Below are 56,944 nucleotides of genomic sequence, written 5' to 3'. Positions count from 1 at the left end.
TCACGGAACCGTCGTCCGGCATATGCTGTTTGAGCCAGTCGCGATCATGCCAGTAGCCCGCCGCCGGGCCGATCAGCCAGAATCGGTCGTCGTCAAGGCGTGTGATTGTCAGTTCGGTGATCACCCGGCCGCTCTCGGCGCAGAAATAGGCCAGCGACACGCGCCCGAGCCGCGGCAACGTTCCGGTGATCATGCCGTCGAGCCAGTCGACGGCGCCCGGGCCCGACAGCTCAAAGCGCGTGAAGCCGGTCAGGTCGAGCAGGCCCGCCCGCTCGGCGACTGTGCGGACCTCCGCGGCGATTGCATCGTCGAAATGCGGCCGTCCATGGGTCATGTCGGGTTCCGGCCGGTCGCCCTCGCGGGCGAACCAGAGCGGCCGCTCCCAGCCGCCGAAACCGCCGAACTGGGCGCCGTGCTGCGCCATTGTGCCGTAAAGCGGCGAGGTCTTCGCCGGCCGTCCCGCCGGCCACGGCCGGTGCGGCAGATGCATCGCGTATTCGTTCTGATAGACCTCGATGGCCTTGACCGTCGCGTAGGTCTTGGTCGCGTAATCGGTGAAGCGGCGCGGATCGACCATCCACAGGTCAAGCTCCGTTTCGCCCTCTGTGATGAACTCCGCAATCACCTTGCCGGCGCCGCCCGCCTGGCAGATGCCGAAGGTGAAGACGCACGCCTCGAAGAAATTTGTCAGCCCCGGGGCCGGTCCGATCAGCGGCAGGCCGTCCGGTGCGTAGGGGATCGGCCCGTTGATCACTTTCTGCACGCCGCCGGTCGCCAGCATCGGCACCCGCTCGCACGCGGCGTTGATATACCATTCCAGGCGTTCCAGGTCGTCCGGATAGAGCTGGAAGGCAAAATCCTCGGGGGTGCCTTCCTTCAGCCAGTGCGGCGTCGCCTTCCATTCATAGGGCCCGAGGATCAGCCCGTTGCCCTCCTGGCGCAGATAGTAGCTGTCGTCCGGGTCGCGCAGCAACGGCACCTTCTTGTCCAGTGCCTCCAGTTCGCCGATCGCCTCGGTGACCAGGTACTGGTGCGACATGGTCACCATCGGGATGTCGCGGCCGACCATGCGGCCGATCTCGTCGGCATAGTACCCGGCGGCGTTGATGACGATTTCCGCGTGGACGCTGCCCTTGTCGGTCGCCACATCCCACGTCCCGTCGGCGCGCTGCGACAGCCCGGTCACCTTGGTAAACCGCGCCACCTTGGCGCCCTTGTCGCGCGCGCCCTTGGCAAAGGCCTGGGTGAGCTGCGCCGGATCGATATCGCCGTCCTCGGCATCCCAGGCGCCGCCCGTCAGGTCGTGTGTCTCCAGCCAGGGATAATACCTGCCCTTCAGCTCCTGCGCCGAAAGCACTTCCATATCCATGCCCGCCGCATTGGCCATTGCCGCGACGTGCTCGAACTCCTGCATCCGCTCCTTGGAGTGCGCCAGGCGCACAGCGCCGGTCATGTGCCGGTTGATGGGGTAGCCGACCTCGTCGCCGAGCCGGTTGTAGAGGCGCGAGCCGTAGTTCTGCAGCTTCATCAGGTTGAGGTTGCCCGAGAAGTTCGGCGTGTTGCCGGCCGCGTGCCAGGTCGAACCCGATGTTAGCTCGTTCTTCTCGATAAGCAGCACGTCGGTCTCGCCGGCCATGGCCAGGTGGTAGAGGCAACTGGCGCCGACGGCGCCGCCACCGATGATGACAATACGGGCATGGGAAGCGAGCTCAGCCATAAGAACCTCCCTGGCTTTAGGTCTAAATCAGTAAATTGGCGGAGAGACGACCCAGATGGCGACAGCCGGTTCGTTGGAGTTGTTCTCCCAGTAGAACTCTTCTTCCTTGAAGCGGAAGCTGTCGCCGGCCCGGACCGTGAATTGCCTGTTGCCGATGCGGATATCCAGCGTGCCGGAAACCATGTAGGCGGTCTCCTCCGTCATGCGCAGCGTCGGCTTGGAGAGTTTCGCGCCGGGCGCAAAAACGCTTCGGATGACCTCGTAGGATCCGGAAAGGTCCGGAGACAGAAGTTCTTCCGCCAGTCCGCCCTCATTGTCGCCGCTCATGCGTCGCAGTCCGGCCCGCGTCACGTGACCGCGCTCGTCCTCCGAGACGTCAGACAGGACCAGGAACCAACTGAGCGGAACGCCGAACAGTTCCGCGACCTGCCGCAACTCCTCGGTCGAAAGCGCCGAAATACCGCGCTCGACCTGGCTCAGATAGCCGATCGACCGGCCGAGCTTCACCGCCATCTCGGTAAGGGTCATGCCCTTCGATTGCCGAATCGCCCTGATGTCACGGCCGATATCCGCCGAGACATTGCCGGGATTGTATTTTTCAGCCTGCGCGCCGTCGCTCGCCATTGTGCCGTCCAAACCGTTTGCATCACGCGCCAGTCCGCTGGCGAGACATGCGAGCGAGCTTCCATCAACGCTGATGAAAAATCAACTGTTTTTTTCACGAGATGGAATGACGCGCCCGCATTCAGTCCAGATTCGCCAATTCCCGACGCGCCATCATGTGGGCGCGCGGCATGTTGACGGCGTCGACGCAAAGCAGCCGGTCGCCGGCAAAATAGCGCACCGCAAAGGCATCTTCCGTCTCGTCTCCCTCGACCTCGGTCCGGTCGTATCCCTGGGAAAGACCGGCAATCTGCAGCTTGATCTCGTACTGGTCCGACCAGAACCAGGGGACCGGATCGTACACCTCAGCGGAGCCCAGCATGGCGCCGGCCGCGTGTTTGCCCTGATCGATGGCGTTTTGCACGCTTTCCAGCCGGATATGCCGCTGATAGCGCTTCGAGAAGAAGCTGGAGCAATCGCCGGCGGCATAGATATTCGGGTCGGATGTCCGGCAGGTCTCGTCGGTCGATACACCGTTCTCGATCGTCAGCCCGGCCTGCTCAGCCAGTTCGCAAACCGGCTCGGCGCCGACCGCCATCAGCACCATGTCGGTATCGATCTCCTGGCCGTCGCGCAGCCGGATCCGCTCGACCCGACCGGCGCCCTCAATCGCCTCGAGCACGGCGTTGACGTGGATCGCGACACCCCTTGAGCTATGCAGCCGGTGGAAATAGTCGGACAATTGCGGGCAGACGACGCGCTGCAGCACCCGCTCCATGCCCTCAATCACCGTGACGTCGTGTTTGAACGACCGCAGGGCGGACGCCACCTCAAGGCCGATATATCCGCCGCCGATGATCGCGATCCGCGTTTCCGGCTTGAGTGCCTGCATGATCGCTTGCACATCGGCGATCGTGCGCATGTAGTGAACGCCCTCGAGATCGAGGCCCGGCAGCACCGGGATCTTGCGCGACCGCGTCCCCGTCGCCAGCAGCAGTTTCGAATAGGCAACGCTCTCGCCGCCGTGCAGCAGGACCCTCCGGCCGGCGGGATCGATGCTCTCGACCCACCGCGACAGCCGTGCGTCGATGTTGAACTGATCGAAATAGTCCGGCCCTTTGAGCATCAGGCGCTCGAGGCTCATCTCACCCTTCAGGAACGCCTTTGACAGCGGCGGTCGCTGGTAGGGCGCATGCGGCTCGTCGCCGATCAGGACGAGACCGCCTTCATAGCCCTGCTGGCGCAGCGTTTCGGTCGCCTTCTGGCCGCACTGGCCGGCACCGATGATGATGATGGGATCGTTCGCCATCGGATTGCTCCCGGGGCGTCAAAACGCGGTAAAGGTCATGGTGGTCAGCGACCGGGCGATGCCGGGGATGTTGAGCACATTGTCATGAATGTATTTGCCGATATCCTCGCCCTTCGGAACGTAGATCTTCATCAGGAGATCGAACTCCCCCGATGTCGAGTAGAGTTCCGATATGATCTCCCGGTCATAGAGCTTGTCGGCCACGGAATAGGCCTTGCCGGGCTGGCATTGGAGCTGAACGAAAACGCAGGTCATGGCCTCCTCCAATCGCTGTTCTCCTGCACAACAGGAGATGCTGTGGATCGTCACGCGATGCGCCGCCGCGGAACGTGCCGCGGCAGGCAATTGGCGCATCTATTGCACCGAACGCCACCATAGGCAATCTCGGAAATTCCGCTTTCATCCCTGTTGTCGGGATCGCGATGTCGGCACGGCACTTGCGCTGGCCGAAACTTTCGGTTCACAGTGTCGGCCCAGCTCTGTGGAGTAGAGAGAAACACACGGTCAGAACATGTTGATGCACCAGATATCGGACTGGGACGACGCCTACGCCAACATGCCTCACATTCCCGGCGGTGAAGATTACCCGTCGAAATGGGCGGCGCAGGCGAAACGGTTCCGCCAGGAATACCGCGCCGCGGGCCGGGCCGAGTTCGATGTCGAATACGGGGCCGGCGAGCGCAACACATTGGACATCTTTCATCCGGACGGAACGCCGAAAGGCCTCATCGTGTTTGTCCATGGCGGCTTCTGGCGGGCCTTCGACAAATCGTCGTGGTCGCACCTGGCGGCCGGGCCCCTGGCGCACGGCTACAGTGTCGCGCTGCCTTCCTACACGCTTTGCCCGGACATCCGCATCGCCGGCATCACCGATGAAGTCGGCGAGGCTGTGACCGCTGCCGCGCGCAAAGTGGATGGCGCGATCCGGCTCGCCGGGCATTCGGCGGGCGGCCATCTGGTGACCCGCATGGTGTGCCGCAACACGCCTCTGCCCCCGGACGTCGTCGAGCGTATCCGGCTGACGGTCTCGATCAGCGGCGTTCACGACCTGCGTCCGCTGATGCGCACGGAGCTGAACGACACGCTCAATATCGACCGGATGGAGGCGCTGACCGAGAGCCCTGCCCTGTTGGAGCCGGTCGGCGACACGCGCCTGATCTGCTGGGTCGGCGGCGGCGAGCGCGCCGAATTCCTGCGTCAGAATGCCTTGCTGGCCAGCATCTGGAAGGGACTTGGCGCCGCCACGGTCGGCGTCGAGGAGCCCGACCGTCACCACTTCAATGTCGTCGAGGGCCTCCAGGAGGCGGATCATCCGCTGACATGCGCTCTGTGCGGGTAGCCGAGCCGTCCGGCAAAGGTTCGTCGCTGTCGTCGAGAATGCGGTGCGCGGCGCCTTCGAGGTCCTCGTACTGTCCCGCGCGGATGGACCACAGGAATGCGACAAGCCCCAGCGCGCCGAGGAACAACGCCACCGGTATGAGGTAGATCAGGTTGCTCACTGCGCCGGCTCCAGCGCCTCTTCACCGGGCTTGCTTTCCGGCGCGACGGCTGCCGCGGCACGGGCCTTGCGTTTCCTGATCCTCAGGCGCAGGGCATTCAGCACGACCACAAGCGACGAGGACGACATGGCCAGGGCCGCGACCAGCGGCGTGGCGTAGCCGAGGATGGCCGACGGAATGGCGATCATGTTGTAGACAATCGCCAGGCCGAAATTCTGGCGGATCAACCGCCCGGCCTTCTTCGATACGGCGATCGCGTTGCTGACGGCCGAGAAATTCTCGTGCAGGAAGACAAAATCCGCCGCGTTGCGGCCGACATCGGCGGCGCTGGCCGGGGCCATAGATACGTAGGCGCTGACCAGCGCCGGCGCATCGTTGAGGCCGTCTCCAACCATCAGCACCTTCCGGCCCTCGTCGGCAAGACCCGCCACGTAAGACGCCTTCCCGCCGGGCAGCACGCCGCTTTGATAGCGCGATATGCCGAGCGTTTCCGCAAGCCGCGCGACAACACCCGCCCGGTCTCCGGATATGATCTCGACCGGATAGCCCGCAGCCTTCAGTTCGGCAACGGTCGCCGCTGCGCCGCTGCGCAGTCGATCCTCGAAGACAAAGGCCGCAAGGAAACGGCCGTCGGCGCTCAGCACCGCCTGCCCCTTGTCCTCGTTCTCGCCGCCGCCGCTGCCGGCAACCGCCAGGGCCCAGTCGGCGCGCCCCAGTCGGTAGGTGATGCCGTCGCGCCTGGCCTCCAGGCCTGCGCCGGGGATTTCCTCGACAGCGTCAAATGGTTCGGATTGCCTGGCTGCCGCGGCATGCGCCAGCGCCTGCGACAGCGGATGCCGGGAGTGGGCGCCGAGCTGTGCAGCGATTTTCAGGTATTCGGGCCGGATGGCATCGCCATTCAAGAGGCGCGGCCGGCCGAGCGTAAGCGTGCCCGTCTTGTCGAAGACGATCGTATCGGCCTGCGCCAGCCGCTCCATCGCCACGCCGTCCCTGGCCATGATGCCGTCCTCGAAGAGGCGGCCGGCGGCAACCACCTGGACGACCGGGACGGCCAGTGCCAGGGCACACGGGCAGGTGATGATCAGGACGGCAATCGCGATGTAGAGCGAGTGGTGCCAGTCGCCGGAGACGATCATCCAGCCGATGAAGGAAAACAGCGCCACCAGGTGAACGACCGGCGCGTAGAGCTCCGCCGCCCGGTCCGCGATGCGCCGGTAGCCTGCCTTGCCGCTCTCGGCGCGCTCCATGAGCTGCAGCATCTCGGCCAGGAAGGACTGGCTTGCCGGCGCCAGCGCCTCGATGGTCAGCGGACCGGTCAGATTGAGCGTTCCGGCGCGCAGCACGCTGCCTTCGGAGACGGTCTGCGGCGCGCTCTCGCCGTTGACCAGAGAGCAGTCGAGGTCGCTCGAACCTGAAACAACCCTTGCATCGACGGGAACCCGGTCGCCGGCGGCCAGCAGGATCGTCATGCCGGCCTTGATATCGTCCACTGGCAGAAAGACCCTGGAGCCGTCCGGGTTGCGGGTCATGGCGCCGCGCGGCGACAGCCGCGCCAGCCCCTTCACGGCGGAACGCGCCTTCTCGCGCATCATGTGATCGAGCGTGCGGCCGATCAGCAGGAAGAACAGAAGCGTGACCGATGCATCGAAATAAGCGTGCTCGCCCGAATTGATGGTCTCGTACAGGCTCATCGCGAAGGCGAGAACCACAGCCAGCGAGATCGGAACGTCCATGTTGAGCCGCCTGTTCCGCAGCGCCGAAAATGCCGAGCGGAAGAATATCCGGCCGGAATAGGCGAGCGCCGGTATGGCGATCAGCGCCGAGATCCAGTGGAAGAGGTCCCGCGTCGCGGCTTCCGCTCCGGACCAGACCGAAACCGAGAGCAGCATGATGTTGGCGGCGGCGAAACCGGCGACCGCCAGCGACCGCAGCATCATCGAGAGGGTCTTGTCCTCGGCGTCGTCGGCGAAATCGAACAGATGCGCCTCATAGCCGAGCCGGTGCAGGGCGTCGACAATCGAAGCCGGATCGCCGGCATCGTCCGACCACCTGACGCTCACCCGCTTGGTCGACATGTTAACCCGCGCATTTTTTACTATATTCAGCGCGTTAAGGCCATTTTCTATAGTCCTGATGCAGGCGCCGCAGTGAATGCCCGGAACGCTGAGATCCGTCTGCCGAAGGCCGCCGCCGAGATCACGGCTGGACAGCCGCAGTTCCTCGCCCGAAGGCCCGTCATGCAACGCCTTCTCAAGTTCGACGGCGGATTCGGTTCCCGACGCGCAGCAGCTCATTACCGGCTCCTTTCCGTCGAGATGACGATACGCTGCACATCGGTGTAGACGACCGCACCGTTCTTCGTCGCCGTGGCCTTGACCAGCCACTGTCCGGCACCAAGTTCATGCCCCGCGCGATAGCTGCCGTCTTCCTGCGCCCGCAATACGATCAGCCGGTCCTGATCCTCGCCCGCCGGACGGCTGAAGGCCATGGTTACCCGGTCGGCGACAATCGGCGTGCCGAGCGCATTGGCAAGCGTATAGCGGACGGAGGCTCCGTTTACCGCGATCGCCGACGTCCAGCCGCGCGCCTTCATCGCTTCGACCCGCGCCACGTCGTCATCGAACTGCTGGCTCGCCACATAGGTGTTCTTGACGATCAGGCCGCTCCAGCTCGAGCCGGCGAGATAGGCCATCGTGGCATTGACGCCGATGATGGTACCGAAGAACAGCACCATGACCGCCAGCATGTGCCAGCCTGTAAAGGGTCCGTGGACGATCGAGCGGATTGCGTGCATCACTTCTCCTCCGGAGCGTCGAATGTCGCGTTGTAGACGTCCATTTCCGTGCTGGCCTTGTCCTCGGCCACCAGGTGGAACTGCGTCTTGCCCGGCAGCACCTCGTCGGGCGGCTGTTTGACGTAGACCTTGATCGTGCGCAGCCTATCAGGATCGACGGGAATGGCGAAGGACCGGCCGTCCGGTTGGTCGATGCCCGTTATCGACATGGTGGCGCCGGGCAGTCCTTCGATCGACAGAAATATCACACGCGGTTCGGGAATCATGTTGAGCAGCTTGACCGTGTAGCCGTTGCGGATCGATCCGTCGGACAGCGTCACATGCAGCGGGTTCCTGTCGTGCAGGACATTGACCTGGAGGCGGTCGCGCGACAGCAGCGCAAAAATCAGCGCCAGTCCGACCAGCGCCCAGATGCCGAAATAGAGCATCGTGCGGAACCGGAAGACAATGCGCCAGTCGAAATGCCTGACCTGGTCGATGAAGGATCCGTCCTTGTCGCGGATCAGGTCCGGATTGATCGGCGTCGTTCCTCCGGCCGTCGCCAGCTTCATGTTTTCCGAATATTCGTTGAGCGTCGCGTAGGATATCAGCCCGCGCGGCTTGCCGAGCTTGTCCATCACCCCGTCGCAGGCGTCGATGCACAGCGCGCAGGTGATGCACTCGAGCTGCTGGCCGTCGCGGATGTCGATGCCCATCGGGCAGACGACGACACAGGCATTGCAATCGACGCAGTCGCCGACGGTCTTGCCTTCGGCCTTCGCCCGCTTGGCATGGCGCGATCGCGGCTCTCCGCGCCAGTCGTTGTAGGTGACGGCCAGCGAGTTTTCATCCAGCATTGCCGCCTGGATGCGCGGCCACGGGCACATGTAGGTGCATACCTGCTCGCGCATCAGCCCGCCGAACACGTAGGTGGTCGCCGTCAGCACCGCCACGGTGATATAGGCGACCGGCTCCGCCTGCCCGGTGACCGCGTTGACCAGCAGTGTCGGCGCATCGGCGAAGTAGAAGATCCAGGCGCCGCCGGTCGCAACGGCGATCAGCAGCCAGATCGCGTGCTTGGAAACCCGCTTGGCGAGTTTGTCGACCGACCACGGCGCCTTGTCCAGCTTCATGCGCTGGTTGCGTTCGCCCTCGATCGCCCGCTCGACGACCAGGAACAGGTCGACCCACACGGTCTGCGGACAGGTATAGCCGCACCAGGCGCGCCCGACGGCAGAGGTGACCAGGAACAGGCCGAAGCCGGCCATGACGAGCAGGCCGGCAACGAAGAAGAACTCCTGCGGCCAGATTTCGATGAAGAAGAAGTAGAAGCGCCGGTTGGCGAGATCCACGAGCACCGCCTGATCGGGCGCATAGGGTCCGCGGTCCCACCGCAGCCACGGTGTCAGGTAGTAGATGCCCAGCGTCACCAGCATGACCAGCCACTTGAAGCGGCGGAACTGGCCGCTGGCGCGCTTCGGAAAGATCTTCTTGCGCGCCTCGTAGAGCGGCTTGCGAGCCCACGCGGCATTGACGGCCTGGGCGTCGAACTGCTCGACATCGGTTGCTTGCGAACGAGTATCCGTCATTGGTGTCATCTTCGGTTGCGGTTGGTTGTACACGCTGCCTTGGTCCGCCGGGCGGTGACCTCTGCCCTCCCCGACGGCCGCTTATGACCTACACCATACCGCCCCTTTATTGATCCGGCGCCCATGCGACCGAACGATGCACTGCGGCGATTTGCCTGCCTTTCCGGCAGGCGGCTTCCTGCCGCCGCAGTGCCAGTTTAATGCCTATTGGCCGCCGCCCAAAGAGTGGACGAACACGGCAAGCTGCTTGATCACCGGCTCACCGAGCCGGTCGACCCATCCGGGCATCACCCCGTGCTTCGGATTGGCGATCTGCCCGGCGATCTCGTCCTCGGTCTCCCCGTAGAACCAAATCGCGTCCGCGAGGTTCGGTGCGCCGAACTCGATATCGCCGGTGCCGTCCTCACCGTGGCAGACGGCGCACTGCTCGGCATAGATCTCGGCGCCCGGCGCAACCAGCAACGGGTCCGAAGGTTCGCCTGTCAGGCTGACAACATAGGCCGCGACCTGGCGGATTTCCTCCGGCTCCAGGAGATCGGCGAAAGCCGGCATTTCGGAGAACCGCGTATCGTCGTCGGTCTCGAAGCGCACGCCGTGGGCGATCGTCTGGTAGATACTGTTGATGTCGCCGCCCCACAGCCAGCTGTCGTCGTTGAGGTTCGGGTAGCCGGGCGCGCCCTGCGCCCCGGAGCCGTGGCACTGCACACAGTTGACCTTGTAGGCGGCCGAGCCGCCGGCGATCGCGAATTGCAGGAGATCCGGATGGGAAGAAATTTCTTCCACCGGCATTTGCGCGATACGGTCGACATACTGCGACTGAACCGCCTCGGCCGCGGCCATCTCCTCGGCAACGCTGGCGCGGCTCGAATAGCCCAGCAGACCTTTGGTCGCATCGTTGATGAGCGGAATTGACGGATAGGCGATCATGTATCCGATGCCCCACACGACGGTCGCATAGAAGGTCCAGACCCACCAGCGCGGCATCGGTGTGTTCAGTTCCTTGATGCCGTCCCACTCATGGCCGGTGGTCTCGGTGCCGCTGATTTCGTCAATTTCTCTGTCAGACATCGTCTATTCCTTGTCATCCTTGTTCGGATCGTCGTCGTCCTTCAGCGGGATCTGGGCAATCTCGTCGGCCTTTTTCTTGCTGCCGGGCCGGAACGTGTAGATCACCACCGCGACGAAGACGATCACCATGAACAGCAGGCCCCAGCTATCGGCGAAGGTCCGCATTGTCTGGTAATCCATGATCGGGCTCCTACCGGTAACCCGATGTCGGATCGTAGCTGGAGAAATCGACCAGCGTTCCGAGCATCTGCAGATAGGCGACAAGCGCATCCATCTCCGTGAGCCTTCCGGGATCGCCGTCGAAATCGCCGAGAACGGCCTTCGGATAGCGCTCCTCGACACCCGACCAGTCGGCGTCCGGATCGGCCTGGGCCTCGAGGTCGGCACGGGCGTTCTCGACCATCGCCTCGTCATAGGGAACGCCGACGGCGACGTTGGCCTTGAGTTCAAGTGCGATGTTCTCGTAGTCCAGATCCCGGTTGAGCAGGAAGGCGTAGCTGGGCATCACCGATTCCGGGACCACCGACCGCGGCTCGATGAGATGCTGGACATGCCACTCGTTCGAATAGCGCGCACCGACGCGGGCCAGGTCCGGCCCGGTACGTTTCGAGCCCCACTGGAACGGATGGTCGTACATCGACTCCGCTGCCAGCGAATAGGGGCCGTAACGCTCCACCTCGTCGCGGAACGGGCGGATCATCTGGCTGTGGCAGACGTAGCAGCCCTCGCGGATGTAGATGTTGCGCCCGGAGAGCTCCAACGGCGAGTAAGGCCGCATGCCCTTGACCTTCTCGATCGTGTTCTCGAGGTAAAAGAGCGGCGCGATCTCCACGATACCGCCGATGCTGACCACCACCAGGGAGGCAACCAGGAGCAGCGTCGCGTTCTTTTCTAGGATCTTGTGCCTATCGATCATTGCCATATCGGTTGTCTCCTATTCGGCCGGCTGCATGGCGGGCTGGCTGCCCGGAATGGGCGCTTCTTCCCGTTCCCGGCCGAGGATGGTCATGACGATGTTGTAGCCCATGATGAGTCCGCCGATGAGATACAGCGCACCGCCAATCGTCCGCAGGATGTAGTAGGGTTTCATCGCGGCAACGGTTTCGGCGAAGGAGAAGACCAGGAAGCCCTGCTCGTCGTATTCGCGCCACATCAGGCCCTGCTGGATGCCGGCCACCCACATCACCGCCGCATAGATGACGATGCCGAGCGTAGCGAGCCAGAAGTGCCAGTTGACGAGCCGCAGCGAGTAGAGCCGCTGGCGGTGCCACAGTTTGGGCACGAGGTAGTAGACCGCCCCGAAGGAGATCATGCCGACCCAGCCCAGCGCACCGGAGTGCACGTGACCGATGGTCCAGTCCGTGTAGTGGCTGAGACTATTCACCGCCTTGATCGACATCACCGGACCCTCGAAGGTCGACATGCCGTAGAAGGCGACGGCGATCACCATCATGCGAACGATCGGATCGGTACGGATCTTGTCCCACGCGCCCGACAGGGTCATCAGGCCGTTGATCATGCCGCCCCAGCTCGGCATCCACAGCATGACTGAGAAGACCATGCCGAGCGTCTGCGCCCAGTCCGGCAGGGCCGTGTAGTGCAGATGGTGCGGACCCGCCCAGATATAGAGGAAGATCAGTGACCAGAAGTGGATGATGGAAAGCCGGTAGGAATAGACCGGCCGGCCCACCTGCTTGGGAATGAAGTAGTACATCATGCCGAGGAAGCCGGCCGTCAGGAAGAAGCCGACGGCGTTGTGGCCGTACCACCATTGCGTCAGGGCGTCCTGGACGCCGGCAAACGCCGAGTAGCTCTTGGCGCCGAGGAACGTGACCGGAACCGCCAGGTTGTTCACGACATGCAACATTGCGATCGTCACGATGAAGGCGAGATAGAACCAGTTGGCCACATAGATATGCGGCTCCTTGCGCCTCATCAGCGTGCCGAGGAAGACCAGCAGGTAGACGACCCAGACCACCGTCAGCCAGAGATCCACATACCATTCCGGCTCCGCATATTCGCGGCTCTGGGTAATGCCCAGCAGATAGCCGGTCGCCGCCATGACGATAAAGAGCTGATAACCCCAGAAGACGAACCAGGCCGCGTTGCCGCCCCACAACCGCGCCCGCGTCGTGCGCTGCACGACGTAGAAGGACGTTGCCAGCAGTGCGTTGCCGCCGAAGGCGAAGATCACCGCGGAGGTGTGCAGGGGCCGCATGCGTCCGAAATTGAACCAGGGTTCGATGTTGAGATCCGGGAAGGCAAGCTGTGCGGCAACCACCACGCCGACGAGAAAGCCGATTATCCCCCAGAAGAGAGTCGCAATCGCCCCGTACTTGACCACCTCGTCGTTGTAGCCCGATGTATCGGCGGCCTCCGGCACGGCTTTGGCTGCGCTAAAGTTGACGTTGCGCAGCATCACGACGACGGAAATCAGCAACACGAAGAACAGCACCCACATGTGGGCCGCGAACATGTTGTCCCGCGCAAAGGCTGCACCGAGCAGAGCCAGGAAGGCCCCGACACCGACAGCGACGGTTTCGACAGCGAATTTCATTGATTACCCCCAAATAGGCAGCGGAACTAAGTGGACGGGTCCCTTATCCCGCCAGGCAGGCCGCGTTATTTCAAAATGTGCGGCGATCTTCATTGATCTCGATCAATGCATCAATTGACCTTTTGGCGCACACCTCACTGCTATGCTCAATGCCATTGAATTGATATCGAATTGCATGACGTTTCGCCAGCCGCGCACCGCGGCGGCTTTGTCTGGGAGGGTTTGATGCAGCAGCCCGCGGCGCTGGAACTGATCGACGAATCGGCGCGGTTTTTCAGCGCACCGGACGGCGATCCGCTGGAGGCGCTCGAAAAAGCGCACCTGACCCAGCTGACCCTGTGCGACATGCTTGAGCAAATCGCCGATTCGATACCCGGTCAGATCGACCGGCAGACCTGCGCCCGACTCGCCGAACGCTTGCTGCCGCTGCTTCGCGACATCCACAGTTTCGAGGAGGAAATCCTCTACCCGCAGGCCCTGGAAAGCCCGGGCACCGCCCCGGACATTGAAACGACGATCATGCGTCTGCGGTTCGAGCACTGCGAGGACGAGTGTTTCGCCGAGGAACTGGCCGACGCACTGCATGAACTGGGAACCGGAAAGGCGCCTGGAAACCCGGAGGCGACGGGCTACATGCTGCGGGGTTTCTTCGAGGCCATGCGCCGCCATATCGCCTTCGAACACGAGCACCTGGTGCGCCTGCTGCGTGCCTCTGCGACGGAAGGACAGCACGGGTTGGTGACCGGCTAGGACGCAAGGATGGGGCTACTAGCGCGGAAGCAAGACAACGGCATGTGCGGATTCGATCTCGTACTCCGACTCCCTGATCCAGCCGCTAATCTCGAAAATGATGAGACTGGCTTGGCCCCGTTGGCCCTCCAGTTCGATAATCAAAGGTCTGGAGGTATCGTCTTCCGCAGCCCGGGCCCGCTCGATCAGGTCCTTTGTTGTGGCCTGCCAGACATCGTCGCCGCGTGACACAACAACGTTCGTGCCGTTGACCAAAATCTTCGGGCCTGAGCCATCCGATCGCTGTCCGGACCCCCATGACGTTCCGAAGCGGTGGCCACCGGAGAAGACCGCGCTGTTGGAAAGCGCCAGTTCCACGGGACCGGCCCACCCGGCGTAGTTCACGAAAACGGAGCCGTCATCTGCCTGCTCTTTCAACTGCAGCTGACCCAGTACCTCGCCCGCATCCGCCTGCTGGCCGCCATCGGAAAACGGGTCGTTTTCACGCCCCGCGAAAAGCGGGGCAAGCAAATCGAGACGCCCGGCCTCCGACAACAGGAACACAATCGAACGTCCGTCGGCGGCCAGCTTGGTGTCGAACCGGTCCGCTGCGCCAATCTTGCCGTCGGACAGATATCCGGCCTCCTGCAAAATCACGATCAGACGCGAGAACTGGCTTCGGACGGAGACCTGGTCGGCGCCCCAGGGCCCGAAACTCGCGACCAGCAGCAATGCGGAAAGGGAACCGATAATCAGCCGCGGTCCGATCGAGGACGACCGCAACGCGAACCCGATGACCAGAACCGCCGCCCACAGTCCGACGAGCGCCAGACCGTAGCGCTCCGGCGTCACACCGTAGTCTGATACGCGCCGAAAGAGACCGACGAAGAGAAGGCCGAGCGGAACGGTCAGCAACCAGAACCATGTTCTTTGGAAGATCCGCAGGAGCGCTGATCCGCCCTGTCTCCATGGTTGTGCGATCAACCAGACTCCGGTTCCGCCGATCGCAAACAGCAGCACCATGAATCCGATCTGCCCGCGCGGCAATTCCCAGTTCAGAAGAATCCTGCCGGCATAGAGGTAGAGTATCGCAACATAGACAACGGCAATCGGTATCAGCAGGTAATTGAGAAGCAGCGACGACCCGGCGATCAGAAGTCCGGAGTGCTCCTGCGGGACAAATGGCTCGGACAGGTCGCGCGACACCATTGAGAGCCCGAACACCGGCCCGACAAGCGTAACCGCAGTGCACAGGATATGTTCGGTACTGTCCGAACCGAGCCGAATGGAAAACAGATATTCAACACTTTCAACGATGGCTACTAGGCCCAGGAAGAACACCAGGCCAACAACGGTCGCAAGAACAATGGCCAGCGCAAGCCGGGCGTTGAATATCCAGATCGCGTTGTCCGCACCCCCGGCTCGCAGATAGCCCGCGACCATGACCAGCAGCACAAGCCCCGGAAGCCAGAACATCATCAGAATCTGGAACTCCAGCCTGGTGACAAACCAGAACGGGACAGTGGCGGCGGCCCCGGCAACAAGGGCAAGCAACAGGCTCATGGCCCCATTCAGCCGCCGCGCCTCGGCAAATAAATGAGCGGCGCCGGAGGCCAGGAAGGCGGCGACAAGGGCGCCGTAGAGCGATTCCTTCTTCAGCCAGGCAACCGTGTAGGGAGGGTCGTAAACACTCGGCAGGTTTATGATTTCAGCAATGTCCAGGTTGCCGATGATCGCCGCCAGCACGCTGACTGCAAACGGAACGGGAAACCGGGCAACGGTCAAGGACAAGTCGGGAAGCAGACGTCCCATACGATTGATAATTGACATCCGCAAACCCATCGATCGACAGCAAAACCGGTTTCAGGTTGCGTCCCCGGTTTCAGACAAGCTGGTGTTGTACAATGACGATCATGGCCAAATTAAGTGACCCGACCCCGACCGGACAGGCCGGAGCGACGCCGTCGCCTCAGATGCTCGCCCGGTGCGCCAGCCTTTCCATGTCGGGCACGCTCACATGGCGGTTATTCTCGATCTGGATAACCCCGTCCTTGCGCAGCTTGGTCATCTGGCGGCTCACGGTTTCAATGGTCAGGCCGAGAAAATCGGCAATGTCGGCCCGCGTCAGCGGCAGGTCGAAGGAGATGTCCGTTCCGCCGTCCGATGCGGGATCGATATTGGTGGCGATCAGGTAGAGGAAGCTCGCCACCTTTTCCGCCGCCGTCTTGCGTCCGAGCGTGACCATCCAGCCGCGCGCCTCGTCCAGTTCCTTGAGCGTCTGCTCCAGGAGCCTGTGCTCGAGATTCGGGCTTTCCTCGATCATCCGGTCGACGGCGCTGCGCGGGAATGTGCACAGCCGCACTGTCGTTGCCGACTCGGCATTGGTGTCGCTGGACGTCTTGAACGGACGGCCAAGAAAATCGGGAGCGAACTGCAGACCGACGATCTGTTGCCGCCCGTCGGCGAGAATCTTCGTCAGTTTGACGACGCCAGAAAGGATGTTCGAATAGTGGGTCACGGGCTCGCTGTCGGCGACCAGTGCCGTCCCGGGCTTGACCTCGCGGCGGTTGGCGACCTTGTTCAGATGCGTCAGCTCACCCGGATTCAGCGCCCCGCACATGCCGTGATGGCGCGCTTCGCAGGCCTGGCACAAGGCCGGCATCTCGGAGTTGTGAATATCCCTGCGCTGTTCTGTCATTTTTATAGTCCGGTTGTCTGCCGGTGCATTCTTTTTACTATTACACTTTCGACTGGAATGCGACCTATTGTCTCCGACACCCGACACCCGGCCGCACGAGCGTGGCAATCACCATTCCTTGTTTTATTTCAGCACGTTCCACGCTTCCTGCAACCGGCTGCAGCCAATTGTCTCACCCTTTGACCAGGATCAATATCGGCTGGCGCGAGCTGCTGTAGACAACCGGCAGTCCTGTTCCGGCCGTTTCCGCACTGTTGCGGCGCTCCGGGACAATCCCACGGAGCTGCCTGATGCACGACATCCTGATCGAGAAACTGAAAAGGCCGACGCCCCGCTACACCAGCTACCCGACGGCCCCGCATTTCAGGGGCGACTTCGACGACGCGACGTACCGGGCATGGCTTAAGGCACTGCCGCGCGGCAGCTCGGTCTCGCTCTATGTCCACATTCCGTTTTGCGACCGGCTCTGCTGGTTCTGCGGCTGCACGACCAAACAAACGCGTCAATACAAGCCGATAGAGCGGTATCTTCAATCGCTATACAAAGAAATATCAACGGTCGGTGGCCTGATGGGCGAATTAACCGAGGTGACCGCCCTGCATCTCGGCGGCGGCTCGCCGACCATGCTGGAGCCGGCGGATTTCGCGGCGCTGAGATCGGCCATCGACATGCATTTCGATGTTTCGCCCAATGCCGAAATCAGCATCGAAATGGATCCGAACGATCTCAACGAGGAAAAATACGACGCCATGGCGGAATTCGGGGTCACCCGTGCCAGCCTCGGCGTCCAGGACTTCGACCCGAAGGTCCAGGCGGCGATCAACCGCCCGCAGACCTTCAGGCAGACCCGCACTGTCGTGGAGGTGATGCGCGCACGCGGCGTCGCGTCGGTCAATCTCGACATGCTTTACGGCCTGCCGCACCAGTCGCTGGCAACCATTGACGATACCGTGGCAAAGGTCCGTTCGCTCAAGCCGGACCGCGTCGCGCTGTTCGGCTATGCGCATGTGCCCTGGATGAAGAAGCACCAGACCATGATCGACGAAAGCGTGCTGCCGGATGTTGGAGAGCGTTTCGCACAGGCCAGCCGCGCCGCGGAACTGCTGACCGAAAACGGCTATCGCCGCATCGGCATGGACCACTTCGCGCGCCGGCACGACGCGCTCAGCCGCGCCGAAAGCGACGGCAGCCTGAGCCGCAATTTCCAGGGCTACACGACCGATGATGCCGACGCACTGATCGGGCTCGGTGCATCGTCGATCGGCCGGCTGCCGCAGGGCTACGTGCAGAACACGCCGTCCACCCACGACTACCAGCGCCGCGTCGATGCCGAAGGCGGGTTGGCGACGGTCCGCGGGCTTGAGCTGTCGCAGGACGACACGATGCGCGGCTGGCTGATCGAGCGGCTGATGTGCGATTTCGGCTTTTCGGGCGACGAGTTGCGGTCACGCTTCGGCCAACCCGCCGAAACGGTGCTGGAGGAAGCGGACGCGCTCGTGAAGTCCGACGGCCACGACCTTTTCGTCAAGGACGCCGGCGCCTACCGGGTGACCGAAACCGGACGCCCCTATGTACGCACCATCGCCGCGGAATTCGACCGTTACCTGCGCAAGGGAACGGCCCGTCACTCCGTATCGGTTTAAGGGCGCTGGTCTTTATTCGGACGAGAGTTCCATCTGGAGTTCTTCCTGCTTGCGAAATGCCGGTTGCTTGGCGCCAAACATCAGGCAAACTGAGATGAGATACCATTCCCATAGCCACACAAAAAGTGCGACCGCAGCTACGCCGGAAAAGAAAATAACCACTGTATTCGCAACGAGATTTCCGTTTCCCAGAAACCCGTTATGTATCAAGTAGATATACAGCGGCGAGAGAACCAGCGCGGGCGCAACAAACCACACAAAAAGCGTGCCAACAAACAAAGTCGATATGACCGGCAATTCCAGCGACCAGTTGACCACCCAAAGCTGGTGCCGCAGGAACGCCCTGCGAATCCCCGTCAAGATGGTGCGTTTACCCTGGCCCATATCGACGTGTTACCACAACCATAACGCACGGAAAAAACCGCGAGACCCGATGGCCGCGCCGTGCCCGGCATCCCTGGGACGTTTCCTGAGTGTCAGGACGCCTTTTCGGTCGTCGGATCGATCATCTTGCGGATCGGCGTGATCTTTGTTGCCGGAAACCCGCTGATCTCGGCGTGTTTGCGGATCACGTCCTCATCCTTCGCCAGGTAGACGCAAAAGGTCTTGTCGCCCGCGACAAAGCTCTCGACCCACTGTATGTCGGGCGCAAGCTGGGCCAGCGCCTCGTTCGACTTTGCCGCCGCGCCGGCCAATTGCTCGCGGTCGAGCGAGCCGACTTCGGGAATATCGCGTTCGATGATGAATCTGTTCAGTGCCATCCGAGCCTCCTGATATCTGGAGTGGTGCGCCTGTCGTCCATCCTAACACGACCGCTGTGGCGGGCGTATGGCGCTGATCCGGAATTCCTGAACATCGCCCGCCTAGGACTGCTCGAAATAATCCATGAACGCGATAAAACCGTTGAGGCCGCCCTCGACCTGCATGTCGCCGGAGGCGAGCGCGGCCGCCGGATTGGTGTGTTTGGCGCCAAGCGCCTTGAAGGTGGCGGCCGGCATCGAGACAGTGCCGACGCAGTCGCCCGACAGTTCCTCCGTCAGGATCGCGACGCCGCGCCGGATGCGCAGCGTGTAGTTCTCCTCAGGGTCGCTGAAGGCAAAGCAATAGGCGACTTCCTTGTCGAGCACCTCCTCCGCCTTCAACGAGACCTGCAGGAATTCCAGATAGGGCCGCAGCGGGAACCCGGTGAGGTTTTCCTGCGGCGTCAGCCAGGTCTTCACCGGCGGAATTTCAAAGCCGCCGGCTTCGGCCGCGGAGGTCAGGAAATAGTTGCGGCCGGTCGCCGAGATTTCCCGCTCCCCAAGGGCCTCGAGCGCCATTGACCGCATCTCGGCGGCCGCTTCGTCGCCCGTTTCATCGAGATGCGAGGCCAGCACCAGCGCCCATTCCGGCTCGCCACGTTCCATTGCGGCATTAAAGTGGTCTTTGACGTTGCCGGCGCCGCCGGCCAGCTCGACCATCAGCTCGGCCTCGCGCGGCTCGGATAGCGGCAGCAAATCCTTCGGGTCGCCGGAGAACCAGCCCAGATAGCCGGAGAACACGGCGCGCGCGGCCCAGTCGACGCGGCCGTAGAACGGCTGCAGGTGCGGCGCCGCGGCCAGGTGCGGCGGCAGCTCCAGCACCGCGACGATCTCGTCGGGCGTCATGCCCTTGTTGATCATCCGCACCGTCTGGTCGTGGACGAACTGTATGGCGTCGCGATAGTCGGTGAGCCGCTTCCTGATCTCGTCGGCGCCGTGTACCGGGCGCGAGTGCTGCGGAATCATGACGTCCATGTCGAAGCCGAGCATTGCGTCGATGCTCTTCGACCATTCCAGGACGTCGCGGTACGGCGTGCCGCGGATGGCATAGAGATTGGGGAAGGCGTGATAGTAATTGTCGGCCGGAAGCAGTGCCTTCCTGTCCGGCAGGTAGATCATCAGCTGATCATCGGTCTCGCCGATCGCCTCCCGGATGATCACGGTCTCGCCGGCAATCTGCAGGCGCACTTCCTTCTCGCTGATGGGGTGGCTGACGGCCTCGAAATGGATTCGGGCATTCTCGTTGGTCAACAGGAACGGGCCGATACCGGCGTTCTCCAGCTGCCCGTCAGACAGGAACGTGCCGAATTGGCGCATGGAACGCTCATAGATAATCGGCCGCAGCACGTTGACGACCTCGTGGACACGCGCCTCGGTATCCTCGTGCGCCCAGATGCGCACCGGCGTCTCCTGGTCGGCGGTGAAGACGCCGGCGCCGAACACGTGGTCGGCGTGGTTGTGGGTGTAGATGATGTCGGTCACATCCTTGCCGGTCTTTTCGCGCAGCGCCCGGATACCCGGCAGCAGCCCGTTGGCCGCTTCCATGCTCTCCAGCGCGTCGACCATGATCAGACCGTCCGGCGCGTCGACAATGATGACATTCGCCAGCCCGTAGCCGATGGCGAGATGGATACCGGGCACCACCTCCTCGAAACTGCGGGCGAAGATCTCGGTATGCGCTTCGAGGCTCGGATCGACGGCGTCAGCGGACACCGGCGCGAAGGTTCTTGCTTCGCCGCCGGCTTTCGCACCCGGCGGATTGAGCACCAGGTAAAGTCCGCCGCCGGCCACGACCACACTCAGCACTATCCCGCAGACCAGTCCCCACAAAAATCGCGCCATCTATGATTTCCCTCCCGGTTTCCGCCCCACAGTCTGCGCATTGCACACACACCGATCACTGGGACTGTCACGGACGCTCCCGGCAGTCCTCAGGCAATAGCAGCAAACAAGACCGATCATTCTGTTTTTTTTAGATCGGAATGTGCTACATGTAAACGCCTGCGTGTGGGGGCGCGGCCCGCAATCGATTGGCTCAGGGAGGAATTCAGCCATGTTTGATTATGTGATCGTCGGCGGCGGCTCGGCCGGCTCGGTTCTCGCCGCGCGACTGAGCGAGGACCCCGACGTCTCGGTTTGCCTGCTCGAGGCCGGTGGTGACGGCAAGGGCCTGCTTGTGCGCATGCCGGTCGGAACGGCGGCCACGCTCTCCGGCTGGCCGTTGAAGATCAACAACTGGGCCTACGAGACCGTACCGCAGCCGGGCCTCAACGGGCGCCAGGGCTACCAGCCGCGGGGCAAGGCACTGGGCGGCTCGAGCGCCATCAATGCGATGATCTATATCCGCGGTCACCGCTCGGACTACGACGACTGGGCGAATCTGGGCTGCGATGGCTGGTCTTTCGACGCGGTCCTGCCCTATTTCCGCAAGGCGGAAAACAACGAAAGAGGCGGCAACGAGTTGCACGGCACAGGCGGTCCGCTTCAGGTCTCGAACCAGCGATCGCCGCGCCCGATCAGCCACGCCTTCATCGAAGCCTCCAAGCAATGCCAGCATGTCCACAACGAGAATTTCAACGGGCCGGAACAGGAGGGTGTCGGCCTTTACCAGGTCACCCAGTTCCACAGTGCCGAAAAGAACGGCGAACGCTGTTCGGCCGCCGCCGCCTATGTCCATCCGAACGAGGACAGGCCGAATCTCACCATCGTCACCAATGCCCACGCCACGCGCATCCTCTTCGAAGGCAATCGCGCGGTCGGGGTCGCCTACCGCGTCGGCCGCGAGGAAAAGCAGGTCAAGGCCAACCGCGAGGTTCTGTTAAGCGGCGGCGCATTCAACTCGCCGCAACTGCTTCTCCTTTCCGGCATCGGGCCGGCGGAGGAAATGGGCGCGCACGGCATCGAGACGGTGCATGAGCTGCCCGGAGTCGGCAAGAACCTGCAGGATCACCTCGATTACGTCTTCGCCAGCAAGACCGGCACGTGGGACGTGCTCGGCATCACGCCGAAGCGGCTGGACAAGCAGGTGGCCGCCGCCTTCGAATGGGCGCGCACCGGCAATGGCATGCTGGCATCGCCCATTGCCGAGGCGGGCGCATTTCTCAAAACCAACCCGTCGCTTGAGCGCCCCGACGTCCAGCTCCATTTCGTGATCGGCATTGTCGACGACCACAATCGCAAAATGCACATCGGCCATGGCTATTCCTGCCATGTGTGCATCCTGAGGCCTCACTCGCGCGGTGAGGTCGGCCTCATGGATTCAGACCCGCTGAAGCAGCCGCGCATCGACCCGAAATTCCTGGCCGACAGCCGTGACGAGGATTCCTTGCTTGCCGGCGTCAAGATGACCCGCCAGATCCTCGAGGCCCCTGCCCTTCAGCCCTTCCGCAAGAAGGATGTCTATCCCTATTCCGGTCTCGGCGACGACGAATTGCGCCAGGATATTCGCGACCGCGCCGACACGGTCTATCACCCGGTCGGCACCTGCAAGATGGGCACCGATGATATGGCCGTCGTCGACCCGCGCCTGATGGTCCGGGGCGTGGACGGGCTGAGGGTCGTCGATGCATCCGTCATGCCGACACTGACCGGCGGCAACACCAACGCGCCGACCATCATGATCGCCGAGAAGGCGGCGGACATGATCAAGGAGGACCGGGCGGCCTAGGGCACACAACGAAAAAGGGGCCCGCAGGCCCCTTTCCTTTATCCAAAAAACGTCAGCGATCACATGCCGCTGGTGATCTTGTCCGTGTGCGAACCTTCCGGCTCCTTGGTGATCACCGGGTCCGATCCGCCGGCCAGCAGCGACTGGACGGTGCGGTCGTGGTCTGCGGGATCCAGCGTGCCGTCCGAACCGGCGACAAGCTTGTTGATCTCGCGCATCATGCGCTTCTGGTGCTCTTCGGTCTGGGCACCGGTCGCATCGTTTTCAAGCACGATTTCGGCTGCTTCGTCGGGATTTTCCTCGGCGAATTTCCAGCCCTTCATCGACGCCTTGACGAAACGCTGGAACATGTCGACCCTCTTTGGATCGTCGAGGTCCGCTTCAAGCACGTAAAGACCGTCTTCAAGCGTCGCAACGCCCTGATCTTCATACTGGAAGGTGATCAGGTCTTCTGCGGCAATACCGGCGTCGATCACCTGCCAATATTCGTTGTAGGTCATGGTCGAGATGCAGTCGGCCTGCTTCTGCAGCAGCGGATCGACGTTGAAGCCCTGCTTGAGCACGGTCACGCCGTTGTCCGATCCGTCCGTCGGAATGCCGAGTTGGCTCATCCAGGAAAGGAACGGATATTCATTGCCGAAGAACCAGACGCCGAGCGTGCGGCCGCGGAAGTCCTCGGGCTTTGTGATGCCGCTTTCCTTCAGGCAGGTCAGCATCATGCCGGAGCGCTTGAACGGCTGCGCGATATTGACGAGCGGCACGCCCTTTTCGCGCGATGCCAGGGCTGCGGGCATCCATTCGATGATCACATCGGCGCCGCCGCCGGCAATCACCTGCGGGGGTGCGATGTCCGGGCCGCCGGGTTTGATTTCAACGTCGAGATCGACCTCGTCGTAAAAACCCTTGTCCTTGGCAACGTAGTAGCCGGCGAACTGCGCCTGGGTCACCCATTTGAGCTGCAGGGTAAGCTTGTCCGCCGCCAGGGCGGTGCTCGCTGCGAGCCCCATGGCGAGGCCGAGGCTTAGAGCCAGTATTTTCTTCATTTCATTCACTCCTCTGGTTAGGGCTCCGTCTTATTGTTGTGTCAGCTCCTGTAGGACGGATGCCAGAATGTAACGGCGCGTTCCAGCAGGGCCAGCAGTCCGTAGGACAGCGAACCCGCAAGCGCCGCGACAAAGATTTCAGCCCAGACCATGTCGATATTCATGCGACCGACCTCGGTTGAAATGCGAAAGCCCATGCCGACGATCGGCGTGCCGAAGAACTCGGCGACGATGGCTCCGATCAGGGCAAGGGTGGAATTGATTTTCAGCGCGTTGAAGATGAACGGCATGGCGGCGGGAATCCGCAGCTTCATGAGCGTCTGCCAGTAGTTCGACGCATGGGTGCGCATCAGGTCGCGCTCCATCGCGCCGCTCGCGCCAAGCCCGGCGACGGTGTTGACCAGCATCGGGAAGAAAGTCATGACGACAACGACGGCGGCCTTCGAATGCCAGTCGAAGCCGAACCACATAACCATGATCGGCGCAATTCCAATAACCGGCAAAGCGGCCACGAGATTGCCGATCGGCAAAAGACCCTTGCGCAGGAACGGCACCCGATCGACGATGATCGCTGCGACAAAACCGGATGCGCACCCCATTGCGTAGCCGGCGAGCACCGCCTTCATGAAGGTCTGGTAAAAATCGGCCCACAAAATATCCACCGACGAGGTGATCCGTTCCCAGATCATACTTGGAGACGGCAACAGCACGCTCGGAATGTTGAAGCCGACTGTAATTCCTTCCCACAGTACGATGAGTGTCACACCAAACAGGGTTGGAATGAGCAGGTTGACCGTTTGCGCGGCGGGGCCGCCTGCCAACTGAAGGCGCGCCAGCCGGTTGTTCGCGAACCAGGCGGCCGCCCAGAAGACCAGCGCCGTCACAAGAATTCCGGAATTCATCGCACCATCCCCATACGTTTCATGACGATACGCGATACAAGATCGACCAGCGTCACCAAAACTGCAGCGACGACGGCCGCGGCAATGAGTGCAGACCAGATCTGGATCGTCTGCCCGTAATAGGATCCGGTCAGCAGGCGCGCACCGAGACCGGCGACCGCGCCGGTCGGCAATTCACCGACGATCGCGCCGACGAGGCTGATGGCAACAGCCACCTTCATGGACGTGAACAGGAAGGGAACCGCCGATGGCCAGCGCAGCTTCCAGAACACCTGCGAACGGCTGGCATTGTAGGTCCGCATCAGGTCAAGATGCATCAGGTCGGGGGAACGCAGGCCCTTTACCATGCCGACCGCCACCGGGAAGAACGACAGATAGGCCGAGATCAGCGCCTTTGGCAAAAGACCGGAGATGTTAACCGCATTCAGGACGACGATAATCATCGGCGCGATGGCAAGGATGGGGATCGTCTGACTGGTGATGATCCACGGCATCAGGCTCTTGTCGAGGACCCTGGAATGTACGATCAGCACCGCAAGCAGGATGCCGAGCGCCGTTCCCATGGCGAAACCGAGCAGCGTCGAGGAAATGGTGATCCAGCCATGATACACGAGACTGCGCTTCGACGTGATCTTCTTCAGTGCCGTCGTCTTCCAGATCTCGTCGGCCACCTGATGCGGCGCCGGCAACACCGGCCGATCCTGCGACAAGGTGTTCTGAATGAGCTGTGACGTTGATATTTCCGCATTGGCGCGCGCCGCCTGGTCGCGCTCGAATGGCGCGTTCAGCAGCATGGCAAATCCGTACCACAGCACGAGCAGGAAGGCGACGACCGTGCCCACCGGCAGGAGCCGGTCGAAGAAGAAACTTGAAATTCCCCTTCGCTGCTGCATCAGCGTCCCTTCCCCGGCAGCAAACCGGCATCGGCGGTCAATCGCTCAATCATCATAGGAGTGCCCCTGCCGCAGGCCTTCGCGAACCTGCTGCGCGATCTCCAGAAACTCCGGCGTCTCGCGGATATCGAGCGGCCGGTCGTCGCCGAGATTGCAATCGATGATCTCGTGGATACGGCCCGGGCGCGGACTCATGACCACGATGCGCGTCGAAAGAAAGACCGCTTCCGGAATGGAGTGCGTGACGAAGACGACGGTCTTCTTGGTCTGTGCCCACAGCTTCAAGAGCTGCTCGTTGAGATGATCGCGGACGATCTCGTCGAGCGCACCGAAGGGCTCGTCCATTAAAAGCATGTCCGGATCAAAGGACAGCGCGCGGGCGATCGAGGCCCGCTGCTGCATGCCGCCGGAAAGCTGCCAGGGGAACTTCTTGTCGAAACCGGTCAGGTTGACGAGTTCAAGGTTCTTGCGGATCAGTTCCGCCCGCTCGGCCTTGGAGATGCCCATGACTTCAAGCGGCAGCGAGATGTTTCCGCCGATTGTGCGCCAGGGGTAAAGCGCGGCGGCCTGGAAGACATAACCATAGGCCCGCGCAAGCCGGGCCTGTTCCGGCGAAACGCCGTTGACCGAGATCGTGCCGCCAGTCGGCTTTTCGAGATCGGCGATCACGCGAAGCAATGTGGTCTTGCCGCAGCCGGACGGACCGATGAAGGACACGAACTCACCGGTCTCGACCTGCAGGTTGATGTTGGACAGTGCGTGGACCGGACCGTCATTGGTCTGGAAGGTCAGGTCCAGGTCCTTCGCATCGATGACCACACTCATGCGGCAGTCCCGGTGCTGGTTTGCATTTCAGAGGCGCAGGCAAATGCCATTCATCAGACCCCGCTGGCCGGAATGCCGGTCCGCTGGACCTTGCGCGGCGCGGTGACTTCCTTCCATTTCGAAAGCGCCTTGTTGACCGCGTGGAACGGCTCGCGCGCAACATATTTGCCGTGGCCCTCCTGGGTCTTGACCGTGCCGTCCTCGACCGAGACCAGTCCGCGGCTCAGCGTGAAGCGCGGCAGCCCCTTGACCTCCTTGCCTTCGAACACGTTGTAGTCGATGGCAGATTGCTGGCTCTCCGCGGTGATCGTCTTCTCGAGCTTCGGATCCCAGACGACGATATCGGCGTCGGCACCGACCAGGATGGCGCCCTTCTTCGGATAGACGTTGAGGATCTTGGCGATATTGGTGGAGGTTACGGCGACGAATTCGTTCATCGTCAGCCGGCCCGTCACCACGCCATAGGTCCACAACATCGGCATGCGGTCCTCGAGACCGCCCGTGCCGTTGGGGATCTTGGTGAAGTCGCCGACGCCGGTGCGCTTCTGCTCCGTTGTGAAGGCGCAGTGATCCGTCGCCACCACCTGGAGCGAACCGGCTGCAAGGCCGTGCCACAGCGAATCCTGGTGCTTCTTGTCGCGGAACGGCGGCGACATCACCCGCCGCGCGGCATGGTCCCAGTCGTGGTGCTTGTATTCGCTGTCGTCGAGCGTCAGGTGCTGGATCAGCGGCTCGCCGTAGACCCGCATGCCGTTCTGGCGTGCCCGGCGGATCGCCTCGTGTGCCTGCTCGGACGAGGTGTGGACCACATAGAGCGGCACATGCGCCATGTCGGCGATCATGATGGCGCGGTTGGTCGCCTCGCCCTCGACCTCCGCCGGGCGCGAATAGGCATGCGCTTCCGGCCCGTTGTTGCCGTCGGCGAGCAGCTTCGCCTGGAGCTGCGCCACCACATCGCCGTTCTCGGCATGGACAAGCGGCAGCGCGCCGAGCTCTGCGCAGCGCTGGAAGGACGAATACATCTCGTCGTCGTCCACCATCAGTGCGCCCTTGTAGGCCATGAAATGCTTGAAGGTGTTGATGCCCTTGTCGCGCACCACCGTTTCCATCTCGTCGAAGACCTGCTCGCCCCACCAGGTGATCGCCATGTGGAAGGAGTAGTCGCAATTGGCCCGTGTCGACTTGTTGTCCCACATCTGGATCGCCTCGAGCAGCGACTGGCCGGGAGACGGCAGCGCGAAGTCGACAACCATTGTCGTCCCGCCTGACAGCGCCGCACGCGTGCCGCTTTCGAAATCGTCGGTGGAGTACGTGCCCATGAAAGGCATTTCCAGATGGGTGTGCGGGTCGATGCCGCCCGGCATCACGTAGCAGCCGGTCGCGTCCAGCAGCGTGTCGCCCGAAAGATTCGGCCCGATTTCGGTAATGACACCATCTTCGACCTTGACGTCCGCCGCGTAGGTCAGATCGGCGGTAACGACCGTTCCACCCTTGATTACCGTGCTTGCCATGTCAGCCTCCCAACCTATTCTACGATTTGCGCCGTCTCCACGACCGCGTGGAACAGCACGTCCGCGCCGGCGCGTGCCCATTCGGGCGAAATATCTTCATCCTCGTTGTGGCTGAGCCCGTCGACACAGGGGCACATCACCATCCCAGTCGGCGCCACGCGGTTGATCCAGCATGCATCATGCCCGGCGCCCGATACAAGGTTGCGGTGCGAATAGCCGAGCCGCTCCGCGGCGTTGCGCACGGAAGTGACGCAGTTTTCGTCGAAGGCAACCGGATCGAAATGGCCGGCTTCCTCAATCTCGATTTCAAGACCGAGATCGTGAGCGATCTTCGGCGCCTCCGCCTCGATGCGCGCCTTCATCCCGTCAAGCACGTCCCGGTGCGGCGAGCGGATGTCGATGGTGAACACCACCTTGCCCGGGATGACGTTGCGGGAATTGGGATGGAAATCGCAATGGCCGATCGCGCCGACCGCTTCCGGCTGGTGGCTCATGGCGATTTCGTGGACGAGGTCGGCGATGCGCGCCATGCCGAGGCCGGCATTGCGGCGCATCGGCATCGGGGTCGACCCCGTATGCGCGTCCTTGCCGGTGAGCGTCACCTGCAGCCACCACAGCCCCTGTCCGTGCGTGACCACGCCAATGTCCTTTTCCTCCGCTTCGAGGATCGGGCCCTGCTCGATATGCAGCTCATAAAAGGCATGCATCTTGCGGTCGCCGACCTCCTCGTCGCCGCGCCAGCCGATACGGTTCAACTCGTCGCCGAACTTCTTGCCCTCAGCATCTTCCCGGTCGTAGGCCCAGTCCTGCTCGTGCATGCCGGCGAAAACACCGGAGGCGAGCATGGCCGGCGCAAACCGCGTGCCTTCCTCGTTCGTCCAGTTGACGACGACGATCGGATGCCTGGTCTTGATGTTGAGGTCGTTGAGCGTGCGGACGATCTCAAGGCCGCCGAGGACGCCGAGAACACCGTCATACTTGCCGCCCGTCGGCTGGGTGTCGAGGTGGCTTCCGACATAGACCGGCAGCGCATCGGGGTCGGTACCCTCGCGGCGGAAGAACATATTGCCCATCTGGTCGACGCCCATCGTCATGCCGGCGTCCTCGCACCATTTCTGGAACAGCGCCCTGCCCTCGGCATCTTCGTCAGTCAGGGTCTGCCGGTTGTTGCCGCCGCGCACGCCGGGACCGATCTTGGCCATTTCCATGAGGGCATCCCAAAGCCGGTCACCGTCGATCCTCATATTTCCCGTCAGCGTCATCGGTGTCCTCCTTGAGTATGCTTGTTGTTCTCAGTTCAGCGATTTCAGAACGCCGCTCAGGGTGTCGACAAGGAAATCGATCTCGTTCCTTTCGATGATCAACGGCGGCGACAGCGCAATGATATCGCCGGTCGTGCGGATCAAAAGGCCCTTGTTGTAGGCATCGAGGAAAGCTGAGAAAGCGCGCCGCGTCGGCTCGCCGGCAATCGGCTCGAGCTCGATCGCGCCGATCAGGCCGATATTGCGGATGTCGATGACGTGCGGCAGCCCCTTCAGCGAATGCAGCGCCTCCTCCCAATAGGGCGCCATTTCCGCGCCGCGCGTCAGAAGACCTTCGTCCTGGTAGGTCTCGAGCGTCCCCAGCCCGGCCGCCGAGGCGATCGGATTGCCGGAATAGGTGTAGCCGTGGAAGAACTCGATCATGTGTTCCGGGCCATTCATGAAGGCGTCGTGAATCTCGTTCTTCACGAATACCGCCCCCATGGGAATGACGCCGTTGGTCAGCCCCTTGGCGGTCACCATGATGTCCGGCACAACGTCGAAATAGTCGGCCGCGAACGGCGTGCCCAAGCGGCCGAAACCGGTGATCACCTCGTCGAAAATGAGCAGGATGCCGTGCTTGTCGCAGATCTCGCGCAGCCGCTTGAGATAGCCTTTCGGCGGCAGCAGGACACCGGTCGAGCCGGCCACCGGTTCGACGATGACGGCGGCGATCGTCGAAGCGTCGTGCAACGCGATGATCCGCTCGAGGTCTTCGGCGAATTCCACACCGTGCTCCGGCTGCAAACGCGTGAACGCGTTGCGGTCCGGGTCGTGCGTATGGCGCAGATGGTCGACACCGGTCAGCAGCGTCCCGAACATCTTGCGGTTCGGCACAATGCCACCGACGGAAATGCCGCCGAAATTGACGCCGTGATAGCCGCGCTCGCGCCCGATCAGGCGGAACCTCGAGCCGTCGCCCTTCACCCGGTGATAGGCGAGCGCCGTCTTCAGCGCCGTTTCCACCGATTCCGAGCCGGAATTGGTGTACATGACGTGATCGATCCCCGGCGGCGTCAGCTGAACCAGCTTCGAGGCGAGTTCGAACGCCTTGGGGTGGCCCATCTGGAATGCGGGCGCGTAGTCGAGCTCGCCGGCCTGCTGGCGGATCGCCTCGACGATCTTCGGCCGGTTGTGGCCGGCATTGACGCACCACAGCCCGGCCGTGCCGTCGAGAACCTTGTTGCCCTCGGCAGTCGTGTAATGCATGCGGTCCGCGGAGACGAACATGCGCGGGCTTTTCTTGAACTGGCGATTGGCCGTAAACGGCATCCAGAACGCGTCGAGATTGTTCGTTGTGACCGGAGCATTCATGACCGTGACCTCCCGATTCGGCGGTCTTTCCACCGAGCGCCTTTTAGCTTCCATTAACGCCAAGTTGAAAAAACTTGACTGAATGGTCAAAATGTAGGCTAGAAGAGCGCAGGGAGGCGGTCAAGGGCTATTGTTAAGCGTGGTGCAAATAACAAGGGACTTGCGCGCCGGACAAAGCTGTTGCAAGCCTAGAAGCCTGAATTTGAGGCTACCTGCCCACAAAATGAGCGAAACTAACGATACATGGCAAGCTCCAGCAACAAGCGGACGCGTATACAGGGCATCAATCGCGGCATCATATTAGAGGCGGCACTCGAGGTCTTTTCCAACTACGGATTTCGCGGCTCGACGATCGACCAGATTGCCGACAAGGCCGGCATGTCGAAGCCCAACCTGCTCTACTACTTCCCCCGCAAGGAAGACATCTACGTCACGGTGCTGGAAAACACGCTGGAAGACTGGCTGACGCCGTTCCGCCACATCGACCCGGCGGGCGACCCCGTCGAGGAGCTGCGCAAGTACATAGCGCTGAAGATGGAGCTTTCGGCAATGAAGCCGGAAAGCTCTCGGTTGTTCGCCAACGAGATCCTGCACGGCGCGCCGGCGATCCAGGATTTCCTGAAAACGAATCTCAAGCGGCTGGTTGACGAGAAGGCGCGCGTGATCCGCCAGTGGATCGACGAGGGACGGCTGGCTCCGGTCGATCCCCATCACCTGATCTTCATGATCTGGGCGACGACGCAGCACTATGCCGATTTTGACGTCCAGATCCGCGCCATCCTGCCGGAACAGACGGTCCGGCCCGGCTTTTTCGACAACGCCACCGAGGCCATCCTGTCGATCCTCCTCAACGGCATCAAGCCACGCTAAGGCACGGCAAAACAACATGATTTCCCACGGATGCCGCGCGCCGGCGCCATGCGAAAGCGACTCCGCGCGCCGACCGGTAACGCATCCGTGAATTTTTTATCGATTTTTTCTCGCTTTTCAGCATAAAATATATATATTGGGCGCGATCAGGAGATTTCGGGAGGAACAATTATGCGAAAATCCTTGCTATCCATCTGCATGGCCGCGGCGCTTTTTGCCGGCACGACCGCCGTCGCTGCCGAAGAGCTGCGCATCGGCACCGCGAGCCTTGGCGGCGCGTTTTATCCGATCGGACAGGGCATATCGAATCTGGTGAACAAATATGCCGGAGACGATCTGACCATGGTCCCGGTCGTCACCGGCGGCTCGGTCCAGAACCCGCGCCTCGTCGGCGAGGGCGAGGTCGATATCGCCATCACCAACAACAATCTCGCGGTCCTGGCGACCAAGGGCGCCGGCCCCTACAAGAGCGGCGCCATCGACATCAAGGCCGTCGCCGCGCTGCATCCCAGCGTCCTGCACATGATCGTGCTCGACGGCTCGGACATCAAATCCTTCGAGGACATCAAGGGCAAACGCGTCGCGGTCGGACCGGCCGGCGGCGGAACGCTGGGCTTCATGAATTTCCTTTTGCCGCTGCACGGCATGTCCATGGACGACATCACGCCCAGCTTCCTGTCCTATTCGGACGGCTTCAGCCAGCTTTCCGACGGCAATGTCGACGCCGCCTTCGCACTGTCCGGTTATCCCGCATCGGCGGTGATGCAGGCCGGTGCAAGCAACAAGCTTCGTTTCATCGAGTTCTCGCCCGGCAAGCTTGACGAGGCACTCGGCAAGAACGGCGCATTCAAATCCGTGGAGATTCCCGCCGATGTCTACAGCACCGATGCGCCCGGCACGGTCATCGGCGTCAACAACATGCTGATCGTTCCGTCCGACACGGACGCCGACAGGGTTTTCGCCATCACGTCCGCGGTCTTTGAAAATCTGGACGAGTTCAAGGCCGAAAATGCCAATGCGCGTCAGATCAACCCGGACGATTCGAAGAACCTGGCCATTCCGCTGCATGAGGGTGCGGCGCGCTACTTCAACAAATAGGCCGGTTGAAACGACGATGACGGCGCGGTGGACTGCCGCGCCGTCTCCCCACGAAGCGAGTGCAAGAACATGCCGTCTGTGTCGGATCTTCGAAAATCGATAACAATTGAATCCGTCACCGGTGCGCTGGCGCTGGCCCTTGGCCTTTATCACCTCGCCATCGTTTCGGGGCTGTTCGCCGTCTCCACCATGGAGATGCGCCTCACCCATCTGATGCTGGCTTTCTGCCTGTTGTTTCTGACGCGGCCGATTCTGACCGCAACCAAAGGCACCGCGGCCGACCGTGTGGTCTCTTGGCTGCTGGTCGCCGCGACCGCCGGCGCCAGCCTCTGGCTCCTGTCGCGCTGGAAGGACATCGCCTTCAGCGGCGGCCTGACGGAACCGGGGGATTTCTACGCCGGCGCCGTTATCGTCATCCTCGTCTTCGAGGCCGCACGCCGCGGCGTCGGCGCCATCCTTGCGGCAATCACGCTTATCTTTTTTTTATACCCCTTCGTCAGTCCCTACCTGCCCGGCCTTCTCAATAGCAGGGGCTACAGCTTCGAGCGCATCGTCATCTTCCTGACGACCGACACGCAAGGCGTCTACGGCATCCCGATCGGCGTCGCCGCGACCTACATCATCATCTTCACGATCTTCGGCTCGCTTCTGTCAAAATTCGGCGCCGGCGATTTCTTCTTCGAGCTCTCGCGCCGCCTCACGTACGGCATGCGGGCCGCCGGCGCCAAGACCGCAGTGCTGTTCTCGACGCTGATCGGCATGATCTCGGGGTCCGCCGCCGGCAATGTCGCCGTCACCGGAACCCTGACGATCCCGATGATGAAGCGTGAGGGTTACGCGCCGCACCAGGCCGGCGCCATCGAGGCGGTCGTCTCGACGGGCGGCCAGATGATGCCGCCGGTCATGGGTGCCGCCGCCTTCCTGATGGCCGAGATCGTTGGCGTGCCTTACGTCCAGATCATGGGCGTCGGTCTCCTGCCGGCGCTGCTGTTCTTCGGCTCGATCTTCTTCATCGTCCATCTGCAGGCGGTCAAGAGCGACATCAAGCCGAAGGCCGAGGACACCGGTGACGACCGTTCCACATGGCGCGTGGTTCTCGGCGGCTCCCGCTTCATCGCCACATTCGCCCTGTTGCTCGGCCTGATGCTGACCGGCTATTCGCCGTTCAAGGCGTCGTTCTGGGCGATCATCTTCCTGGTGGTCAGCGAGCTTTTGTGGACGCGGGACTTCAATTTCGCCTTCGTGCGCCGGCTCGCGGCGGGCATTTCGGACGGCGCCCGCAACGTCGCTCCGATCTCCGCCGCCTGCGCCGCCGCCGGCATCATTTCGGGAACGCTGGCGATCAGCGGCCTCGGGCCGAAGATCGCGATCCTCATCGATCTCGCCTCCGGCGGCACACTCTGGCTCGCCCTGCTGTTGACCATGGTCGCGGCCATCATCCTCGGCATGGGCCTGCCGACAACGGCCGCCTATCTCATCCTGGCGACCGTCGTCGCCCCTGCCCTCGTCAAATTAGGCATGCCGACGCTGACGGCACATTTCTTTGTCTTCTACTACGGCTGCATCTCGACGATAACGCCGCCTGTTGCGCTGGCCGCCTACGTGGCGGCGGGCATTGCGGGGTCGGACATCAACAAGGTCGGCTGGACGGCCGCCAGCTACGGCCTGACCAGCTATTTTCTGCCGTTCGCCTTCTGCTTCGGGCCCGGGCTCCTGCTGCAGGGCACGACGGTGGAGAACCTTGTCGCCGTGATCACCGCGACGGCGGGGACCTTCGCCATTGCCATCGGCGTCGTCGGCTGCTTCAACCGGCCGCTCACCTGGCCGTTGCGGGCGCTCGCGCTTGCCGCCGGTGCGCTGCTGCTCTTCCAGGGGCTGGCAACGGCGATCGTCGGCGCCCTGCTTCTGGCCGCACTGTTCGCGGCGGACCGCATGCGCCTGCAGCCGGGCATCAACAAGATCTAAAGGAAAAACCATGGCACAAAGTTTCAGGCGGGTCGTCACCGGCCACGATGCGCAAGGCAAGGCGGTCGTCGTTTCCGATGCCGATGCGACGCATCTGCTGCAGCGCCCGAGCCGCCCCGGCGTGACGCTCACCAATTTCTGGATTTCCGACGGCACGCCGGCCGAGTATGACGGTGCCGAGGAGACCTGCACCGGCGACTTCGTGCTACACCCGCCGAAGAACGGTTCCGTCTTCCGCTGCGTGGAGTTCGGCCCGGAGGATCCGGAGGTCATGGCCCGGATCGACGGCAAGGCAGCGTTCGCCGAGATGGGCGCGGCCGACAACATCGTCGAAGGCGCCCGACATCCCTACATGCACCGCACGGACTCGGTCGACTACGCCGTCATCCTGAAGGGCGAGATCGACATGCTGCTCGATGACAGCGAGGTCCACCTGAAGGCCGGCGATATCGTCGTCCAGCGCGGCACCAACCACGCCTGGGCCAATCGCGGCACCGAATCCTGCATCATCGCCTTTATCCTGGTGGACGGGGTGACTAAGCGCGACGCGGATCCGCAGGACGCCAAGGGCATTCCGAAGCGCTAGAGATCCGGCGCGAAGGCGACGACCACCAGTCCGAGGACGATGATGACAGCTCCGGCCATGACCGCGAGGCTCGCCCAGCCATTGCCGAGCACGCCCTCGTACAAAATGACGAAGACCGGGATCAGGTAGCCGTAGGAAAAGACTTTCGACGCCGGCAGGCGCATCGAGGCGTATTGCACGAGGAAGAAGGTCCCGGCGGAGGTGAAGACAGCGAGATAGGCGATCGCGACCCAGACGATCGACGGGTGGGCGGTCCAGTCGGTCGAGGCGACCTCTCCGAAACCGTAGATCGCAATCGCGGCGAAGGTTCCGATTGTCGTCCAGAAACTGGTCAGCAACACCGGTTCGCTGCGGTTGAAGCGCTTGACGAGCGGTGCCATCAGGGCGTGGCACACGCAGCCGAAAAAGAACAGCATCTCCCCGGCGCCGATGTCGAACGCCAGGATGGCGTTCAGATCGCCCCGGAAGATGACCCAGATCGCCCCGCAGCCGGCAATCAGCAGGCTGAGCAGCACGATGGGCCGCACCATCTGACCGAGGATCAGAAAACCGAATCCGGCGCTCATCAGCGGGATGAGCGTGAACACCGCGCTCGTCGAGACCGGGTGCGTGATCTTCAGCGCCATGAACATGGTGATGAAGTAGACGCCCATCAGCAGGCCGAGCAACCCGTAGCGCCATGGCGCGGTTTCAGGCATCGGCAGCCTTCTGTAGATGGCGAAGGTAACCGCGCCCATCGCGATCGTCGCGAGGAAAAACCGCATGGTGTTGAGCGCCGCGGCACCAACATGCGGCATCGCCAGGGCGCCGAGCGAGAAGGAACCCGAGATGAGCGCCGCGAACAGCACCATCGCCAGATGGCCCTGCAGCTTCTCGCGTCCGCTGGCGAGTTCACCCGTTGCCAGGAACGACGTTTCCGTCCGTTCGCTCATTGCGTTTCCCGATTTGCCGGTTTGCGATCAGGGGCGATGGTCACCGCCCGGTCGGCATCGGGGCAGCCATACATGAACAGCGATCCGACGGCCAGACCCATTGTGACGCGTGGAGCGGCATCAGGGACCGGACGCGCCCCTGCCGCCGACCAGCGCCAACAGGTGCTCGGCATCCCCGAGGGTCTCGCCGGCCCATGCCACATAACCGTCCGGCCGCGCGAGCACGAGCGCGTGCCCGTAGTCGCCATCGACGCGTTCGGCGGCAAAATTGACAACGGTGAGCGGAATGCCGGCGCATTCGGCGATGACCTGCAGTTCCTTCGTCAGTTCCTGCGGGGCGCCCAACTGCAGCAGCGTAAAGCCGTCCGAAAGACGATCGAGCGTCGTCGAACCGTCCGCCAGATCGAGCGGTGGCAGGTGATGGCCCGGCCGCGCAGTGAAATCGTGGATGCCGATGGCGGAGGTTTCGCCGCCGGCCGGTCCGTCGACAATGTCCGAGCCCTCATATTGCGGGGCGAAGGTCGAAATGCCGATGCCGGCGCCCGCATTGGCCCTTTCCGCCCACGCCGTCTCGAAGGCGGCCCGGTCGCTGCCGGGATCGAAACTGCGAACAAAGGCCCGGTCCTCGACGATGAACCGCTCGATGAAGTCCCTGGCCGTCGATTGGAACACCACACGCCGCTCGCCGTCATAGCTGTCGAGCAGCGTTTCGCCACCCCAGCCGTCAAGGACGGCGGCCAGCTTCCAGCCGAGGTTGCGCGCATCCTCGAAGCCGGTGTTGATGCCGTATCCGCCATAGGGCGGATGGCTGTGCGCCGCGTCCCCGGCCAGGAAGACGCGCCCTTTGCGGTAGGTCTCGGCGACCGAGATCCGCAGGTCCCAGAAACCGACATATTCCAGATCGAGCGCGAAATCGGTGCCGACCGCCCGGCGGATCAGCGCCTTGAAATCGAAATTGTCCCGGTCGGTGTCGGCTGGAACCGGCGCGTGAAAGAAGAAGGACTGTTTCCACTCCACCATGCCGAAGAACATCCAGTACCCGTCATTGTCCGGGTGCAGGACATTGTAGAACTGCTTGTCGCGGAAGCCCTCGATCAGCTTGAAGAATTCCGGCGACCGGAAAACGACGAGCGCCATCAACCGGTCATGGTCGTCGAGGGTCTCACCGATCCCCGCTGTCTGCCGGACCGTTGAGCGGGCACCGTCGCAGCCGACAAGGTATTGCCCGCGAAGCGTGCGGGTTGCATCGCCCTTCCGCGCGGTCAGGCTCGCGCCGTCCGCGTGGTCCTGCAGGGCTTCGGTTTTCCAGCCGTAGAAAACATCGACGCTGTCCAGCGCCTCCAGCCGCTCGCGAAGCACCCGCTCGGTCTCGTATTGCGGCAGCCGCTCGTTATCCGCACTGTAGTAAGGTCGGACCGCCGCGCGCTTGAACCAGTCGTAGTGATAGCCGCTCAGCAGCGAGCCGTAGGCCGTGAGGCCGCCAAGGCCGACATTGCTGGGAATGGTCTTGGCTTCCCGCATCGCCTTCTCGACACCCCAGGCCTGCATGTGTTCCATGGTCCGCTGGGTGAGGTTCTGGCCCTTGGGAATGCGCGGCGGCTCGAGATTGCGCTCGACGACACCAACTCGCACGCCCCGCTGCCCGAGCTCAATGGCAAGGCCGGCGCCGACCGGCCCGCAGCCCGAGATCAGCACGTCGTATTCGCCGGACATTCGTTTCTCCCAATCAGATGCCGGTTCCGAGCCTATCCGAACATGGTGTTCGGCAACAGCAAGGCCAGTTGCGGGAACATCAGCACCAGGATGACGGCCGCCAGCATGGCGAACCAGAACGGCCAGATGCCGCGGAAAATCGTGTTGAGCGAGACATCGGGTGCAATGCCCTTGACGACGAATACGTTGACGCCGACCGGCGGCGAAATCAGCCCCATCTCCAGGGCGATGACCATGAGGACGCCGAACCAGACCATGTTGATGCCGAGCGGCTCGATGATCGGCTGCACCAGCGGCACCGTCAGCACCAGGATCGCGAAACCGTCCATGAACATGCCGAGGACGATGAAGATGGCGAGGAACGCGATGACCACCTGGACGCCGGTAAAGCCCTGTGAATCGACCCAGAGCGACAACGCGTAGGTAATGCCGGTAAAGCCGATGAACGTCTTGAAGACAAAGGCCCCGAACAGGATCATGAAGACGGTGCCCGAGGATTTGAGCGTGCTCGAGAACACCTCGACGATGTTCGCCCAGGTCAGCTTGCGGCGGATCGCGGTGACGACCAGCGCAAGGAAGGCGCCGATGCCGGCCGCTTCCACGGCCGAGAACACGCCCGTATAGATGCCGCCGATGGTCAGCACGATGATGCCGACGATCCAGCCGGCGCGGGCGAGCGCGCGCAGCCGTTTGCGCAGGGATTCGGCGCTGGCTCCGCCGGGCGCCATTTCCGGATCGCGTGCAACCACGATCCAGATCGCCAGGATGAACAGCGCCGTCAGCAACAGGCCCGGAATGACCCCGGCCATGAACAGCCGCCCGATGCTCTCCTCGGTAAGGATCGCGTAGATGACGAACCCGGCCGAAGGCGGGATCAGGATGCCGAGCGTTCCCCCGGCGGCGATCGATCCGGTCGCCAGCCCGTTGTGGTAGTTGTAGCGCTGCATCTCCGGCAGCGAAACGCGGCCCATGGTCAGCGCCGCCGCCAGCGAGGAGCCGGACAGGGCCGAAAAGCCGGCGCAGCCCACCACCGTCGCGGATGCAAGACCCCCCTTCAGGTGTCCCAGCCAGGAATGGGCGGCGTCGTAGAGGTCGCGGCTCATCCCGGAAACACCGGCAAGATTGCCCATCAGGACAAAGAGCGGGATGATCGTCAGCGGATAATTCGACGCCTCGTTGTAGATTTCACCGGCCAGTTTCGGGATCGCCGCCTGCGGGCGGATGAAATAGATACCGGCCGTGCCGACGAGCATCATGGTGACGCCAACCGGCATGCGGATGAACAACAGGATGAAGAGGGCAAGAAAACCGAGGAAGGCGATCGCGGTGTTGTCCATCAGTCGCCGATCTCGTTGGGGTCTTCGCCCGAGAAGTGCCGCAGGCCGATAAAGAGCCTGAGCAGGAGGTGCAGCGTGTAAAGGCCGAGCGCAACGCCCAGGAAATAGTAGAACGGCCTGTGCTCGATGCTGAAATTGTTGGTGATGCACGCCTTTTCGATGCCGCAGGCTGCGTGGAACAGCGCATAGGTCGCAAGGCCGGCGATGGCGGCGGACAGGGCCCGCATCACCGCATCGGTATAGCGGGTGACCCGCCTGCCGAAGAAATAGGAGATCACGTCGACGCTGACATGGGCGTTGTGGCGCGCGCCGTAGGCGACCGCGGCGCCGGCGACCAGGGTCAGGGTGACCACCGAGAGATCCTCGATCCCGAAGATCGGATCGTTCAGACCGTAGCGCCAGGTGACGGCGGCGATGGTGATCAGCATCAGGGCGACGATCGAGACGGCCCCGATCACGGCAAGCAGCCCGGCAACGCGGCCGAGCTGCCTGTCAAGCCAGGCGAGCGTCCCGGGCGTTTCGTCGGACAAGGGTTACTGGCCCTTCATGATCGCCATGACCTCTCCGACCGTTTTCGATCCGGCCTTCTGCTGCATGATCTCCGCAAGAACCGGTTCGATCTTGGCGTTGAAGCGCGCTTTTTCATCATCGCTCAGCTCGATCATTTCCAGCCCCGCGTCGGTCGCGACCTTGATGCCGAACTTGGTCGCCTTCTGGTACCCCTCGCCACCGGAAACGGACAGCCAGTCGGCCGAGGCCTCGTCGACCCATCCGCGTTCTTCCTCGCTCAGCCCGTTATAGACGTCCTTGTTCATCAAAAGAACGAAGGCGGAGCCGGAGCCGGGCATCCAGGTGGTGACATAGTTTCCCGGCTCGTGAAGCTTGAATGCGGCAATCGCCGAACTGTCGATGGCAATACCGTCGATCACGCCGTTCGCCAGGTTCTGGTTGATCACGGTGACCGGCTGGGCGACCGCGGACGCGCCGAGCGCCTCCATGAACGGCACGTCCTGCTTCGCTGTCACGCGGATCTTCATGCCTTCAAGGTCCTCGAGCTTACGGACCGGCTTGTCCTTCGTGATCAGCACCGGCGGCGCGTTCGTCCAGACCGCCAGGAGTTTCGCGTCGTATTCCTCTTCCAGCACATCGCGGGCCCGCAGGATCGCCTCGGTGCATGCGTTCGGGCTGTCGCAGACCCCCGGCAATGTCACGACATTGGTCATCGGGAAGACGTCGCCCGTATAGCCCGGCAGCGTGAAGACGATATCGGCAACGCCGTCGAGCAGTATGGCGTACTGTTTCGGCGGTACGGAATTCAGCGCCCCGCCGGGAAACTGCTGAACGGTCATCTTGCCGCCGGAGACCTCCGCCAGCTTTTCGGCAAACGGCGTAAAGACCGCCGCGTTCATCGGATGCTTCGGCCCCATGAAATAGGCGAGGCTCAACTCCTTCGCTTCGGCAACCGAGACCGAAACCGCCAGCGCGGCGGCTGCAAGCATTGACACATGTTTCATTTTTTTCCTCCCTTAATTCCTCAAAATAGCCAGCCGGCCGGCCCGCTGATCGAGTGGTATCCCTGAAACTGGATTATGCCCTCGTATCCCAGATTGCGTCCAATTCCCGATTGTTTGAAGCCGCCGAACGGACCGCGGCCGTCCTGCGCCGTGGGACCGTGGGCGTTGAGATAGGTAAAGCCGGCTTCGATCTGCCGCGCGATCTTGACGGCGCGGTCGCGATCCTCTGTCCACACCGAGGAACACAGGCCGAATTCGCTGTCATTGGCCTTGGTCACAGCCTCTTCCTCGGTGTCGAAGGGCATGATCGGAAGCGCCGGACCGAACTGTTCCTTGCGCACGATGTCGAGCGCCTGGTCCGGATCGTAGACCAGTGTCGGCCGCTGGAAATAGCCCTTCGCATAAAGGTCTTCGTCCGGGACCTGGCCCAGTTCCTTCAGGTCCGCGCCGGCCGAGCGCGCCTGATCGATCATGCCGGTGACAACGTTGAGCTGCTTGCGATTGTTCACCGGACCCATGTTGGTTTCCTCCAGCAGCCCGTCGCCGACAACCATGCGGTTGCACACGGCTGTCAGGCCGTCGACGACCTCGTCATAGCGCGAGCGGTGCACGTAAAGGCGCTTGAGCGCCATGCAGATCTGCCCCGACGACATAAAGGCCCCCAAATACATGCGCATCAGGGCGGCGTCGTCGATCTTCGCATCCGGGCACACGATCGCCGCGTCGTTCCCGCCGAGCTCGAGAGTCACCGGTGTGATGTTTTTCGCCGCCACCTGCATCACGTGCCGGCCGACATCCACCGAACCGGTGAAATTGACGAAGCGCACGAGCGGATGCGAGACCAGCGGATCGCCGATCTCGGAGGCACCGCCCGTCAGGATGTTGACGACGCCCGGCGGCAGCATCTCGGCGATCTTCTTCAGGGTCAGCGACGGTGCGAGCGCCGAATTGTGGCTGGGCTTGACGACGACGGTGTTGCCGGCGACCAGTGCCTGCGGCAACTTGGCGCCGAGGATGGAGAGCGGCCAGTTCCACGGCACGATCAGCGCGGCGACACCGCGCGGCTGGCGCGTCACGATGGTATCGAAGGGCGGGCCGCTGATCTCCTCGTCCGCTGCCAGGCGCTCCGCATAGGCGGCCGATTGCCGGAACCGATCCCCGAGCCGCGAAATCTCCAGCAAGGTTTCCTTGATGATTTTTCCGTGTTCGCGGCAGAAGAGATGCGACCGGTACGCGACATCCGCCTCGTCGGCGACCAGTTCATCGGCGACCTTGAGGAGCAGTTTCGCCCGCTCGCCATAGGACAGCGCCGACCAGGCAGGGAATGCGCCGTGCGCCGCCTGCACCGCGGCATCGACATCCGAGGCCCCGGCTGCTGCGGCGTGGCCGACCAGCTCATCGGGGCGCGCCGGATTAAAGATCTCGTAGGTTCGCCCGGCCGCCGCGGGACGTGCCTCTCCGCCAATATACAGATCGGTCGTGACCGGATTTTGCACTGCCTGGCTCATGGCTCGTTCCTCCCTGGACGGACCGGGACTGCCCGAGCGCGGCCCGCTGACCGAGCCGTTCCGGTCGCGTCATCCCAACCTGTCTTTTGAAATTTGAACCAGATTTTGTATCCAAAGTTAAGATCGATATCGGAAATTAGCTGGAATTTTGCGTAAAAAGTGCTCTTATGTATCCAAAAATGAAGAGGAACCGATGTCTTCCAGTTCGCAACGCGTGCTCGCGGTGGTGCGCAGACAGATCCTGAACGGCGAACGCGTGCCCGGCGAAAAGATCACGGAAGTCGGCATCGCGGCCGAGATGGATGTCTCGCGAACGCCGACCCGCACGGCGCTGGCCACATTGGCCGCCGAAGGTCTCATCGAAAAACGCAGCGGCCGCGGATTCACGGTTCGCTCGATTTCGAGTTCGGACGTCGAGAAATCGATTGCCGTGCGCGCCGCGCTGGAGGCACTCGCCGCCCGCACCATGGCGGAGAACGGGATGCCAAAATCGGCCGAGGATGCCTTGCTGAAGTCGATCGCCTTCACCGAGAGGGTGCTCGACGCCGACGAGCCGGACCCGGACTATATGGACGGCTATCAGGAGGCGAACATCCTCTTCCACGAGACGATCATGTACCAGTGCGGCAACGACCTGATCGCGCATGCCTATGAGCGCATCGCCATGCTTCCGCTCGCCGCGCTTGGCTCGCTTGCCTTCGACCGGACCAATCCGCGCCGCGAGCTGAAGCGGCTCACCGTCGGTCACTCGCAGCACATCATTATCTTCGACGCCATCAAGAAACGAGATGCGGCGCGGGCCGAGGCGATGATGCGCGAACACAGCCATGCGACGCTCAACTATGCCGACCTCTTCGTCAAACGCATCTACGAAACCTCCAGCGCCGATCGCCTTGAAGCGGCGGCCAACGAGTAGGACGCCATGACGCAAACCGCGCGCCACTGGATCAACGGCACTTGGATCGAAGAGGGCGAGGCCGCGACCACGGTCGACGTCTACCGGGGAGCCGATCACGCCGCGTTCCTCATGGGCGGTGCCGGCACCGCCGAAGAGGCCATTGACGCAGCCCGCAGGACATTCGACCGGACGCCCTGGCCCCACGCGCCGCGGCTGAGGGCGAAGACCCTGCTGGAACTCGCCGATGCGATCGCCGCACGCCGTGACGAGATTGCGCGGGAAATCGCCGTCGAGAACGGCAAGGTACTCGCCCATTGCCTGCACGAGACGGACGCCGCCATCAGCGAGGCGCGCTACTATGCCGGGCTTGCCCGGTCCATTTTCGGCCGCGTGAGCGAGATCGACGAGGGCAAGCAGTCGATCTTTGCCCGCGAGCCCATCGGCGTCGCCGCCATCATCGTTCCCTGGAATGCTCCGTCGACACTGCTGCTGCGTTCGCTCGGCCCTGCCCTTGCCGCCGGATGCACCGTCGTTATCAAGGGCGCGCACCAGACGAGCGGCGTCAACCGGATCTTTGCCGAATGCCTCTCCGCCTGCCCCTCCCTCCCCGCCGGTGTCGCCAACATCGTTCACGGCGATCTTGAGGTTTCGCAGGTACTCTGTACGCATCCGGAGGTCGATGTGGTCAGCTTCACCGGTTCGAGCGCCACCGGAAAGAAGATCATGGCCGGCGCCGCGCCGACGCTGAAACGCCTGTCGTTGGAGCTGGGCGGCAAGGCGCCTGCCCTGGTGTTTGCCGATGCGGACCTGGATACGGCAACCGCAGAGATCGTCCGCGGTTCAATACCCCATGCCGGGCAGATGTGCACGGCCATCACCCGTGTCCTGGTGGAGGAGAGCCTTTGGGACGCATTTACCGGCCGGCTTGTCGATGCGCTCGGCGCCGTTGCCGTGGGTGACCCGATGGACGGCTCCGTCCAGATGGGACCGCTGTTCGACCTGCAGGGTGCCGATCGCTACCGTACGGCGGTCGACGCGGCGAGACAGGCGGGAAGCACCTTGCTGGATGGCGAAGTTCGAGACGGCCACCCGCGCGGCAACGTGGTGACGCCGGCGCTTTTTGAGATTGCCGACAACAGTCACCGGCTGGTCCAGGAAGAGCTTTTCTGTCCGCTGGTGCTGGCGGAAAGGTTCAACGACGAGGAAGCCGCGGTCGCGAGCGCCAATGCGACCCGCTACGGCCTCGCAGCGAGCGTGCACACGTCCGATCACGGCCGGGCGCGGCGCGTCGCGCGTGCTCTTAAGGCGGGCACGGTCTGGATCAACTGCCACAACCGGTTGTTCGCCGAGGCCGAGACCGGCGGTTTCCGCGAGAGCGGCCTTGGCCGGCTGCACGGCCTGGAAGGTCTCGACGATTTTCTCGAGACGAAGCACATCTACGCCGAATTCGGCCGCCTTCCGGGTGGATAGATCATGGGTCGGCTGAAGGGAAAAGCCTGCATAGTCACCGGCGGCGCAAAGGGCCTCGGGCTGGAATTTTCACGGACGCTCCGTGTCGAGGGCGCGAATGTCCTGATCGCCGACATCGCCGACGGGGCGGAGGCAGCCGCCGATACCGGCGCGCTCTATAAACACACCGATGTCTCGGACCCTGCCGAAGCGGCGGACGCGGTGTCAGCGTGTATCGAAGCATTCGGCCGGATCGACGTCCTCGTCAACAATGCCGCGGTGTTCGCGACGCTTCCGGTCGCCCGATACGACGAGATCGATCCGGATCTCTGGGACGAAGTCATGGCCGTCAACGTGCGCGGGGCCTTCAACATGGTGCGCGCCGCCGGGCCGCACATGGAAAGGCAGCAATCCGGCAAGATCATCAATGTCACGTCCGGAACCGTCTACAAGGGCATGCCCGGAATGCTGCACTACATCGCGTCGAAAGGCGCGCTCGCGGCAATGACACGGGCGCTGTCGCGTGAACTCGGACCTGCCGGGATCTGCGTCAATTCGCTGGCGCCCGGGCTGACGCTGTCGAGCAGCATCGTCGAAAATACCGAACATGTGGAAGCGGCGCGTTCGAAAGTGCTTTCATCGCGCGCACTGGCACGCGACGCCTATCCCGACGATCTCATCGGCGCCCTGATATTCCTCGCCTCGAACGACAGCGATTTCGTCACCGGGCAGACCATCGCAGTGGACGGCGGCTCGGTGAACACCTAGCCGCCGCCATTTTGACCGCTATTCGGCCGCTTCCTTGGCCGCCATCGGGTTGTTCGGATGCGTCGTCCAGTTGGCGTAGTCCGGATCGATCGGCTCCTTGGTGCGCGGATCGACGCCGGCGATCTGCTCCATCGTGATACAGCCGTCGACCGGGCAGACATTAACGCACAGATTGCAGCCGACGCATTCCTCGTCGATCACCTCGAACATGCGCTCACCGTTGACGATGCTGGTGATCGCCTGGTGCGAGGTGTCCTCGCAGGCGATATGGCAGCGTCCGCACTTGATGCAGGCGTCCTGGTCGATGCGCGCCTTGGTCACGTAATTGAGGTTGAGGTACTGCCAGTCGGAGACGTTCGGCACGGCCATGCCCTGGAACTCGCCGATCGTGTGATAGCCCTTCTCGTCCATCCAGTCCGAAAGGCCGTCGATCATTTCCTGGACGATCTTGAAGCCGTATGTCATCGCCGCCGTGCAGACCTGGACCGTGCCGCAACCCAGGGCGATGAATTCCGCCGCGTCGCGCCAGGTGGAAATGCCGCCAATGCCGGAAATCGGCAGGCCCTTTGTCTCCTGGTCCCTGGCAATCTCGGCGACCATGTTCATGGCGATCGGCTTGACGGCCGGACCGCAATAGCCGCCGTGCGAACCCTTGCCGTCGATGGTCGGCTCGGGTGCGAAATTGTCGAGATCGACCGAGACGATGGAGTTGATGGTGTTGATCAGCGAGACGGCGTCGGCCCCGCCGGCCTTGGCCGCCCGCGCCGGATAGCGCACGTCCGTGATATTCGGCGTCAGCTTCACGATCACCGGCAGGTGCGAATACTGCTTGCACCATTCGGTGACCATCTGAATATATTCCGGCACCTGACCGACGGCCGAGCCCATGCCGCGCTCGCTCATGCCGTGTGGACAGCCGAAATTGAGCTCGATTCCATCGGCGCCGGTGTCATTGACGCGGCTGAGGATTTCCTTCCAGCAGCGTTCCTCGCACGGCACCATCAGCGACACGATCATCGCCCGGTCGGGCCAGCGCTTCTTGACCTCGATGATTTCCTTCAGGTTGATCTCGAGATCGCGGTCGGTGATGAGCTCGATATTGTTCAGGCCGAGCAAGCGGCGGTCGGGGCCGTGAATGGCGCCGTAGCGCGGTCCGTTCACGTTGACGACAGGCGGCCCCGCTTCGCCGAGGGTCTTCCACACCACGCCGCCCCAGCCGGCTTCGAAGGCACGCTCGACATTATAAGCCTTGTCCGTCGGCGGGGCTGACGCGAGCCAGAACGGATTGGGGGATTGGATGCCCAGAAAGTTGGTTGAGATATCTGCCATGATTTCCTCCCGAGCTACGCGGAAAGCGTTGCGTGAATGGATTCGGCGGCAATCTTGCCGTCCTCAACGGATACGACCGTCAGGTCCTCGCCGCTCCTGACGCAATCGCCGCCGGCCCAGACGGTCGCAAGACTGGTCTTGCGGTTTTCGTCGGTGCGGATGCGGCCGCGGTCCATATCGAGTCCGCTGCCGGCCAGCGGATGATCGTCGAAGCTCTGGCCGATGGCCTTGAAGACCTGGTCCGCGGCGATGGTCGTTGTTTCGCCGGTGCCGGAAAGCGTGCCGTTTGCCTGGCTGGTATATTCCAGCTCGATACCGGCCACGGCGCCGGCGTCATCCAGCACCAGGGCTTTCGGCTGCAGCCAGTGGCGGATGGTCACGCCGCTCGTCTGGGCGACCTCCTGTTCATAGTCGCTGGCGTTCATGCCGTCCTGACCGCGCCGGTAGGCGATCGTCACCTCCTCGGCGCCGAGCCGTTTGGCCTGGGTTGCGATATCGATTGCGGTCATGCCGCCGCCGATCACCACCACGCGGCGGCCGATGGCAAGCCTGGAAAGATCGGCGGCCTGCCGGAGCCCGGCAATATAGTCCACCGCGTCTTCGCAGCCCTCGGCATCCTCGCCTTCGACGCCGAGCGAATTGACATTGGCAAGGCCGATACCGAGGAAAACGGCATCGAACTGACCGGTCAGGTCCGACAGGCTGAAATCGGCGCCCAGCTTCTTGCCGGTCTCGACCGTGATGCCGCCGATGTCGAGGATGAACTGCAGTTCCTTCTGGGCGAAGTCGTCGACCGATTTATAGGCCGCGATGCCGTACTCGCTAAGGCCCCCGCCCTTCTCCCTGGCTTCGAACACGGTCACGTCGTGACCGTGCATGGCCAGACGGTGGGCGCATGAAAGGCCCGCCGGTCCCGCGCCGACAACGGCCACGCGCTTGCCGGTCGACGGCGCCCGCTCAAAGGGATGGTCGGACGCCTCGCGCATGAGCACATCGGTCGCATAGCGCTGCAACTGTCCGATCTTGACCGGTTTGCCTTCGGCGATCTCGCGCACGCAAGCTTGCTCGCACAGCGTTTCCGTGGGGCAGACGCGGGCACACATGCCGCCGAGGATGTTCTGTTCGAAGATGGTTTTCGCCGCGCCCTTGGCGTTCTCCGCGGCGATCTGCCGAATAAACAGCGGAACGTCGATGCTGGTCGGGCATGCGATCATGCACGGAGCGTCGTAGCAGAAATAACAGCGATCCGCCTCCACGGCAGCCTCATGTGCATTGAGCGGCGGGTGGATGTCGGAAAAATTCTCGGCATATTCGGATTGCTCGAGCCGACCGGCCCTGACGTCACGCATTGCTTCGCTCGCCATGCACGCCTCCTTCCTCGTAGTGCCGCGCCACCTTTTCCGGTTTCCTGCGCGGCAGTGCTCCCATTTACCGTCAACAGAATGACCTGATTTTCTCACAAGGTCAAATTTTTTATCATATGGTCAATTTTGCACTGAAAACAGCTTAAGCCCACCACGCGCCTTCAACGGCCGCGCGGCGTTCGACATTGTTAAATTTATTCAGAGACTTGTGAGCAGATTCCGCAGCGCTATTCGAAAACGATCCGCGGCGCCGCGATCTCCGCCGCTTCGGCGCCTTCCATGATCTGATCGCGCACCTTTTCGGCGATCTCCCTGAAGATTAGCGCATGGGGCCCGTCCGGCTGGGCGACGACCACCGGCGTTCCGGCATCGGAGTTTTCGCGGATGTCCATGTGCAGCGGCACTTCCCCGAGGAATGGAACGCCGATCCGCTCGGCCTCCTCGCGGGCGCCGCCATGGCCGAAGATGTCGGACCGTTCGCCGCAGGACGGACACTGGAAGTAGCTCATGTTCTCGATGAGGCCGAGCAGCGGAACATCGACCTTCTTGAACATGTTGAGACCCTTGCGGGCATCGATCAGCGCCAGGTCCTGCGGCGTCGAGACGATGACGGCGCCGGCAAGCGGCACCTTCTGCGCCATGGTCAGCTGCGCATCGCCGGTGCCGGGCGGCATGTCGACGACGATCACGTCGAGTTCGCCCCAATCGACCTCGCGCAGCATCTGCGTCAGCGCCGACACAACCATCGGACCGCGCCAGATCATCGGCGTTTCCTCGGCCACGAGGAACCCCATGGACATGACCTTGAGGCCATAGGCTTCCTTGGGCTTCAGCATGCGTTCGCCGGTCTGCTCCGGCTGTCCGCCGACATTGAGCAGGCGGGGCATGGACGGGCCGTAGATATCGGCATCGAGTATGCCGACCCTGAGCCCGATCGCCTGCAGGCCAAGCGCCAGGTTGACGGCGGTGGTCGATTTCCCGACGCCGCCCTTGCCGGAGGCCACGGCGATGATTGCGCCGACGCCTGGCACCCCGGCCTTTTGCGGCTGCTGCGGCTGGGGTGCCTGCCGGTTGGCGTTTGCGGGTTCCGGGCCGGCTCCGGGCTTCTTCTCGGCCGTCAGCGCAACCATGGCGGCACTGACACCGTCCATCGATTTGACGGCGTTCTCGGCCGCCAGCCGCAACGGTTCGAGTTTCGGCGCCAGGTCGGCCGATACCGTGATGGAAAAATAGACCTTGCCGTCGGCGATGAAGACATCCGAAACAAGGCCCTTTTCGACAATGTTCCCGCCGATCGCCGGATGGCTGACGCCTTCCAGCCTGTTGAGAACCTCTTCCTTGCTCACCTGTGACATTGGCGACCCGTTTCCGAACAAAAGTTCATCAGCAAATAGTGCACATTTCCACCCCTTACAATGGAGGATATGCCGCACTATCTCCACACCGATCCGGATGATTGCAACACGGCGATGGTATTCATTTGCGAAACCGTATACACACCATTGGCTTTTGCAGCGGATTTTTCTATAGCTCACCGCGAAACGGACAAACCATAAGGATATGAGCGTGTCAGCCACATTCGACAAAGTTGCCGACATTATCGCCGAAACAAGCGAAATCGACCGGGACACCATTACGCCCGAAAGCCATACGATCGACGATCTGGGAATCGACAGCCTCGATTTTCTGGACATTGTTTTCGCCATCGACAAGGAATTCGGTATCAAGATTCCGCTCGAGCAGTGGACGCAGGAAGTCAATGACGGCAAGGTTGCCACGGAGGAGTACTTCGTCCTGAAAAATCTGTGTGTGAAGATCGATGAATTGAGGGCCGCCAAGTCCTGACGCAAGCGCCGCGAACATTGACCAAGAGCGGCATATGGGTGGCTGATGCTCCTTGAATATTTTCAGATGATCGACCGCGTCCAGGGCATCGATCTCGATGCGGGGCGCATCACGGCCCAGTCCACCGTTCCAGCCGACAGCCCGGTATTCGAGGGCCATTTCCCCGGTCTTCCCCTCGTCCCCGGCGTGCTCTTGATCGAGACAATGGCGCAGGCGAGCGGCTTTTTGCTGCTGGCAGCGAACGCGTTCAGCGCCATGCCCTTCCTGATGTCGGTGGACGGCGCCAAGCTGAGGACCTTTGTCGAACCGGAAACGGTGCTCGATATCGAAGCGGATCTGGAGCATGAAGGATCCGGATTCGCGGTCACCAAGGCCCGCATCCGCAGCGGCGGCACGAAGATATGCGACGCGCAGCTCAAATTCCGCACGGTGGCGTTTGATGCGGCGGTCGATCCGAAAACAGCGCAGCTGGCACAACTCATCAAGGCACGGGCGAAAGACGTCGGGCTGATTGCAGCCATGCCGCAAAGCGCCGATGCCTGAGGACCGTTCCATGGCGAAGAAACCGAATGATGTGGTGATCACCGGCATCGGCATTGTCAGTTGCCACGGCGTCGGCCGCCAGGCGCACGAGGCCGTGCTTGCGGCATCCGAAAGTCCGCAACCGATCATCGACAGCGAGCGTTTTGCGCCCTACCCCGTGCACCCGGCACCCGAGATCGACTGGTCGGAACAGATTCCGCGGCGCGGCGACCAGCGCCAGATGGAGAACTGGCAGCGTCTCGGCGTCTTCACGGCCGGACTGGCGCTGGATGATGCCGGTCTCAAGGAAGATGCCGAACTGTGCGGCTCCATGGACATGATCGTCGCAGCCGGCGGCGGCGAACGGGACGTCGCGGTCGATACGATGATCGTCAACAAGGCACTGACCCGTAACGACCGGGACCATGTCCTCAATGAAATCCTGACGACCGAGCTGCGCCCGACCCTGTTTCTGGCCCAGCTCTCCAATCTGCTGGCCGGCAATATCTCGATCGTCCACAAGGTCACCGGTTCGTCCAAGACCTTCATGGGCGAGGAGGCAGCCGGCATCTCGGCGCTGGCTACCGCCTTCGAGCGCATCCGCGCCGGTCAGTCGACGCATGCGCTGGTCGGCGGCGCGTACAACGCCGAACGTCAGGACATGCACATGCTTTACGAGGGCGTGCAGTCGCTGGCACAGGGCGACTGGCAGCCGCTCTGGTCCCGTTCCAGCGGCGGCGGCATTATCACCGGGTCCGCATCCGCGTTCCTGGTGCTCGAATCGCGAAGCCATGCCGAAGCCAGGGGCGCCCGGATCTACGCTTCGATCGGCAATGTGGACGGCGACCGCGGGAACCGTGACGAGGCCGGCCTGGAAAGACGGTTGGGCGACCTCGCCGACCGTGTAGCGCCCGCCGAGGACCGGAACCCCCTGGTCCTCTCGGGAACGTCCGGTAAACACGATCTGCGGGACCGCGAGAGGACGTTCATCGAAGAACGCTGGCCGGATGCGGCATTGCGCGGTTATGGCGGCATTACCGGCCACACCATGGAGGCGCAGTTTCCGGTCGGTGTCGCAATCGCCGCACTGGCCCTGAATTCCGGCGCCGGCCTGCCGCGCTTTGACACCGAGGCCGAGGCCGATATGAGCGGACCGGCGGAAACGGCGATCGTGACTGCCGTCGGGTTCACGCACGGCGAGGGCCTTGCTTCGCTCAACGCCGAGTAACAACCCGGAGCACAGATATGACCAAGAGCACCTACACGGATCATCTCGGACGGCCCCTGATCGCCGTAACGGGCATGGGCATCGTCACCTCGCTCGGTCAGGGCAAGCAAGACAACTGGCAGGCGCTCAGCGGCGGAACATCCGGCATTCACACGATCACGCGGTTTCCGACGGAAGGCCTTTCGACGCGCATTTGCGGGACCGTGGACTTCATGGACACCTCCAACAGAGCCAGCGAATTGTCCTTCGCGCTGGCGGATGCGGCGACCCGGGAAGCCGTCTCCCAGGCCGGCATAAACGGCGATTTCAACGGACCGCTCTTCGTTGCCGCTCCGCCGGTGGAGTGCGAATGGACCGACCGGTTCGCCCTTGCCGATGAAGCCGGCCTCAAGAGCGATCAGGAAAATGCCTATGACGGCCTCCTCGAAGTCCTGCGCACGCGGCCGCACCCGGAGTTCACGCGCACCGCGCTGTTCGGCACCGTCGCCGAGCGCCTCTCGGACCGTTACGGCACCCGGGGCCTGCCGGTGACGCTGTCGACCGCATGCGCGTCCGGCGCGACGGCGATCCAGCTCGGCGTCGACGCAATCCGCCAGGGCCGCACGGAGCGGGCGCTGACCGTCGCTACGGACGGCTCGGTCAACGCGGAAGCGCTGATCCGGTTTTCCCTGCTTTCGGCCCTTTCGACCCAGAACGATCCTCCGGAGAAAGCGTCCAAGCCATTCAACAGCGACCGCGACGGATTCGTCATTGCCGAAGGCGGCGCCGCGTTGGTCCTTGAATCGCTCGAAAGCGCCGTGTCGCGCGGCGCGACGATCCTCGGAATCATGAAGGGCTACGGCGAGAAGGCCGACCATTTTCACCGCACCCGTTCCTCGCCCGACGGCGCGCCGGCCATCGCAACGGTCCAGGCGGCGCTCGACGACGCCGGTCTCGACGCATCGGGCATCGGCTACATCAACGCCCACGGCACATCGACCCCCGAGAACGACAAGATGGAATACCTGTCGCTTTCGACGGTATTCGGCGATCACCTGTCCGCGATTCCGGTTTCCTCCAACAAGTCGATGATCGGCCACACGCTCACGGCGGCCGGAGCCGTTGAGGCGGTTTTCTCGCTGCTGACGATCCAGACCGGAACGCTGCCGCCCACCATCAATTACGAAAACCCGGATCCGGCAATCGAGTTGGATGTCGTTCCCAACGTCAAGCGCGACCAGGCCGTGACATCGGTCCTGTCGAACTCCTTCGGCTTCGGCGGACAGAACGCATGTCTTGTCATGACGGCTGAACCGGCCTAAACGGCTGCTGATCGAATTAATCGGCTACGCCCGTAGAGACAGGACACCGCACGACTATGCGCGCACTGCAGCTCGTAGAAGACCGCAAACTTGAACTGGCGGACATTGACGCGCCACCCCCTCCCGCACCCGGGGAGGTCACATTGCGCATCGGCGCGGTGGCGCTCAACCACATCGACGTCTGGGGATGGCGCGGCATGGCCTTCGCCAAGCGCAAGCTGCCGCTGGTCATCGGCGCCGAGGCCTCCGGCACGGTCGAGGAAATCGGACCCGGCGTCTCCAACGTCCTTCCCGGGCAACTCGTCTCTATTTACGGCGCGCGAACCTGCGGGCTGTGCCACGCGTGCCGCGAGGGCCGGGACAATCTTTGCGAACATGTCGGCGGCGTGCACGGCTTCCACCTCGACGGCTTCGCGCAGGAAAAGATCAACCTGCCGGCACGGCTGCTGGTGCCCGCACCGCCGGGCGTCGATGCCGTCGGCGCGGCGCTCGCGCCGGTCACCTTCGGCACGGTCGAGCACATGCTTTTCGACAACGCCCGCCTCGAACCGGGAGAGACCATACTCGTGCAGGCCGGCGGCTCCGGCATCGGAACCGCCGCCATACAGCTGGCGAAGAAGCACGGCTGCACGGTAATCACAACGGTTGGCTCTAACGGTAAGATGGACAAGGCCAAGGCGCTCGGGGCCGACCACGTCATCAATTACCGCGAGGACCGCTTCGAGGGCGTCGTGCGCAAGCTGACGAAGAAGAAGGGCGTCGACGTTGTCTTCGAACATGTCGGCGCCGACACCTGGGCGGGTTCCATGCTGTGCATGAAGCGTGGCGGGCGCCTCGTCACCTGCGGCTCCACATCGGGCGTTTCCACCCAGATGAACCTGATGCAGCTGTTCCAGCAGCAATTGCGACTGATCGGATCCTTCGGCTGCCGCATGGAGAACATGGCCAACGCCATGCAGAAGATGGCGCGCGGACTTGTGCACCCGGTGATAGACACGGAGGTCGGTCTCGACGATATCGACACCGCGCTGGCGCGCATGGAAGGCCGGCAGGTTTTCGGGAAGATCATCCTGAGGATGGATTGATCGGCGTGAAGCGTTTCCTTTCGAGATATGCATTCAAGCTGCGAAAGGCCAAGAACTGGCTTGTCGCGCAGATCATCTTCGTGATCCTGAGGATCCTGCGGCGCATACCGGCTCGCACGGCAATCCGCTTCACCGAGAAGATGGCTTATCTGATCGGTCCCAGGACGGCACGCCACAAGCTCGTGCTCTACAATCTCGAACGCGCCTTTCCCGAAAAGTCCGAGGAAGAGCGCGAGGCGATCGCCCGCGACATGTGGGGCAACATGGCGCGGCTTGCCGCCGAGTATGTGTTTGTCGAGGAACTGATCGACCACGATCTCGCCAACGGCAACGGTGGCATGATCGAGGTCGACGGCATCGAGCGCTTTCTCGACCTGCGTGACAATCCCCGCCCCTTTATTGTCTTCACGGCCCATACGGGCAATTTCGAGTTGCTGCCGATCATCGCCGCCAAGTACGGGCTCAACGTCACGGCGCTGTTCCGCCCGCCGAACAATCCCTATATCGCGCGCAAGCTCATGTCGGCGCGCCGCACCCATATGGGTCATCTCGTGCCGTCCCAGGTCGGCGCGGCCTGGAGCCTCGCCGGTGTCCTGGAGACCGGCAAGGGCGTCGGGATGCTGGTCGACCAGAAGTTCCACAAGGGCGCGAAGACGGAGTTCTTCGGATTGAAGGTCCAGACCAATCCGCTGCTGGTGAAACTTGCGCGCAACTACGACTGCGAGGTCTACCCCGCCCGGTCGATCCGCCTGCCCGACGGCCGCTTCCGGCTGGAGATCGAGCCGGCCGTGGAACTGCCGCGCAACGGCAGCGGTCAGATCGACGTCGCCGCAACCGCGCAATTGCTGAACGACAAGGTGGAAAGCTGGGTGCGCGAATATCCCGGCCAGTGGCAGTGGTTCCACGACCGCTGGAATATCAAGCACAAGCTCTACGGGTGAGCACCTAGCGCCGGATGATAATCCGCGTATTCTTGAACCCTTCCCGCTGTACCAGCGAAAACAGCGTCGCGGCATTGTTCGGATCGAGCCTGACGCAGCCGTGCGAGGCGGGGCGTCCAAGGCGGCTGATCTCATTGGTGCCGTGAACAGCATAGCCGCCGCGGAAGAAGATCGCGAAGGGCATCGGCGCATTGTTGTATTTGCGCGAGCGGTGATGTCTGGAAAGCCATTTCGGACGGTAACTGCCGGTCGGCGTATAGTAGCCCCGGCGTCCTGTCGAAACCTTCCAGCGGTATTTGACCTTGCCGCGATGGGTCACCACCATCGTCTGGCTGGAAAGGTCGATACGGGCAGTCAGCGTCACCGCCCCGGCGGCAACCGGCTGAAAAACGAGAATCGCGAAACCAAGAACCAGAACCGACAAGAACAAACGCATATTTCTTCCCCCAATTGGCGCGGCGCCGACGGCACGACGCGCGCTCTTGCTTCCCCCAAGTCCGAAAGATCTACAGACGGCGAGATTTAATCCGCACTGGTAAGAGCGGTTATTCTACATTGCGTGAGGTGTGCTGGGACTGGATGTAAGAAATGTCACAATAGCAGGAATAATACTGCGGCAAGACAGATCAAGACCGTGCACGCTGCATGAAATACATCCAAAGCGGCGTCGATGTCGTCGACAGTCAAATGCCGCCGGCCCACGGCGTTCATATAGGGCTCGCGCACGACCACACCGCCATAGACCCGTGCGCCGGCAAGCGCCAGGCCGAGCGATCCAGCCATCGCGCATTCCGGCCACCCGGCATTCGGAGAGCGATGCAGCGCTGCATCGCGCCGGGCCGCGTCCAGGGCCCGGCGCGCGGCACCTCCGCCCCGGACGATGAGGGCTCCGGCGGCAATCAGAACGGCCGACAGCCGCGCCGCTGGCCAGTTCGCCAGATCGTCGAGACGCGCGGCGGCCCGGCCGAACGCACCGTGCCGCTCGTTCCTGTGCCCGATCATGGAATCGGCCGTATTGAGCATCTTGTAGAACAGGATGCCCGGCAGCCCGAAAACGGCGTACCACAGTGCCGGCGCGACGACACCATCGGAGAAATTCTCCGACAGGCTCTCGATCGCCGCCCGACAGATCCCGCTTCCGTCGAGACTGTCCGGATCACGGCCGACAATGCGCGAGACCGCCTCGCGCCCGCCGGCAATGCCGCCTTCGCGCAGGGCAAGCGCAACATGGCCGACATGATCGCCGAGGCTCTTTTGCGCCAGCAGGACCGCGACGATTGCAACCTCAAGGAGGAAGCCGGCAACACCCAGAATTCCCAAAAGCCGTGACAAGGCAAGCCCGATCGCTACGACAACGAACAGCAGAATCACGATTGCAATCAGTCCGTTACGACGGCGAACGGATTCCGTTTGGGAAGACTTGTTTCCGAGGCGGTCGGCCAGGTCAATGGCACTTCCGAAAAGCACGACCGGGTGCCTGACCCGTTCCCACAGCCATTGCGGATCGCCGAGCAGCCGGTCCGCCAGCAAGGCCAGGGTGAGTATGGCGAAATGTGTTTCCACGCGTCCGCCTCAGACCGGCTCGCTGTACTGAGCAAGCGCTGCGCGCAGGCGGGACTCCTCGTCCCCGTTCCGGCAGAGCCCGATCCGTAGCCAGCGCGGCGCGTAGTGGAATTTCCGGGTCAGGATCCGGTGCCGGCAAAGGTGCGAATGCAGAGCCTGGGCGCGATCATCGTCGACGAGGACAAAGAGCGGCGTTCCGCCGGTGATTTTGAGACCGGCCTCTTCGAGCACCGCACAGAGCGCGACGTGCCGCTGCCGAATAGCACCCTCGATCCGGATTCGCAGCGCATGGTCCCTCAGAACAAGGCTTGCAAGCTCTAGAGCCGGCCCGGAGACCGCCCAGGGCCCCTGCCCGTCGCGCATGGCGCTGCTGATCGCAGGTGCAGCCAGGACAAAGCCCAACCGCAGGCCCGCAAGGCCGAAGAATTTCCCGAAGGAGCGGAACACGATCAGGTTCGGCCGTGTCCCGGCAAAACCCGCGACACTGTGTTCCGGGTAAAGATCGGCGAATGCCTCGTCGACCACCAGGTGCCCGCCGCGCACGGCGAGCCGGTCGGCGAGCTCCAGAACCGCGGCGCGCGGCATGACCCGGCCGTCCGGATTGTTCGGGTTGACGAGGATCACCAGACGGTGGCGATCGCTGATCTCGTCGGTGCCGGAAATGATGTCGACGGCGCGCCCGGCGCG

Annotated in this window: 52 protein-coding genes and 1 pseudogene (2 of these 53 running past the window's edge); 17 read left to right on the top strand and 36 right to left on the bottom strand. The window is 62.8% G+C overall.

All coding sequences use genetic code 11. The annotated features are described in order from the left end of the window. The 4 genes from E4M07_RS01535 to E4M07_RS01520 form a co-directional block, all read right to left on the bottom strand. Positions 1-1,717, bottom strand: the 5' portion of a protein-coding gene (locus tag E4M07_RS01535; RefSeq protein ID WP_136656522.1) for an FAD-dependent oxidoreductase. 719 nt of this gene lie to the left of the window's left edge; the window shows 1,717 of its 2,436 coding nt (coding positions 1-1,717); its start codon is at positions 1,715-1,717; its stop codon lies beyond the left edge, outside the window. 27 nt (positions 1,718-1,744) lie between these two features. Then, complete coding sequence (locus E4M07_RS01530; RefSeq protein WP_136656521.1) at positions 1,745-2,341, bottom strand: XRE family transcriptional regulator; 597 nt, start codon at positions 2,339-2,341, stop codon at positions 1,745-1,747. Between the two features lie 121 nt (positions 2,342-2,462). After that, positions 2,463-3,629: an FAD-dependent oxidoreductase gene (locus tag E4M07_RS01525; RefSeq protein ID WP_136656520.1), complete on the bottom strand. Its 1,167-nt coding sequence runs from the start codon at positions 3,627-3,629 to the stop codon at positions 2,463-2,465. 18 nt (positions 3,630-3,647) lie between these two features. Then, a complete protein-coding gene (locus tag E4M07_RS01520; RefSeq protein ID WP_136656519.1) occupies positions 3,648-3,884 on the bottom strand; it encodes an Lrp/AsnC ligand binding domain-containing protein in 237 nt (78 codons plus the stop codon). A 256-nt stretch (positions 3,885-4,140) separates the two neighbouring features. Here E4M07_RS01520 and E4M07_RS01515 point away from each other — a divergent pair, with 256 nt between their 5' ends. Continuing rightward, positions 4,141-4,968 carry an alpha/beta hydrolase gene (locus E4M07_RS01515; protein ID WP_136656518.1) on the top strand — a complete coding sequence of 276 codons (828 nt, stop codon included), beginning with the start codon at positions 4,141-4,143 and terminating at the stop codon, positions 4,966-4,968. Between the two features lie 10 nt (positions 4,969-4,978). Here E4M07_RS01515 and ccoS read toward each other — a convergent pair. From ccoS to ccoN, 8 genes and pseudogenes are all read right to left on the bottom strand, one after another. After that, positions 4,979-5,128, bottom strand: a pseudogene (gene ccoS / locus E4M07_RS01510) (cbb3-type cytochrome oxidase assembly protein CcoS); the annotation flags it as partial. After that, positions 5,125-7,422 carry a cation-translocating P-type ATPase gene (locus E4M07_RS01505; RefSeq protein ID WP_136656516.1) on the bottom strand — a complete coding sequence of 766 codons (2,298 nt, stop codon included), beginning with the start codon at positions 7,420-7,422 and terminating at the stop codon, positions 5,125-5,127. The pseudogene ccoS and the gene E4M07_RS01505, both read right to left, overlap by 4 nt. Continuing rightward, on the bottom strand, positions 7,422-7,922 hold the full coding sequence (locus E4M07_RS01500; protein WP_136657462.1) for a FixH family protein: 501 nt from the start codon (positions 7,920-7,922) through the stop codon (positions 7,422-7,424). The genes E4M07_RS01505 and E4M07_RS01500 overlap by 1 nt, the downstream gene beginning before the upstream one ends. Beyond that, entirely contained in the window at positions 7,922-9,490 is a 1,569-nt protein-coding gene (gene ccoG / locus E4M07_RS01495) for a cytochrome c oxidase accessory protein CcoG (protein ID WP_136656515.1), read from the bottom strand. The genes E4M07_RS01500 and ccoG overlap by 1 nt, the downstream gene beginning before the upstream one ends. 204 nt (positions 9,491-9,694) lie before the next feature. Next, positions 9,695-10,558: a cytochrome-c oxidase, cbb3-type subunit III gene (ccoP, locus tag E4M07_RS01490; RefSeq protein ID WP_136656514.1), complete on the bottom strand. Its 864-nt coding sequence runs from the start codon at positions 10,556-10,558 to the stop codon at positions 9,695-9,697. Positions 10,559-10,561: 3 nt separating this feature from the next. Then, the gene (locus E4M07_RS01485) at positions 10,562-10,738 is read right to left on the bottom strand and encodes a cbb3-type cytochrome c oxidase subunit 3 (protein WP_136656513.1); all 177 of its coding nucleotides are present in this window, start codon (positions 10,736-10,738) and stop codon (positions 10,562-10,564) included. A 10-nt stretch (positions 10,739-10,748) separates the two neighbouring features. Then, entirely contained in the window at positions 10,749-11,480 is a 732-nt protein-coding gene (gene ccoO / locus E4M07_RS01480; RefSeq protein WP_136656512.1) for a cytochrome-c oxidase, cbb3-type subunit II, read from the bottom strand. A gap of 12 nt (positions 11,481-11,492) precedes the next feature. Further along, positions 11,493-13,115, bottom strand: a complete 1,623-nt coding sequence (gene ccoN, locus E4M07_RS01475) for a cytochrome-c oxidase, cbb3-type subunit I (RefSeq protein ID WP_136656511.1) — start codon at positions 13,113-13,115, stop codon at positions 11,493-11,495. A gap of 225 nt (positions 13,116-13,340) precedes the next feature. On the opposite strand from ccoN, the gene E4M07_RS01470 reads away from it, so the two are divergent. Beyond that, positions 13,341-13,865: a hemerythrin domain-containing protein gene (locus E4M07_RS01470; protein WP_136656510.1), complete on the top strand. Its 525-nt coding sequence runs from the start codon at positions 13,341-13,343 to the stop codon at positions 13,863-13,865. A gap of 18 nt (positions 13,866-13,883) precedes the next feature. Here E4M07_RS01470 and E4M07_RS01465 read toward each other — a convergent pair whose 3' ends face one another. Both E4M07_RS01465 and E4M07_RS01460 read right to left on the bottom strand, forming a co-directional pair. After that, on the bottom strand, positions 13,884-15,674 hold the full coding sequence (locus E4M07_RS01465; RefSeq protein ID WP_169054051.1) for a DUF4153 domain-containing protein: 1,791 nt from the start codon (positions 15,672-15,674) through the stop codon (positions 13,884-13,886). 139 nt (positions 15,675-15,813) lie between these two features. Beyond that, positions 15,814-16,542, bottom strand: a complete 729-nt coding sequence (locus E4M07_RS01460) for a Crp/Fnr family transcriptional regulator (RefSeq protein WP_136656508.1) — start codon at positions 16,540-16,542, stop codon at positions 15,814-15,816. 290 nt (positions 16,543-16,832) lie between these two features. Here E4M07_RS01460 and hemN point away from each other — a divergent pair, with 290 nt between their 5' ends. Next, complete coding sequence (hemN, locus tag E4M07_RS01455) at positions 16,833-18,185, top strand: oxygen-independent coproporphyrinogen III oxidase (protein ID WP_136656507.1); 1,353 nt, start codon at positions 16,833-16,835, stop codon at positions 18,183-18,185. A gap of 12 nt (positions 18,186-18,197) precedes the next feature. Here the strand turns inward: hemN and E4M07_RS01450 are convergent, their stop codons facing one another. The 3 genes from E4M07_RS01450 to E4M07_RS01440 all read right to left on the bottom strand — a co-directional run bounded on the left by E4M07_RS01450 (position 18,198) and on the right by E4M07_RS01440 (position 20,827). After that, on the bottom strand, positions 18,198-18,569 hold the full coding sequence (locus E4M07_RS01450) for a hypothetical protein (protein WP_136656506.1): 372 nt from the start codon (positions 18,567-18,569) through the stop codon (positions 18,198-18,200). A gap of 92 nt (positions 18,570-18,661) precedes the next feature. Next, entirely contained in the window at positions 18,662-18,946 is a 285-nt protein-coding gene (locus tag E4M07_RS01445) for a DUF4242 domain-containing protein (RefSeq protein ID WP_246660334.1), read from the bottom strand. Positions 18,947-19,048: 102 nt separating this feature from the next. Continuing rightward, entirely contained in the window at positions 19,049-20,827 is a 1,779-nt protein-coding gene (locus E4M07_RS01440) for an alkyl sulfatase dimerization domain-containing protein (protein WP_136656505.1), read from the bottom strand. Between the two features lie 211 nt (positions 20,828-21,038). Between E4M07_RS01440 and E4M07_RS01435 the strand changes: the two genes are divergently transcribed. Next, complete coding sequence (locus tag E4M07_RS01435) at positions 21,039-22,652, top strand: choline dehydrogenase (protein ID WP_136656504.1); 1,614 nt, start codon at positions 21,039-21,041, stop codon at positions 22,650-22,652. Between the two features lie 59 nt (positions 22,653-22,711). Here E4M07_RS01435 and E4M07_RS01430 read toward each other — a convergent pair whose 3' ends face one another. From E4M07_RS01430 to E4M07_RS01400, 7 genes are read right to left on the bottom strand one after another with little or no spacing between them, the layout of a single operon-like run. Then, positions 22,712-23,695 (bottom strand): ABC transporter substrate-binding protein, encoded by a 984-nt coding sequence (locus E4M07_RS01430; protein WP_136656503.1) that lies wholly within the window; start codon positions 23,693-23,695, stop codon positions 22,712-22,714. Between the two features lie 41 nt (positions 23,696-23,736). Beyond that, positions 23,737-24,597 (bottom strand): ABC transporter permease, encoded by an 861-nt coding sequence (locus E4M07_RS01425; protein ID WP_136656502.1) that lies wholly within the window; start codon positions 24,595-24,597, stop codon positions 23,737-23,739. Continuing rightward, positions 24,594-25,490, bottom strand: a complete 897-nt coding sequence (locus E4M07_RS01420; RefSeq protein WP_136656501.1) for an ABC transporter permease — start codon at positions 25,488-25,490, stop codon at positions 24,594-24,596. The genes E4M07_RS01425 and E4M07_RS01420 overlap by 4 nt, the downstream gene beginning before the upstream one ends. 45 nt (positions 25,491-25,535) lie before the next feature. Beyond that, the gene (locus E4M07_RS01415) at positions 25,536-26,315 is read right to left on the bottom strand and encodes an ABC transporter ATP-binding protein (protein ID WP_136656500.1); all 780 of its coding nucleotides are present in this window, start codon (positions 26,313-26,315) and stop codon (positions 25,536-25,538) included. 53 nt (positions 26,316-26,368) lie between these two features. Next, entirely contained in the window at positions 26,369-27,826 is a 1,458-nt protein-coding gene (gene hydA, locus E4M07_RS01410) for a dihydropyrimidinase (RefSeq protein WP_136656499.1), read from the bottom strand. A gap of 14 nt (positions 27,827-27,840) precedes the next feature. Further along, a complete protein-coding gene (locus E4M07_RS01405) occupies positions 27,841-29,088 on the bottom strand; it encodes a Zn-dependent hydrolase (protein WP_136656498.1) in 1,248 nt (415 codons plus the stop codon). Between the two features lie 30 nt (positions 29,089-29,118). Further along, a complete protein-coding gene (locus tag E4M07_RS01400; protein ID WP_136656497.1) occupies positions 29,119-30,441 on the bottom strand; it encodes an aspartate aminotransferase family protein in 1,323 nt (440 codons plus the stop codon). A 243-nt stretch (positions 30,442-30,684) separates the two neighbouring features. On the opposite strand from E4M07_RS01400, the gene E4M07_RS01395 reads away from it, so the two are divergent. From E4M07_RS01395 to E4M07_RS01380, 4 genes are all read left to right on the top strand, one after another. Then, positions 30,685-31,311, top strand: coding sequence for a TetR family transcriptional regulator C-terminal domain-containing protein (locus tag E4M07_RS01395; protein ID WP_136656496.1), 627 nt, complete (start codon positions 30,685-30,687; stop codon positions 31,309-31,311). Positions 31,312-31,482: 171 nt separating this feature from the next. Next, positions 31,483-32,409, top strand: coding sequence for a TAXI family TRAP transporter solute-binding subunit (locus E4M07_RS01390; RefSeq protein WP_136656495.1), 927 nt, complete (start codon positions 31,483-31,485; stop codon positions 32,407-32,409). 69 nt (positions 32,410-32,478) lie between these two features. Next, positions 32,479-34,374 carry a TRAP transporter fused permease subunit gene (locus tag E4M07_RS01385; RefSeq protein WP_136656494.1) on the top strand — a complete coding sequence of 632 codons (1,896 nt, stop codon included), beginning with the start codon at positions 32,479-32,481 and terminating at the stop codon, positions 34,372-34,374. A 10-nt stretch (positions 34,375-34,384) separates the two neighbouring features. Then, complete coding sequence (locus E4M07_RS01380; protein WP_136656493.1) at positions 34,385-34,960, top strand: cupin domain-containing protein; 576 nt, start codon at positions 34,385-34,387, stop codon at positions 34,958-34,960. Here the strand turns inward: E4M07_RS01380 and E4M07_RS01375 are convergent. The 6 genes from E4M07_RS01375 to E4M07_RS01350 all read right to left on the bottom strand — a co-directional run bounded on the left by E4M07_RS01375 (position 34,957) and on the right by E4M07_RS01350 (position 41,964). Then, positions 34,957-35,892, bottom strand: a complete 936-nt coding sequence (locus tag E4M07_RS01375) for a DMT family transporter (RefSeq protein ID WP_246660333.1) — start codon at positions 35,890-35,892, stop codon at positions 34,957-34,959. The two genes, E4M07_RS01380 and E4M07_RS01375, sit on opposite strands and share 4 nt — an antisense overlap. 120 nt (positions 35,893-36,012) lie before the next feature. Continuing rightward, a complete protein-coding gene (locus E4M07_RS01370) occupies positions 36,013-37,605 on the bottom strand; it encodes an FAD-dependent monooxygenase (RefSeq protein WP_136656492.1) in 1,593 nt (530 codons plus the stop codon). Positions 37,606-37,637: 32 nt separating this feature from the next. Next, positions 37,638-38,942, bottom strand: coding sequence for a TRAP transporter large permease (locus E4M07_RS01365; protein WP_136656491.1), 1,305 nt, complete (start codon positions 38,940-38,942; stop codon positions 37,638-37,640). Continuing rightward, entirely contained in the window at positions 38,942-39,472 is a 531-nt protein-coding gene (locus E4M07_RS01360) for a TRAP transporter small permease (protein ID WP_136656490.1), read from the bottom strand. The genes E4M07_RS01365 and E4M07_RS01360 overlap by 1 nt, the downstream gene beginning before the upstream one ends. Before the next feature lie 3 nt (positions 39,473-39,475). Then, positions 39,476-40,456: a TRAP transporter substrate-binding protein gene (locus E4M07_RS01355; protein WP_136656489.1), complete on the bottom strand. Its 981-nt coding sequence runs from the start codon at positions 40,454-40,456 to the stop codon at positions 39,476-39,478. Between the two features lie 20 nt (positions 40,457-40,476). Continuing rightward, positions 40,477-41,964 carry an aldehyde dehydrogenase family protein gene (locus E4M07_RS01350; RefSeq protein ID WP_136656488.1) on the bottom strand — a complete coding sequence of 496 codons (1,488 nt, stop codon included), beginning with the start codon at positions 41,962-41,964 and terminating at the stop codon, positions 40,477-40,479. 193 nt (positions 41,965-42,157) lie between these two features. On the opposite strand from E4M07_RS01350, the gene E4M07_RS01345 reads away from it, so the two are divergent. From E4M07_RS01345 to E4M07_RS01335, 3 genes are read left to right on the top strand one after another with little or no spacing between them, the layout of a single operon-like run. Next, entirely contained in the window at positions 42,158-42,880 is a 723-nt protein-coding gene (locus tag E4M07_RS01345) for a GntR family transcriptional regulator (RefSeq protein WP_136656487.1), read from the top strand. A 6-nt stretch (positions 42,881-42,886) separates the two neighbouring features. Next, positions 42,887-44,332: an aldehyde dehydrogenase family protein gene (locus E4M07_RS01340; protein WP_136656486.1), complete on the top strand. Its 1,446-nt coding sequence runs from the start codon at positions 42,887-42,889 to the stop codon at positions 44,330-44,332. 3 nt (positions 44,333-44,335) lie between these two features. Beyond that, positions 44,336-45,079 (top strand): SDR family oxidoreductase, encoded by a 744-nt coding sequence (locus E4M07_RS01335; RefSeq protein ID WP_136656485.1) that lies wholly within the window; start codon positions 44,336-44,338, stop codon positions 45,077-45,079. Positions 45,080-45,097: 18 nt separating this feature from the next. On the opposite strand, the gene preA is transcribed toward E4M07_RS01335, so the two are convergent. From preA to E4M07_RS01320, 3 genes are all read right to left on the bottom strand, one after another. After that, on the bottom strand, positions 45,098-46,408 hold the full coding sequence (gene preA, locus E4M07_RS01330) for an NAD-dependent dihydropyrimidine dehydrogenase subunit PreA (protein WP_136656484.1): 1,311 nt from the start codon (positions 46,406-46,408) through the stop codon (positions 45,098-45,100). A gap of 14 nt (positions 46,409-46,422) precedes the next feature. Then, complete coding sequence (locus tag E4M07_RS01325; protein ID WP_206057151.1) at positions 46,423-47,772, bottom strand: NAD(P)-dependent oxidoreductase; 1,350 nt, start codon at positions 47,770-47,772, stop codon at positions 46,423-46,425. A 227-nt stretch (positions 47,773-47,999) separates the two neighbouring features. After that, the gene (locus E4M07_RS01320) at positions 48,000-49,127 is read right to left on the bottom strand and encodes an Mrp/NBP35 family ATP-binding protein (protein WP_136656483.1); all 1,128 of its coding nucleotides are present in this window, start codon (positions 49,125-49,127) and stop codon (positions 48,000-48,002) included. 205 nt (positions 49,128-49,332) lie between these two features. On the opposite strand from E4M07_RS01320, the gene E4M07_RS01315 reads away from it, so the two are divergent. From E4M07_RS01315 to E4M07_RS01290, 6 genes are read left to right on the top strand one after another with little or no spacing between them, the layout of a single operon-like run. Next, a complete protein-coding gene (locus tag E4M07_RS01315) occupies positions 49,333-49,617 on the top strand; it encodes an acyl carrier protein (RefSeq protein WP_136656482.1) in 285 nt (94 codons plus the stop codon). 45 nt (positions 49,618-49,662) lie between these two features. Beyond that, on the top strand, positions 49,663-50,160 hold the full coding sequence (locus E4M07_RS01310; RefSeq protein ID WP_136656481.1) for a 3-hydroxyacyl-ACP dehydratase FabZ family protein: 498 nt from the start codon (positions 49,663-49,665) through the stop codon (positions 50,158-50,160). Positions 50,161-50,170: 10 nt separating this feature from the next. Next, on the top strand, positions 50,171-51,367 hold the full coding sequence (locus E4M07_RS01305; protein ID WP_136656480.1) for a beta-ketoacyl-ACP synthase: 1,197 nt from the start codon (positions 50,171-50,173) through the stop codon (positions 51,365-51,367). A 17-nt stretch (positions 51,368-51,384) separates the two neighbouring features. Next, the gene (locus E4M07_RS01300) at positions 51,385-52,668 is read left to right on the top strand and encodes a beta-ketoacyl-ACP synthase (RefSeq protein ID WP_136656479.1); all 1,284 of its coding nucleotides are present in this window, start codon (positions 51,385-51,387) and stop codon (positions 52,666-52,668) included. A 56-nt stretch (positions 52,669-52,724) separates the two neighbouring features. Continuing rightward, a complete protein-coding gene (locus E4M07_RS01295; RefSeq protein ID WP_136656478.1) occupies positions 52,725-53,753 on the top strand; it encodes a zinc-binding dehydrogenase in 1,029 nt (342 codons plus the stop codon). 5 nt (positions 53,754-53,758) lie between these two features. Then, positions 53,759-54,694 carry a lipid A biosynthesis lauroyl acyltransferase gene (locus E4M07_RS01290; RefSeq protein WP_169054049.1) on the top strand — a complete coding sequence of 312 codons (936 nt, stop codon included), beginning with the start codon at positions 53,759-53,761 and terminating at the stop codon, positions 54,692-54,694. Between the two features lie 4 nt (positions 54,695-54,698). On the opposite strand, the gene E4M07_RS01285 is transcribed toward E4M07_RS01290, so the two are convergent. The 3 genes from E4M07_RS01285 to cobD all read right to left on the bottom strand — a co-directional run. Then, complete coding sequence (locus tag E4M07_RS01285; RefSeq protein WP_136656476.1) at positions 54,699-55,130, bottom strand: L,D-transpeptidase; 432 nt, start codon at positions 55,128-55,130, stop codon at positions 54,699-54,701. 155 nt (positions 55,131-55,285) lie between these two features. Next, the gene (gene cbiB, locus E4M07_RS01280) at positions 55,286-56,257 is read right to left on the bottom strand and encodes an adenosylcobinamide-phosphate synthase CbiB (RefSeq protein WP_136656475.1); all 972 of its coding nucleotides are present in this window, start codon (positions 56,255-56,257) and stop codon (positions 55,286-55,288) included. Between the two features lie 9 nt (positions 56,258-56,266). Beyond that, positions 56,267-56,944 carry the 3' portion of a threonine-phosphate decarboxylase CobD gene (gene cobD / locus E4M07_RS01275; RefSeq protein WP_136656474.1) on the bottom strand. 333 nt of this gene lie beyond the right edge of the window, so 678 of the gene's 1,011 nt are visible here — the last part of the coding sequence; its start codon lies beyond the right edge, outside the window; the stop codon is at positions 56,267-56,269.

This window comes from Nitratireductor sp. XY-223 (assembly GCF_004959855.1).
Lineage (GTDB): Bacteria > Pseudomonadota > Alphaproteobacteria > Rhizobiales > Rhizobiaceae > Hoeflea_A.
Note: the sequence above shows the minus strand (reverse complement) of the source record. Positions and strands in the feature narration are given on the sequence as shown.

Excerpts from the sequence above, each read along its gene's own strand:
- E4M07_RS01530 (WP_136656521.1), bottom strand. The coding sequence starts at position 2,341 with ATGGCGAGCGACGGCGCGCAGGCTGAAAAATACAATCCCGGCAATGTC.
- E4M07_RS01525 (WP_136656520.1), bottom strand. The coding sequence starts at position 3,629 with ATGGCGAACGATCCCATCATCATCATCGGTGCCGGCCAGTGCGGCCAG.
- E4M07_RS01520 (WP_136656519.1), bottom strand. The coding sequence starts at position 3,884 with ATGACCTGCGTTTTCGTTCAGCTCCAATGCCAGCCCGGCAAGGCCTAT.
- E4M07_RS01515 (WP_136656518.1), top strand. The coding sequence starts at position 4,141 with ATGTTGATGCACCAGATATCGGACTGGGACGACGCCTACGCCAACATG.
- E4M07_RS01505 (WP_136656516.1), bottom strand. The coding sequence starts at position 7,422 with ATGAGCTGCTGCGCGTCGGGAACCGAATCCGCCGTCGAACTTGAGAAG.
- E4M07_RS01500 (WP_136657462.1), bottom strand. The coding sequence starts at position 7,922 with ATGCACGCAATCCGCTCGATCGTCCACGGACCCTTTACAGGCTGGCAC.
- ccoG (WP_136656515.1), bottom strand. The coding sequence starts at position 9,490 with ATGACGGATACTCGTTCGCAAGCAACCGATGTCGAGCAGTTCGACGCC.
- ccoP (WP_136656514.1), bottom strand. The coding sequence starts at position 10,558 with ATGTCTGACAGAGAAATTGACGAAATCAGCGGCACCGAGACCACCGGC.
- E4M07_RS01485 (WP_136656513.1), bottom strand. The coding sequence starts at position 10,738 with ATGGATTACCAGACAATGCGGACCTTCGCCGATAGCTGGGGCCTGCTG.
- ccoO (WP_136656512.1), bottom strand. The coding sequence starts at position 11,480 with ATGGCAATGATCGATAGGCACAAGATCCTAGAAAAGAACGCGACGCTG.
- ccoN (WP_136656511.1), bottom strand. The coding sequence starts at position 13,115 with ATGAAATTCGCTGTCGAAACCGTCGCTGTCGGTGTCGGGGCCTTCCTG.
- E4M07_RS01470 (WP_136656510.1), top strand. The coding sequence starts at position 13,341 with ATGCAGCAGCCCGCGGCGCTGGAACTGATCGACGAATCGGCGCGGTTT.
- E4M07_RS01465 (WP_169054051.1), bottom strand. The coding sequence starts at position 15,674 with ATGTCAATTATCAATCGTATGGGACGTCTGCTTCCCGACTTGTCCTTG.
- E4M07_RS01460 (WP_136656508.1), bottom strand. The coding sequence starts at position 16,542 with ATGACAGAACAGCGCAGGGATATTCACAACTCCGAGATGCCGGCCTTG.
- hemN (WP_136656507.1), top strand. The coding sequence starts at position 16,833 with ATGCACGACATCCTGATCGAGAAACTGAAAAGGCCGACGCCCCGCTAC.
- E4M07_RS01450 (WP_136656506.1), bottom strand. The coding sequence starts at position 18,569 with ATGGGCCAGGGTAAACGCACCATCTTGACGGGGATTCGCAGGGCGTTC.
- E4M07_RS01445 (WP_246660334.1), bottom strand. The coding sequence starts at position 18,946 with ATGGCACTGAACAGATTCATCATCGAACGCGATATTCCCGAAGTCGGC.
- E4M07_RS01440 (WP_136656505.1), bottom strand. The coding sequence starts at position 20,827 with ATGGCGCGATTTTTGTGGGGACTGGTCTGCGGGATAGTGCTGAGTGTG.
- E4M07_RS01435 (WP_136656504.1), top strand. The coding sequence starts at position 21,039 with ATGTTTGATTATGTGATCGTCGGCGGCGGCTCGGCCGGCTCGGTTCTC.
- E4M07_RS01430 (WP_136656503.1), bottom strand. The coding sequence starts at position 23,695 with ATGAAGAAAATACTGGCTCTAAGCCTCGGCCTCGCCATGGGGCTCGCA.
- E4M07_RS01425 (WP_136656502.1), bottom strand. The coding sequence starts at position 24,597 with ATGAATTCCGGAATTCTTGTGACGGCGCTGGTCTTCTGGGCGGCCGCC.
- E4M07_RS01420 (WP_136656501.1), bottom strand. The coding sequence starts at position 25,490 with ATGCAGCAGCGAAGGGGAATTTCAAGTTTCTTCTTCGACCGGCTCCTG.
- E4M07_RS01415 (WP_136656500.1), bottom strand. The coding sequence starts at position 26,315 with ATGAGTGTGGTCATCGATGCGAAGGACCTGGACCTGACCTTCCAGACC.
- hydA (WP_136656499.1), bottom strand. The coding sequence starts at position 27,826 with ATGGCAAGCACGGTAATCAAGGGTGGAACGGTCGTTACCGCCGATCTG.
- E4M07_RS01405 (WP_136656498.1), bottom strand. The coding sequence starts at position 29,088 with ATGACGCTGACGGGAAATATGAGGATCGACGGTGACCGGCTTTGGGAT.
- E4M07_RS01400 (WP_136656497.1), bottom strand. The coding sequence starts at position 30,441 with ATGAATGCTCCGGTCACAACGAACAATCTCGACGCGTTCTGGATGCCG.
- E4M07_RS01395 (WP_136656496.1), top strand. The coding sequence starts at position 30,685 with ATGGCAAGCTCCAGCAACAAGCGGACGCGTATACAGGGCATCAATCGC.
- E4M07_RS01390 (WP_136656495.1), top strand. The coding sequence starts at position 31,483 with ATGCGAAAATCCTTGCTATCCATCTGCATGGCCGCGGCGCTTTTTGCC.
- E4M07_RS01385 (WP_136656494.1), top strand. The coding sequence starts at position 32,479 with ATGCCGTCTGTGTCGGATCTTCGAAAATCGATAACAATTGAATCCGTC.
- E4M07_RS01380 (WP_136656493.1), top strand. The coding sequence starts at position 34,385 with ATGGCACAAAGTTTCAGGCGGGTCGTCACCGGCCACGATGCGCAAGGC.
- E4M07_RS01375 (WP_246660333.1), bottom strand. The coding sequence starts at position 35,892 with ATGAGCGAACGGACGGAAACGTCGTTCCTGGCAACGGGTGAACTCGCC.
- E4M07_RS01370 (WP_136656492.1), bottom strand. The coding sequence starts at position 37,605 with ATGTCCGGCGAATACGACGTGCTGATCTCGGGCTGCGGGCCGGTCGGC.
- E4M07_RS01365 (WP_136656491.1), bottom strand. The coding sequence starts at position 38,942 with ATGGACAACACCGCGATCGCCTTCCTCGGTTTTCTTGCCCTCTTCATC.
- E4M07_RS01355 (WP_136656489.1), bottom strand. The coding sequence starts at position 40,456 with ATGAAACATGTGTCAATGCTTGCAGCCGCCGCGCTGGCGGTTTCGGTC.
- E4M07_RS01350 (WP_136656488.1), bottom strand. The coding sequence starts at position 41,964 with ATGAGCCAGGCAGTGCAAAATCCGGTCACGACCGATCTGTATATTGGC.
- E4M07_RS01345 (WP_136656487.1), top strand. The coding sequence starts at position 42,158 with ATGTCTTCCAGTTCGCAACGCGTGCTCGCGGTGGTGCGCAGACAGATC.
- E4M07_RS01340 (WP_136656486.1), top strand. The coding sequence starts at position 42,887 with ATGACGCAAACCGCGCGCCACTGGATCAACGGCACTTGGATCGAAGAG.
- E4M07_RS01335 (WP_136656485.1), top strand. The coding sequence starts at position 44,336 with ATGGGTCGGCTGAAGGGAAAAGCCTGCATAGTCACCGGCGGCGCAAAG.
- preA (WP_136656484.1), bottom strand. The coding sequence starts at position 46,408 with ATGGCAGATATCTCAACCAACTTTCTGGGCATCCAATCCCCCAATCCG.
- E4M07_RS01325 (WP_206057151.1), bottom strand. The coding sequence starts at position 47,772 with ATGGCGAGCGAAGCAATGCGTGACGTCAGGGCCGGTCGGCTCGAGCAA.
- E4M07_RS01320 (WP_136656483.1), bottom strand. The coding sequence starts at position 49,127 with ATGTCACAGGTGAGCAAGGAAGAGGTTCTCAACAGGCTGGAAGGCGTC.
- E4M07_RS01315 (WP_136656482.1), top strand. The coding sequence starts at position 49,333 with ATGAGCGTGTCAGCCACATTCGACAAAGTTGCCGACATTATCGCCGAA.
- E4M07_RS01310 (WP_136656481.1), top strand. The coding sequence starts at position 49,663 with ATGCTCCTTGAATATTTTCAGATGATCGACCGCGTCCAGGGCATCGAT.
- E4M07_RS01305 (WP_136656480.1), top strand. The coding sequence starts at position 50,171 with ATGGCGAAGAAACCGAATGATGTGGTGATCACCGGCATCGGCATTGTC.
- E4M07_RS01300 (WP_136656479.1), top strand. The coding sequence starts at position 51,385 with ATGACCAAGAGCACCTACACGGATCATCTCGGACGGCCCCTGATCGCC.
- E4M07_RS01295 (WP_136656478.1), top strand. The coding sequence starts at position 52,725 with ATGCGCGCACTGCAGCTCGTAGAAGACCGCAAACTTGAACTGGCGGAC.
- E4M07_RS01285 (WP_136656476.1), bottom strand. The coding sequence starts at position 55,130 with ATGCGTTTGTTCTTGTCGGTTCTGGTTCTTGGTTTCGCGATTCTCGTT.